The sequence below is a fragment of the Microbacterium karelineae genome (assembly GCF_009745985.1).
Classification (GTDB): Bacteria; Actinomycetota; Actinomycetes; order Actinomycetales; family Microbacteriaceae; genus Microbacterium; species Microbacterium karelineae.
Genome location: NZ_WFIX01000181.1, coordinates 1 through 50,581 on the forward strand (window position 1 = coordinate 1; position 50,581 = coordinate 50,581).

Genomic DNA, 50,581 nt, shown 5'->3' on the forward strand with positions numbered 1-50,581 from the left:
CGCGTAATGTATTCACTTGTCGCCGCCAAGCGGTGAGGTTGAGCCGGAAGGTTCCTTCATCCCAGACAGGCGACACAGCGAAGATGACTGGTTCGGATTCGCTCCTGTGTGAGCAGGCTTCTCGGTTCGAGGGCGTTCAGGTTTCACTCAGGTGCGGTTCGTAAGGTTGTCTCTTGTGCCTCAGGGCTCAAGCGGTTGGGTTCGATCACAGCTACGGCGTGTCGGGTTTGACAGCGAGGACCTGGGGGATAAGATAGAGAAGTTGCCCCGGAGGGCTCAGTCGGGAGGCTGAGGGCCGGGTGCGTCTGATCCTTGAGAACTCAACAGCGTGCACTTGTCAAATGCCAATTTATTGATTGTCCCTGGCCTTTTGGTCAGAGCAATTCCTTTTTGGATCATTTGGTGTCAGATGACATCACATTGGTCAGCATCAAACTCGCTGCTCACTCGTTTTCCCGTGTGGGTATGCATTTTTTCTTTTTGGAGAGTTTGATCCTGGCTCAGGATGAACGCTGGCGGCGTGCTTAACACATGCAAGTCGAACGATGAAGCACCAGCTTGCTGGTGTGGATTAGTGGCGAACGGGTGAGTAACACGTGAGCAACCTGCCCCGGACTTTGGGATAAGCGCTGGAAACGGCGTCTAATACCGAATACGCACCATGAAGGCATCTTCGATGGTGGGAAAGATTTTTCGGTCCGGGAGGGGCTCGCGTCCTATCAGCTTGTTGGTGAGGTAATGGCTCACCAAGGCGTCGACGGGTAGCCGGCCTGAGAGGGTGACCGGCCACACTGGGACTGAGACACGGCCCAGACTCCTACGGGAGGCAGCAGTGGGGAATATTGCACAATGGGCGCAAGCCTGATGCAGCAACGCCGCGTGAGGGACGACGGCCTTCGGGTTGTAAACCTCTTTTAGTAGGGAAGAAGCCTTCGGGTGACGGTACCTGCAGAAAAAGCGCCGGCTAACTACGTGCCAGCAGCCGCGGTAATACGTAGGGCGCAAGCGTTATCCGGAATTATTGGGCGTAAAGAGCTCGTAGGCGGCTTGTCGCGTCTGCTGTGAAAACTGGAGGCTCAACTTCCAGCGTGCAGTGGGTACGGGCAGGCTAGAGTGCGGTAGGGGAGATTGGAATTCCTGGTGTAGCGGTGGAATGCGCAGATATCAGGAGGAACACCGATGGCGAAGGCAGATCTCTGGGCCGTAACTGACGCTGAGGAGCGAAAGAGTGGGGAGCAAACAGGCTTAGATACCCTGGTAGTCCACTCCGTAAACGTTGGGAACTAGTTGTGGGGGCCTTTCCACGGTCTCCGTGACGCAGCTAACGCATTAAGTTCCCCGCCTGGGGAGTACGGCCGCAAGGCTAAAACTCAAAGGAATTGACGGGGACCCGCACAAGCGGCGGAGCATGCGGATTAATTCGATGCAACGCGAAGAACCTTACCAAGGCTTGACATACACCGGAAACGGCCAGAGATGGTCGCCCCCTTGTGGTCGGTGTACAGGTGGTGCATGGTTGTCGTCAGCTCGTGTCGTGAGATGTTGGGTTAAGTCCCGCAACGAGCGCAACCCTCGTTCTATGTTGCCAGCACGTTATGGTGGGAACTCATGGAATACTGCCGGGGTCAACTCGGAGGAAGGTGGGGATGACGTCAAATCATCATGCCCCTTATGTCTTGGGCTTCACGCATGCTACAATGGCCGGTACAATGGGCGGCGATACCGCGAGGTGGAGCGAATCCCAAAAAGCCGGTCCCAGTTCGGATTGAGGTCTGCAACTCGACCTCATGAAGTCGGAGTCGCTAGTAATCGCAGATCAGCAACGCTGCGGTGAATACGTTCCCGGGTCTTGTACACACCGCCCGTCAAGTCATGAAAGTCGGTAACACCTGAAGCCGGTGGCCTAACCCCTTGTGGGAGGGAGCTGTCGAAGGTGGGATCGGTAATTAGGACTAAGTCGTAACAAGGTAGCCGTACCGGAAGGTGCGGCTGGATCACCTCCTTTCTAAGGAGCATCTTGAATCGGTCCGGTTTCGATCGGGTCTGGTTCTAAGGCGCCTGCTCGGAGCGAATGTCTTCGAGGGGTGAGCTCATGGGTGGAACATTTGACAAGGCGTCTCGTGATGATGGTTCTGATCAGTACGCGGCCCTTTTTGGTTGTGGGAACGTCGGGGTTGTCGGAGCGGGGCGCGTGCACGTTGTTGGGTCCTGAAGGCTCAGTCGTTTGGCTGCAGCTTTCGGCCCCCGGGATGAAGCACCTGTTGGTGTGGAGTTCGGGGTGCGACCGTACTTTGAGAACTACACAGTGGACGCGAGCATCTTAAAGAAAGCGAACACAGGCGAGGGTCTTTTTGATCTTTGTCTGTGACTCATGTGATTTCAAGTCTTTAAGAGCAGACGGTGGATGCCTTGGCATCTGGAGCCGAAGAAGGACGTAGCAATCTGCGATAAGCCTTGGGGAGCCGATAAGCGGGCTGTGATCCGAGGATTTCCGAATGGGGAAACCCCGCCAGGCGCATTTATGTGTTCTGGTGACTCCCGCCTGAATGTATAGGGCGGGTAGAGGGAACGTGGGGAAGTGAAACATCTCAGTACCCACAGGAAGAGAAAACAAAAGTGATTCCGTGAGTAGTGGCGAGCGAAAGCGGATGAGGCTAAACCGTGCGTGTGTGAGAGCCGGCAGGCGTTGCACGTGCGGGGTTGTGGGACCTACTAGGAGTCGCTGCCGTGATTCCGATCGTACAGAAGCGTATAGACGAACCCGTTTGAAAGCGGGACCAGAGAGAGTGCCAGTCTCGTAGTCGACATGCGTGTTCTGCGGTTGTGGGGATCCCAAGTAGCACGGGGCCCGTGAAATCCTGTGTGAATCTGTCAGGACCACCTGATAAGCCTAAATACTTCCAGATGACCGATAGCGGACAAGTACCGTGAGGGAAAGGTGAAAAGTACCCCGGGAGGGGAGTGAAATAGTACCTGAAACCGTCTGCTTACAAACCGTCGGAGCCTCCTTGTAGGGGTGACGGCGTGCCTTTTGAAGAATGAGCCTGCGAGTTAGTGATACGTGGCGAGGTTAACCCGGGTGGGGTAGCCGTAGCGAAAGCGAGTCTGAATAGGGCGATCGAGTCGCGTGTTCTAGACCCGAAGCGAAGTGATCTATCCATGGCCAGGCTGAAGCGACGGTAAGACGTCGTGGAGGGCCGAACCCACTTAGGTTGAAAACTGAGGGGATGAGCTGTGGATAGGGGTGAAAGGCCAATCAAACTTCGTGATAGCTGGTTCTCTCCGAAATGCATTTAGGTGCAGCGTTGCGTGTTTCTTGCCGGAGGTAGAGCTACTGGATGGCCGATGGGGCCCAAAAGCTTACTGACGTCAGCCAAACTCCGAATGCCGGTAAGTGAGAGCGCAGCAGTGAGACTGTGGGGGATAAGCTTCATAGTCGAGAGGGAAACAACCCAGACCACCATCTAAGGTCCCTAAGCGCGTGCTAAGTGGGAAAGGATGTGGAGTTGCTTAGACAACCAGGAGGTTGGCTTAGAAGCAGCCACCCTTGAAAGAGTGCGTAATAGCTCACTGGTCAAGTGATTCCGCGCCGACAATGTAACGGGGCTCAAGCACGCCACCGAAGTTGTGGCATTGACACATGCGGCTAGCCTTCGTGGTTCAGTCGTGTTGATGGGTAGGAGAGCGTCGTGTGCCGGGTGAAGCGGCGGAGTGATCCAGCCGTGGACGGCACACGAGTGAGAATGCAGGCATGAGTAGCGAATGACACGTGAGAAACGTGTCCTCCGAATGACCAAGGGTTCCAGGGTCAAGCTAATCTTCCCTGGGTAAGTCGGGACCTAAGGCGAGGCCGACAGGCGTAGTCGATGGACAACGGGTTGATATTCCCGTACCGGCGAAGAACCGTCCAAGCTAATCCAGTGGTGCTAAGCGCCCGAATCCATCCATCGTCACCTTCGGGTGGCACCGGGTGGGCTAGCGCGCGACCCCATGCTGGTGCGGTTAGCGTATTAACAGGTGTGACGCAGGAAGGCAGCCCAGCTGGCAGATGGTGTCCAGTGCAAGCGTGTAGGCCGGGTCATAGGCAAATCCGTGACCCATGAGGCTGAGACGTGATGCGTTTCAAGTGGGTGATCCTATGCTGCCGAGAAAAGCATCGACGCGAGGTTCTAGCTGCCCGTACCCCAAACCGACTCAGGTGGTCAGGTAGAGAATACCAAGGAGATCGAGATAATCGTGGTTAAGGAACTCGGCAAAATGGCCCCGTAACTTCGGGAGAAGGGGCGCCCAGCACTTATAGGCACTTGCTGCTGAAAGGGTGTGTGGGTCGCAGAGACCAGTGGGGAACGACTGTTTACTAAAAACACAGGTCCGTGCGAAGTCGCAAGACGATGTATACGGACTGACGCCTGCCCGGTGCCGGAAGGTTAAGAGGACGAGTTAACCGTTTGGTGAAGCTCAGAATTTAAGCCCCGGTAAACGGCGGTGGTAACTATAACCATCCTAAGGTAGCGAAATTCCTTGTCGGGTAAGTTCCGACCTGCACGAATGGCGTAACGATTCCCCAACTGTCTCAACCACGAACTCGGCGAAATTGCACTACGAGTAAAGATGCTCGTTTCGCGCAGCAGGACGGAAAGACCCCGTGACCTTTACTATAGCTTGGTATTGGTGTTCTGTGTGGCTTGTGTAGGATAGGTGGGAGACTGTGAAGCGATCACGCTAGTGATTGTGGAGTCGTTGTTGAAATACCACTCTGGTCACTTGGGACATCTAACTTCGGACCGTGATCCGGTTCAGGGACAGTGCCTGGTGGGTAGTTTAACTGGGGCGGTTGCCTCCCAAAGAGTAACGGAGGCGCCCAAAGGTTCCCTCAACCTGGTTGGCAATCAGGTGGCGAGTGTAAGTGCACAAGGGAGCTTGACTGTGAGACTGACAGGTCGAGCAGGGACGAAAGTCGGGACTAGTGATCCGGCAGTGGCTTGTGGAAGCGCTGTCGCTCAACGGATAAAAGGTACCTCGGGGATAACAGGCTGATCTTGCCCAAGAGTCCATATCGACGGCATGGTTTGGCACCTCGATGTCGGCTCGTCGCATCCTGGGGCTGGAGTTGGTCCCAAGGGTTGGGCTGTTCGCCCATTAAAGCGGTACGCGAGCTGGGTTTAGAACGTCGTGAGACAGTTCGGTCCCTATCCGCTGCGTGCGTTGGAAGTTTGAGAGGATCTGACCCTAGTACGAGAGGACCGGGTTGGACGAACCTCTGGTGTGCCAGTTGTACCGCCAGGTGCATGGCTGGTTGGCTACGTTCGGGATGGATAACCGCTGAAAGCATCTAAGCGGGAAGCCGGCCTCAAGATGAGACTTCCATGGGTTTCGGCCCGTGAGGCTCCCAGCAGATTACTGGGTTGATAGGCCAGATGTGGAAGCACGGTAACGTGTGCAGCTGACTGGTACTAATAAGCCGATGACTTGATAACACTTCGTTCTTCTTAACGATCTTCGCGTCCACTTTGTGGTTCTCAGGGTATGGTTTGCGCCGTACTTGTGGGGACAAGTAAACAGTGTCCAGCTGTTGAAGCACAGGTTTGCCTGCGCCTCTTTTGAGGGGTGTGTGGTGGTAGGTGTTTCGGTGGTTATTGCGAGAGGGAAACGCCCGGTTACATTCCGAACCCGGAAGCTAAGCCTCTCAGCGCCGATGGTACTGCACCGGGGACGGTGTGGGAGAGTAGGTCGCCGCCGGACTTCACGTAGACGAAAGGGTCGCCCAATGCTGGGCGACCCTTTCGTGCGTTACGGGCAGGTTCTAGGCTCGACGCAGCAGCACGATGAACAGACGCGCGGGGAGCATGCCCCCGCACTATAGGGGAGTGGACATGGCCACCGACGACAGCAACGACAAGCCCGACCGCCGCGGCGGCGACGGTCGTCCTCCCCGCGCCGGCGGCTCCGGTTCTGACCGCGGCCGTGATGGCGGCTCCCGGGACTCCGGTCGTTCTGGCTCCGGTCGTTCCGGCTCCGACCGCGATCGCTCCGGTGATGATCGCCGCCGCGAGGGCGGCAGGGGCGATGGCACCGGCCGTGGTTCCTGGCAGGGCTCGGGGCGAGACGGCCGTCCGTCCGGCGACCGCGGCTCCGGTTCTCGTGACGGGGGCGGTCGCGGCGGATACCGCGGCGGCGACGGCGGATCTCGCGGTCGCGATGGCGGATCGCGCGATGGCAGCTCGCGTGACGGCGGATACCGTGGCGGAAGCTCCGGTTCCCGTGACGGCGGGTATCGCGGTCGCGATGGCGGTTCTCGAGACGGTGGGGACCGCGGCGGGTACCGTGGCGGCGGCTCCGGTTCGCGCGACGGCGGTGATCGCGGCGGGTATCGCGGTCGTGACGGCGGTTCGCGTGACGGCGGCTATCGGGGGCGTGACGCCGGTTCCGGTGGCGGCTACCGGGGACGCGACGGTGCGGGCCGCGGCGACGCAGGCTCGCGTGCGGGCGGTGATCGGGGTGGATACCGAGGTCGTGACGGCGATTCGCGCGATGGTGGCTCGCGTGACGGCGGCTACCGAGGCCGTGACGCCGGTTCCGGCGGCGGCTACCGCGGTGACTCAGGTTCCCGTGATGGCGGCGCCCGCGGTGGATATCGCGGGGGCGACTCCGGATCTCGTGCGGGCGGCTCTCGCGGACGCGACTTCGGTTCGCGCGATGGCGGCGCGCGCGGCGCTCGCGGCGACGACTCGGGATCGCGCGGCGGTGGATACCGCGGCGGCTCGGCCGGATCGCGCGATGGCGGCGGTCGTGATGGCGGCGGCTATCGCGGCGGCGCAGGGTCGTCGCGTGACGGCGGTTTCCGGGGGCGCGATGGCGGCTCTCGCGCAGGCGGGCGCGGAGGCGATGAGCGTCGTTCGGGCGGATTCTCGGGCGGGCGCGAGGACCGTCCGCGCTACGACCGCAGCGCCGGTCGCGATGATCGGCGGGGTGACGACGCGCGCGGCGGACGGCGCGATGATCGGCGCTTCGATCGGCGGGACGACCGCGGCGGGCGCCGCGATGACCGCGGCTTCGATCGCCGCGACGACCGTCGTGGGTCGGACTCGCGCGGTGGGCGCCGTGACGATCGCGGCTTCGACCGTGGTGACGACCGACGATCGGATCGCGACGACGCGCACGGCTTCGACCGCACGCCGGATCCGATCCTTCCCGACGACATCTCGCCGAAGGACCTGCTGCCCTCGGCGCGCAACGAGCTGAAGACCCTCAGCGAGGACAACGCCGAGCGCGTCGCGCGCCACATGGCGATGGCAGCGCGCGCGATCGACGACGACCCGCAGCTCGCGCACGAGCACGCGCAGGCCGCCATGCGTCATGCCGGCCGCGTCGGCGTGGTCCGCGAGACGCTCGCGATCACGGCGTACGCGACGGGTGACTTCGCGCTCGCCCTGCGTGAGCTGCGCACGGTGCGCCGCATCACGGGGCGCAACGACCACATCGCGATGATCGTCGACAGCGAGCGCGGCGTCGGCCGCCCCGAGAAGGCACTCGAGGAGGGCCGCGGCGTCGACCGCGAGTCGCTTGAGGTGCCGCAGCGCGTCGAGCTGTCGATCGCCCTGTCGGGTGCGCGCCTCGACCTCGGTCAGACCGAGCTGGCGCTGCACGAGCTCGACATCCCCGAGGACGACCCCGACCGTGCCTACGAGTGGAGCGCCGGCCTGTTCGCAGCCCGCGCCGCGGTGCTCGAGGACCTCGGCCGCACGGACGAGGCGGCCGACTGGGCGCGCCGCGCGCAGATCGCGGGCGACGTCGTCGCGGACCGCCTCGCCGAGGACGACACCGTCGTCATCGACGAGATCGTGATCCGCCCCCCGCGTTCGGAGCGGGACGACGAGGGATCGTGGAACGCGGCCGGCGCCGCACCTTCCGAGAACGCCGACGAGGCCGCCCCGCTCTCGGCCGACGGCACGGAGGGTGGCGAGGCCCTGAGCGGCGCCGAGGAGCCGGCCATCGCCGGCGCGAACACGGAACCGCGCGACGACGAGGCGGCTGACGCCGGCGAGTCGGCTGACGTTGACAGCGACGAGCCAGGGGACGCGGATGCTGGTGAGGCGGCTGCTGACGCTGACGCGGCGGTGACGCCCGTCACCGAGTCCGGCGATGCGAACGCGGCGGCCGGCGAGCCGACGGCTGGGGCCGCGGACGCTGGCCAGGCCGACGACGGGACGAGTGAGACGAACACCGTCGACGAGGCGCTCACGGCGACCGACGACGCCGGCATCGAGGCGTTCGACGCCGACGCGCCGATCGACGACGCCTCGATCGAGGCCGAGGTCGCGGAGCTCCTCGCCGAGGCCGGCATCGTCGACGACGAGGACCCGTCTGCCGATGAGGCTGGTCCTGCTGACGACGCGTCCGCAGACGCCGGTGCCGAGGCCTCCTCCTCAGAGGAGACCGCCGCATCGGATGACGCCGCCCCCGCAGACACCGTGACACCCGACACTGCGACACCCGTGACCGACGCACCGGAGGACGACCGGCCCGATGGCGCTCTTTTCTAAGAAGCTCTCGCAGAAGACCGACCCGACCCCGCTCGACGGCGTGGACGTGCTCCTCGCCGACCTCGACGGGATCGTCTACGCGGGGCCCGGTGCGGTCCCGCACGCGATCGAGAGCCTGAACAGGGCGGCGGCCGAGGGCCGTCGGCTCGGGTACATCACGAACAATGCCTCGCGCACCGATGCGTCGGTCGCGGCGCACCTCGCGGATCTCGGGCTCGGCACGCGCGCCGAGGACGTCGTGACGAGCCCCCAGGCCGCGGTGCGCCTGCTCGCGGACCGGGTGCCGGAGGGATCCAGGATCCTCGTCGTCGGCGGCGAAGGCCTCGTCGTCGAGCTCGAGAAGGCCGGCTACACCGTGACGCGCAGCGCGCAGGACGCGCCGGCGGCGGTCGTGCAGGGCTTCAACCCGGACGTCGCCTGGACCGACCTCGCCGAGGCCGCGTTCGCGCTCGCGACGCCCGAGGACGAGGGCGGGATCCCGTGGATCGCGACCAACACCGACTGGACGATCCCGCGCGAGCACGGCATCGCCCCCGGCAACGGCACGCTCGTCTCCGCCGTCCACACGGCCGTCGGCCGCCTCGCTGTCGTCGCGGGCAAGCCGGAGGCACCCATCTTCCACGCGGCCGTCGCGCGCTTCGGCGCCGCGAAGCCGCTCATGCTCGGAGACCGCCTCGACACGGACATCCAGGGCGCGCAGGCGGCAGGCATGGACTCGGCGATCGTCCTCACGGGCATCGACCGGCCCAAGCACGTCCTGGCGGCCCCGACGCATGCACGGCCGACCTACATCCTCGGCGACCTGCGCGAGATGTTCGAGCCGTACCCGGCGGTGACGCGCCGCGGCGAGGTCACGACCGTCGGCGACGCCCGCGTCCGCGTCGGCGCGGGACCCGAGGTCGAGATCCTCAGCGAGGGATCCCGCGACATCGACCTCCTGCGCGCCGGCGCCCACGCGATCTGGGCGACGGGGCGGCAGATCTTCGGCTTCGACGTGCCGGAACGGCTCTACCGCGACACGTTCCACCGCCCCTGAGCGCGAGAGCACATGGATTGCGCGACCGTACAAGAGATAGCCTGTGCGCTCGCGCAACTGATGTGCGCTCGCGACGGCCGGTGCGACGTATCGTGGAGTCATGACCGATGACAGCCTCGTGGATCGGCTCAGCCTGATCGAAGAGCAGCCGCTCCCGGAGCGCGCCGAGGCGTATCTGACGCTCCACGACGAGCTCACGCGCGCGCTCGAACGGGCGCCCGAGTCGGGCGAGTGAGCGCGCGGCTCGACGCCGAGCTCGCGCTGCGCGGGCTCGCCAGATCTCGCACGCACGCCGCGCGACTCATCGCGGAGGGCCGCGTGCGGATCGATGGGGAGACGGCCGAGAAGGCGTCCGCGAAGGTCGGAGCAGGCGCGCGGCTCGACGTCGACGCCGACCGCTGGGTGAGCCGCGCCGCCCGCAAGCTCGTGGCCGCGCTCGACGCGTTCGGGATCGACGTCGCGGGGCGCACTGCCCTCGACCTGGGCGCCTCGACAGGCGGGTTCACGCAGGTGCTGCGCGAGCGCGGCGCGGCGCCCGTCCTCGCCGTCGACGTGGGGCACGGCCAGATGGCACCCGCCGTCGCCGCCGATCCGCAGGTGCGCGTCGTCGAGGGCATGAACGCGCGGTTCATGACCCGCGCCTCGCTGGCCGAGGCGACGGGCGTCGCCGATCCGCCGACCATCGTGACGGGGGATCTCTCGTTCATCTCGCTCACCCACATCCTCCCGGCCGTGGTCGATGTCGCGGATCCGTCGGCCGCGTTCGTGCTGCTCGTCAAACCGCAGTTCGAGGTCGGCAGGGAGCGGATCCGCGCCGGTGTCGTCGAGGATCCCGCGCTCCAGGCGGGCGCCGTACGCGGTGTGCTCGACGCCGCGCACGGGCTGGGCCTGGGCACGCTCGGCGCGGTGCCGAGCCCGATCTCGGGCACCCACGGCAACCGCGAATTCATCGTGCATCTCGCGCGCGGAGGGGCGGATCCGGCCACCGTCGACATCGACGCGCTCGTCGCGAGACCCGAGTGAGCGCGGCGCGCGAGCAGGCGCGTCGCGCGCTGCGCGCCGCCGGGCGAGCGGATCCGACACAATGGGAGGACGACGCCGGCAGGTGCACGGCGGATCCACGATCCAGAGGGAGACGATGAACGCGCGCAGCATCCTGATCGTCGCTCACGCCTATCGCGATGACACCGTCGAGGCGGCGGCGCGCATCGTCTCCATCATCCGGCAGCAGGACGCGACTCCCGTCTTCGAGAAGGGCGACCGCGCGGAGCTCGCGGAGCTCGTTCCGCAGCTCGCCGATGTCGCCGCGCTCGGCGAGGACGTGCCGCTCGAACGCATCGACGCCGCCGTCGTCCTCGGCGGCGACGGCACGATCCTGCGCGCCGCCGAGATCGTGCGTGGCGGCACGGCGCCCGTCCTCGGCATCAACATGGGGCATGTCGGGTTCCTCGCCGAGTCCGAGCGCGACGACATGGACGAGGCGGTGCATCGTGTCCTCGACGGCGACTTCACCGTCGAAGAGCGCCTCGCCATCGCCGTGAGGGTGCGGGATCGCTCGGGTGCGGTCGTCTATGAGACATGGGCTCTCAACGAGGCCTCGATCGAGAAGGCGTCCCGCGAGCGGATGATCGAGCTCGTCATCGAGATCGACGGGCGCCCGCTGTCGAGCTTCGGCGCCGACGGCTGCGTGATCGCCACACCCACGGGCTCGACGGCCTACAACTTCTCCGCCGGCGGGCCGGTCATCTGGCCGACTGTGCAGGCGATGGCGGTGGTGCCGATCTCGGCGCACGCGCTGTTCGCGCGTCCGCTCGTCGTCGGCCCCGAACAGAAGATCGCGGTCGAGGTGACGGGCGTCGCCGGATCCCACGCGGTGCTGTGGTGCGACGGGCGGCGCACGCATCCGCTTCCGCCGGGCGCGCGTGTGTCCGTCCGGCATTCCGACGAGCCCGTGCGGCTCGCGCGCCTGCATCCGGCGGCGTTCACCGACCGACTCGTGCGGAAGTTCCAGCTGCCCGTGCACGGCTGGCGAGGGCCGAGCGGATCCGTCATGACCGACGCCGTGACCGTCATCCCGCCCGCACACCGTATGACGCCAGACGAAGGGACCCCCACCGCGTGATCGAGGAGATGCGCCTGCGCGACCTCGGCGTCATCGCCGACGCCGCCCTGCCCATGGGGCCGGGATTCACCGCCATCACGGGCGAGACCGGCGCCGGCAAGACGATGGTCGTCACCGGCCTCGGGCTGCTGATGGGGCAGCGCGCCGACAGCGGCACGGTGCGATCAGGGGCACCGCAGGCCGTCGTCGAGGGGATCTGGAACGTGCCGTCCGAGGGGCCGGTGGCGGATCGCGTGCGCGACGCCGGCGGCGACCTCGAGCCGGCGGGCGCCGAGCGGGGCGAGCTGTACCTCTCGCGCACGATCGCCGCGGAGGGGCGCAGCCGCGCCGCCGTCGGCGGACGCACGGCCCCGGCCGGCGTGCTCGTCGACCTCGCCTCGATGCTCGTCGCCGTGCACGGGCAGACTGATCAGCTGCGCCTGACGTCGCGGACCGCGCAGCGCGACGCGCTCGACCGCTTCGGCGGAGACCGCGTGAGCGATGCGCGCGCGGCGTACCGCACCGCATTCGACGCCTGGACGGCGATCGAACGCGACCTCGGCCAGCTCGTGGCCGACCGCGACGCGCGCGCCGACGAGGCGGAGCGCCTGCGCGCCGCCCTCGCCGAGATCGAGGCCGTCGCGCCCGAGTCGGGGGAGGATGCGCTCCTGGCCGCGCGCGCCGAGCGGCTCGCGAACGCCGAGCAGCTGCGCGAGTCGGCGCTCCTCGCCCGCGAGGCGCTGTCGAGCGAGGAGGGCGCCCCCGATGTGTCGGCGCTCCTCGGCGACGCGGGACGTGCGCTCGACCGCGTCGCGGATCCGGCCCTCCAGCAGCTCGGCACGCAGATCGCCGACCTCGGCTATCGCGCGAGCGACCTCGCGGTGGAGCTCTCCAGCTACCTCGCCGATCTCGACGAGCAGGGCCCGCAGGAGCTCGCGTCCGTGGAGGAGCGCCGCGCCGCCCTCGCCGACCTCGTCCGCGCGCACGGCTCCCTCGACGCGGCGATCGCGCTGCTGGAGACCGGATCGGCGCGCCTCGCCGAGCTCGACGACGACGGGGAGCGCATCGAGCGCCTCGGCGCGCGACGCGATGCGGCCCGCGCCGAGCTCGACTCGGCCGCGGAGCGCCTGAGCGCCGAGCGTCGGGCGGCGGCGGAGCGACTCGGCGCGCTCGTCACCGAGGAGCTGCACGCGCTCGCGATGCCCGACGCGACGCTCGTCGTCGAGGTCCTGCCCGGCTCCGAGACGGCGCACGGCCACGACGAGATCTCATTCCTCCTCGCGCCGCACCCCGGCGCACCGCCCCGCCCCGTCGCGAAGGGCGCGTCGGGTGGCGAGCTCAGCCGCGTCATGCTCGCGATCGAGGTCGTCGTCGCGGCGACGGATCCCGTGCCCACGTTCATCTTCGACGAGGTCGACGCCGGCATCGGCGGCGCCGCCGCGATCGAGGTGGGGCGTCGCCTCGCGAAGCTCGCCGAGTCGTCGCAGGTCATCGCCGTCACGCATCTCGCGCAGGTCGCGGCGTTCGCGTCGAACCACCTGAGCGTCGTGAAGTCGAGCGACGGATCCATCACGGCGTCGTCCGTGACGCGCCTCGACGGCGCGGCGCGCGAGGCCGAGATGGCGCGCCTGCTCTCGGGGCTGGCCGATTCGGACGCGGCGCTCAGCCACGCTCGCGAGCTGCTGTCGCTGCGCGCCGCCGGGTGAGTATGCTCGTCCACAGTCCATTCCCAGCGCGCCGACCAGCCGCACACACCTCGATCCCGAGCCCGGGGGTTAGGATTGAAGCCCGTGATGCAGACTTCTGACGCGGCGACCGACGACACCACCAAGCACATCTTCGTGACGGGCGGTGTCGTCTCCTCTTTGGGCAAGGGCCTCACCGCCGCCAGTCTCGGCAACCTCCTCACGGCGCGCGGCCTGCACGTCGTGATGCAGAAGCTCGACCCGTATCTCAACGTGGATCCGGGGACGATGAACCCGTTCCAGCACGGCGAGGTGTTCGTCACCGATGACGGCGCCGAGACCGACCTCGACATCGGGCACTACGAGCGCTTCCTCGACATCAACCTGTCGCAGGCCGCCAATGTGACGACGGGCCAGGTGTACTCCGAGGTCATCGCGCGCGAGCGGCGCGGCGAGTACCTGGGCGACACGGTGCAGGTGATCCCGCACATCACCGATGAGATCAAGCGCCGCATGCGCCTGCAGGCCGAGGACGACCCGAAGCCGGACGTCATCATCACCGAGGTCGGCGGCACGGTCGGCGACATCGAGTCGCAGCCGTTCCTCGAGTCGGCCCGCCAGATCCGCCACGAGCTCGGCCGCGACAACGTGTTCTTCGTGCACGTCTCGCTCGTGCCGTTCATGGGCGCGTCGGGCGAGCAGAAGACGAAGCCGACGCAGCACTCCGTCGCGGCGCTCCGCCAGGTCGGCATCCAGCCTGACGCGCTCGTCCTGCGCAGCGACCGTCCCGTGACCGAGCAGAACATGAGCAAGATCGCTCTCATGTGCGACGTCGAGTCCGACGCGGTCGTGAACACGGTCGACCTGCCGAGCATCTACGACATCCCGTCGACCCTCAACACGCAGGGCCTCGACAGCGTCATCGTGCGCCGGCTCGGCCTCGCGAAGGCGGGTGAGGTCGACTGGTCGCGCTGGCAGAAGGTGCTCGACGCCGTCCACCACCCGAAGCACGAGGTGACGATCGGGCTCGTCGGCAAGTACATCGACCTGCCAGACGCCTACCTGTCGGTCACGGAGGCGATCAAGGCCGGCGGATTCGCGCAGGACACGAAGGTCTCGATCCGCTGGATCCCCTCCGATCTCTGCGAGACGCCCGAGGGCGCGCGCGAGCAGCTGTCGTCGCTCGACGGGATCTGCGTGCCGGGCGGATTCGGCATCCGCGGCATCGAGGGCAAGCTGGGCGCGCTCCGCTTCGCCCGCGAGCAGGGGATCCCCACGCTCGGCCTCTGCCTGGGCCTGCAGTGCATGGTCATCGAGTACGCGCGCAACGTCGCCGGCATCGAGGGCGCGTCGTCGAGCGAGTTCGACCCTGAGACGACGGCGCCGGTCATCGCGACGATGGCCGAGCAGGTCGAGATCCTCGACGGCGGCGACCTCGGCGGCACGATGCGCCTGGGCCTGTACCCGGCCGCCCTCGCGGACGGCTCGATCGCGGCCGAGATGTACGGCGCGGTCCAGGTCGAGGAGCGCCACCGCCACCGCTACGAGGTGAACAACGCGTACCGCGAGCAGATCGCGATGGCGGGCATGTCGTTCTCCGGCATCAACACGAAGCTCGACCTCGTCGAGTTCGTCGAGCTGCCGCGCGAGGTGCACCCGTACTACATCGCCACGCAGGCGCACCCCGAGCTGCGCTCGCGCCCGACCGAGGCGCACCCGCTGTTCCGGGGCCTCGTCGGCGCGGCCGTCGAGCGCCGCCGCTCCAGCGAGCTGTTCGAGGTCGAGGAGTGAGCGCACCCCTGCGCGACGAGCCGCACGAGGTCGACATCACCCGCAGCGACGTCGTCTACAACGGCTATGTGTGGGACGTCCGCGAGGATCACTTCCGCTACGGCGGCACGGAGCTCGTGCGCCACTACCTCGAGCACACGGGAGCCGTCGCGGTCGTCGCGATGGACGACGACGACCGCGTGCTGCTGATCCAGCAGTACCGGCACCCGATCCGCGCGCGCGACTGGGAGATCCCGGCGGGCCTGCTCGACGTCGCCGGCGAGGATCCGCGCGCGGCGGCCGAGCGCGAGCTCGCCGAGGAGGCCGACCTCACGGCCGAGCAGTGGGAGGACCTCGGCTCGTTCGCGCTGTCGCCCGGCGGATCCGACGAGTACATCCGGATCTTCCTCGCGACGGGTGTGCGCCCGACGGGCGAGACGTTCGCGCGCGACGCGGAGGAGGCGGACATCCGCACCGAGTGGGTGCCGATCGCCGACGCCGTCCGCGCCGTGACCGAGGGCCGCATGCACAATGCGGCCATGACCATCGGGATCCTGCTGGCCGCGCGGCGCCGCGGCGCGTGATCGGCTGACCTGGGGAGGGGCCTGTCCGATGAGCATCGGGACGCGCGTGGGACGCGATCGATCGTGAGACAGACCCTCGATCGCGCCGTCGACAGCTACCTGCGGCACCTCGCGATCGAGCGCGGGCTCAGCGACCACACGGTCGCCGCCTATCGCCGCGACCTCGGCGTCTACACCGGCTGGCTCGATGCGCGCGGCGTGTCGGATCCGGCGGCCGTCACGCCCGACCTCGTCGCGGATTTCGCGGCCGAGCGGGCGCGCGCGGATCCGCCGCCGGCCGCGTCGTCGCTCGCGCGCCTGCAGTCGTCGGTGCGGGGGCTGCACCGGTTCCTCGCCCGCGAGGGCATCGTGGATCACGACCCCACGGCGCGGCTCGCCCCGCCGAAGCAGCCGCAGCGACTGCCGAAGGCGCTCACGATCGAGCAGGTCGAGCGGCTGCTCGCGGCGCCCGCGGCGGACGAGCCGATCGGGATCCGCGACCGCGCGCTGCTCGAGCTGCTGTACGCGACGGGAGCCCGCGTCTCCGAGGCGATCGGGCTCGACGTCGACGACCTCCGGGCGGGGGAGGTGCTGCGCCTGCGCGGCAAGGGCGACAAGGAGCGGATCGTCGCCGTGGGATCCTTCGCCCGCGCCGCCGTCGACGCATACCTCACGCGCGTGCGGCCGACCCTCGCCGCGAAGGGCCGGGCGACGTCGAAGCTGTTCCTCGGCGCGCGCGGCGCGCCCCTGTCGCGGCAGAGCGCGTGGCTCGTCATCCAGCAGGCCGCCGAGCGGGCGCACCTCACCGCGCACGTCTCGCCCCACACGCTGCGGCACTCGTTTGCGACGCACCTGCTGCAGGGCGGCGCCGATGTGCGGGTCGTGCAGGAGCTGCTCGGCCACGCGTCGGTCGCGACGACGCAGATCTACACGCACGTGTCGGCCGACACGCTCCGGGACATGTACCAATCGGCGCATCCGCGCGCCGTGTGAGCGCCCGCCGCGTCATCCGGAAAGATCATCCTTCAGGCGGATGCCGTCGCGGTATCCCGTTTGACAAGCTGGGCGGACAGCACACAGCAGCGCTCCGCGCATGACCCAGGGAAGCATCTTGCGATTCACACGCCCTCTCGTCCTCGCCGCCTCGGCGACCGTCCTCGCCGCCACACTCACGGCCTGCTCGCAGGACGGAGGAGACGGCGGCCTGAGCTGGGAGGACTCCCCGCTCAACGAGTACATGTCGGCCGCCTGGGGAGGAGACATGTCGCCCGAGGAGCAGCAGCGCGAGATGGACGAGCAGACCCGTCTCGTCGAGGAGGCGGTCGCCGCCTGCATGCAGGAGCAGGGCTTCGAATACACGCCGAACGTCAGCGGCGGCGGGGTCGTCATCTCGTCCGATGACGAGGAGTGGAACCCCGACGACCGCGAGTGGGTCGCACAGTACGGCTACGGCGCCGTCAACTGGCCGGGCCGCGACGCGCAGATGGAGGAGCCGATCGACGAGGAGGAGTACGTCGACGCGAACGCCGACTACGTCGAGAGCCTCTCCCCGTCAGAGCAGGAGGCGTACAGCGAGACGCTGAACGGCCCGATGCCGCCCGAGGAGGCCATGGAGGACCCGGACTTCGACTGGGAGAGCTGGGACATGGGCTGCTACGGCGACGCGAGCGACGAGGTCTACGGCGCCGACGCCGAGCTGTACGAGTCGGACGAGTTCGCGCCGCTCATGGACGCCATGGAGCAGCTCTACACCGACATGGAGAACGATCCGGAGTTCGCGGAGATCGACGCCGCGTGGAGCTCGTGCATGGCCGACGCCGGACATGCCGGGTTCACGACCCGCGACGAGGCGCAGACCTCGATCTACGACGAGATCGACGCCTTCTGGAACGACTTCGACTACGAGGGCGCGGGCGAGGACGCCAGCCCCGAGGACGACCCCGCGTACCAGGAGATCGGCGAGCGGGAGATCGAGCTCGCGCTGGCCGACCTCGACTGCCGCGAGGAGTCCGACTACGACGAGACCCGCCTGAAGGTGCAGTTCGACCTCGAAGAGCAGTTCATCGCCGACCACGAGGCGGAGCTCGAGGCGTTCCGCGACGCGGCCGTCGCCCAGGGATCCTGAGGTCGTCGGGAGCGTGGAAGAGCGACACGGAGACGCCGAGCCGGCACAGGAGTTCGAGGCGGCGCTCGCGCCGACCGAGGAACCTCAGGACGCGCCCGAGGAGGTGCAGAAGAAGGGGGCCGCCGCGGGCTGGGGGCGCGTGTTCCGGGGCAACAGGATGCTGTGGGTGACCGCCGGAGTCGCGGTCGTCGCGCTCGCCGCGGGGCTCGTGCTGGGACGCTTCGTCGTCTCGCCGTTCGACGCCGCGGCCGCGGGCGGCACGCCGGATCCGGGGCTCCCGACCGTGCCGGTCGAGTTCGGCGAGCTGCGCAACGACATCACGATGCGCGGCGACATCGCGTACGCCGACGCCGTCGAGGTCACGCTCGACACCTCGTCGTTCGCGGGTGCCGCGATCGTCACGGGGCAGGTGCCCGAGGCGGGCACCGAGATCGACACGCTGTCGGTCGTGCTCGAGGTCGCGGGGCGCCCCGTCATCGCTCTCCCGGGCGAGCTGCCCGTCTACCGCACGCTGAAGGTCGGCGCATCGGGCCCCGACGTCACCCAGCTCAAGGAGGCGCTCGCCGCCGCGGGCATCGACCCCGGCGACGCGTCCAGCGACGTGTTCGACGAGGCGACCGCGAACGCCGTCGGCCGGCTGTACGCCGAGGCCGGCTATTCGGCGCCCGAGCCCGAGGAGGGCGCGGAGGACATGCTGCGCTCGGCGGAGGACGCGCGGCTCCAGGCGGAGCAGTCCGTGACCGATGCGCAGAAGGCGCTCGAGGAGGCCGGCAGGGGGCCGAGCGAGATCGAGGTGCGCGAGGCCGACAACCAGGTCAACAGCCTGTGGCGCCAGATCGTCGAGCTCGAGAGGGAAGGACAGGACGCGAGCGATCTGCGTGACCAGCTCGAGGTCGCGAAGCTGCAGCGCGCGGCGCTGGACGAGCCGAGGGACACGAGCGCCGAACAGACGATGCTCGCAAGCGCGCAGTCGGGCCTCGCCTCCGCCGATGAGGCACTCGCCGACGCGCGCGTGGACGCGCTCCCGTTCCTGCCGGCGAGCGAGGTCCTCTTCCTCGACGACCTTCCCCGCCGCGTCGACGCCGTGAACGTCACGCGCGGATCCTCGCTCGAGGGCGCCGCCATGACCGTGTCGGGCGCGACCGTCAAGGTGTCCGGCACCATCGCCCAGGCCGAAGCCGAGCTCATCGAGGAGGGCGACGAGGCCGCGATCGCGCTGCCGAGCGGCGACGAGCACCGCGCCGTCGTGACGAACATCAAGACGGGCGACGACGGCGACAGGGCGACGGTCACGTTCGAGCCGGATCCCTTCACTCCCGAGCAGATGGAGGAGGTGCAGGGATCGAATGCGCGCCTCACGATCCCCGTCGGGGCGACGGAGGGCGAGGTGCTGTCGGTGCCCTACGCGGCGCTCACCGCCGGACCCGGCGGCGAGTCGCGCGTGGAGGTCGTGCGCGGCGACCCGCGCGACGGCGAATCGGCCGACACGGAGCTCATCGTCGTCGAGACGGGGCTCGCCGCCGACGGATACGTTGAGGTGACGCCCACGGAGGGCGAGCTGGAGGCCGGCGACCTCGTGGTGGTGGGGTCGTGACGGATCCCATCATCGAGCTGCGCGACGTCACCCGATCGTTCCCGGGCGTACCCGAGGTGCAGGCGCTCAAAGGCGTCTCGCTCACGCTCGGGGAGGGCGAGTACGTGTCGATCGTCGGCCCGAGCGGGTCCGGCAAGTCGACCATGCTCAACATCCTCGGCCTGCTCGACCGCCCGACGGTGGGGGAGTACCGCCTCGGCGGCACCCTCACGGGCGCCCTGTCGGAGGACGAGCGCGCCGCGGCGCGCGCGCAGTTCATCGGCTTCGTGTTCCAGGCGTTCCACCTGATGTCGCGCCGGACGGTGCTCGACAATGTGATGCTGCCGATGCTCTACAGCGGCGTGCCGCGGAGCGAACGCGAGGACCGCGCGCGGGCCGCGCTCGATCGCGTCGGCCTCGGTCACCGCGTCGGCTTCCTCCCCGGGACGCTCTCGGGCGGCGAGCGGCAGCGCGTCGCCGTCGCGCGGGCGGTCGTGAGCGGGCCGAAGCTGCTGCTGGCGGACGAGCCGACGGGCAGCCTCGACCAGCGCACGTCCGGCGAGGTGATGGAGCTGTTCGAGGAGCTCAACGACGAGGGCCTGACGCTCGTCGTGATCACACACGACGTCGGCGTCGCCGAGCGTGCGGGGCGCAGCATCCGCATCGCGGACGGGCGGCTCGTGGAGCCCGAGAGGATCGCCGCGTGAGCCTGCGCGGCGCCCTGGGGAGCATGTTCCGCGGGCGCCGGCGGCGCCGCAGCACCTTCGAGGCGGAACCGGCCGAGGCGCCGACCTCCGCCGACGATGCCGGGGAGTCCACCGGGCTGCTGCGCCCCGTCGCGCGCGGCGACCGCTTCACGGCGAGCGACCTCGTGCTCGAGGCGACGACCGACATCGGGTCGCGCCCGGGGCGCCTCGTCGTGACGATCGTCGGCACCGTGCTCGGCATCGGATCCCTCGTCGCGACGTGGGGCTTCGCCCAGACGGCCGCGGGCCAGATCGCCAGCCAGTTCGACGCCGTCGCGGCGACGCAGGTGACGATCGTGCCCGAGGAGCGATCCGCGGGCGGCCAGTCGGCCGCCATCGGCACGATCCCGTGGGACGCGCCGAGCCGCCTCGGGAACCTCTCCGGCGTCGAGCACGCCGCGCTGCTGTCGGATGTCTCGATCGGCGAAGCCGAGATCACGGCGGTGCCGATCAACGACCCGTCGTCGGCGCAGGTCGCACCGCCTCCCGTGAAGGCGGCGTCCGCCGAGCTCCTCGACGTCGTCGAGGGCACCCTGCGCGAGGGGCGGATGTTCGACGCGGGCCACGACGAGCGCGGCGATCGGGTGACGGTCCTCGGCGGGCGCGTCGCGGATCAGCTGAACATCGTACGCGTCGACCAGCAGCCGTCGATCTTCATCGACGGGATCGCGTACGCCGTGATCGGGATCCTCGACGAGACCGTCACCCGCGGCGAGCTGCGCGATGCCGTGATCATCCCCGATGGCGCGGCGCGCTCCGACTTCGGGCTCGGCGCGCCGGCGGAGGCGATCGCGCGGATCGCGGTCGGCGCCGGCCCGCAGGTCGCCGAGCAGGCGGCCCTCGTGCTCGCCCCCGACCAGGCCGACACCCTGAAGGTGCGCGCGCCGTCCGCCGGATCCGATCTGGGATCCGCCGTGCAGGCCGACGTCAACGTGGTGTTCCTCATCGTCGGGGGCGTCGCGCTCCTGGCGGGCGGCGTCGGCATCGCGAACGTCACGCTGCTGTCGGTCATGGAGCGCACCGGCGAGATCGGCCTGCGGCGCGCCCTCGGGGCGACCCGGCGCCAGATCGGCGCGCAGTTCACGGTCGAGTCGATCGTGATCGGCCTGCTCGGCGGCCTCATCGGCGCCGCGCTCGGCGTGATCGCGGTCATCGTCGTCGCCGCCGTGCAGCAGTGGACGGCCGTCGTGGATCCGCTCGTCGCCTGCGCGGGCGTCGTGCTCGGCGCGCTCGTCGGCTGGCTGTCGGGCTGGTACCCGGCTCGCCGCGCGGCCCGCGTCGAGCCCGTCACGGCGCTGCGAGGGTCGTAGCGGGGTCGCCGCGCCGACATGCCCGGATGTCGGCGCGGCGGCGATCCTCACGGACACCAGGTAACGATGCGGATACACTCGTCGGAGCAGGTCGGCGGCTGTCCGCTGACGAACAGGTACGGACGGCGACGACGGCGCACCCGACCGGCGTTTCCGTCAGGAGGATCATCGGTGGCGAACACCCAGAACAAGCCGAAGAAGCGCGACGACGTCGTTCTCGGCCCCACGGGGCGCCCGTACAACGGCTTCCCGACGCCCGGCAGGCTCGACAGCCACGGCCCGGCGCGCATCATCGCGCTGTGCAACCAGAAGGGCGGCGTCGGCAAGACGACGACGAGCATCAACCTCGCGGCCTCACTCGCCGAGTACGGTCGCAAGGTGCTGGCGGTCGACTTCGACCCGCAGGGCGCGCTGTCGGCAGGCCTCGGGATCGCCACGCACGACGTGACGACGATCTACGACCTCATGCTCGACACGAAGCGCGACGCGCACGACGCGATCCTGCAGACGCACGTCGACGGCCTCGACCTGATCCCCGCCAACATCGACCTCTCGGCCGCCGAGGTGCACCTCGTCAACGAGGTCGCGCGCGAGATGATCCTCGCCCGCGTGCTGCGGAAGGTGCAGAACGAGTACGACGTCATCCTCATCGACTGCCAGCCCTCGCTCGGGCTGCTCACGGTGAACGCGCTGACCGCGGCGCACGGCGTGCTCATTCCGCTCGAGTGCGAGTTCTTCGCGCTGCGCGGCGTGGCCCTGCTCATCGAGACGATCGAGAAGGTGCAGGACCGCCTGAACCCCTCGCTCGAGCTCGATGGCCTGCTCGCGACGATGTACGACTCGCGCACGCTGCACTCGCGCGAGGTGCTCGAGCGCATCGTCGAGACGTTCGGCGACAAGGTGTTCGAGACCGTCATCGGCCGCACCGTGAAGTTCCCCGACGCGTCCGTCTCGGGCGTGCCGATCATCGAGTACGCGCCGCAGCACGACGCCGCCCAGGCGTACCTGCGTCTCGCCCGCGAACTGGTGCACCGCGGCGCCGTCGCCTGACGACATGTCGACCGACGAACGGGCGTCGGGGGAGATCGACGAGGGCGGCTTCCGCGTCTCGCTGTCGAACTTCGACGGCCCGTTCGACCTGCTGCTGAACCTCATCACGAAGCGCGAGCTCGACATCACCGAGGTGTCGCTGTCGGCCGTGACCGACGAGTTCATCGCGTACCTCGCCGATCTCGGCCCTGATGAGAACCTCGATGAGGCGAGCGAGTTCCTCGTCGTCGCCGCGACCCTCCTCGACATGAAGGTCGCGGGGCTGCTTCCCCAGGGCGAGCTCGTCGACGCCGAGGCCGTCGCGCTGCTCGAGGCGCGTGACCTCCTGTTCGCGCGGCTGCTGCAGTATCGGGCGTTCAAGGAGGTGTCGGTCTGGTTCGCGGACCGCATCACGCGAGAGGACGCGCGCCACACCCGAGACGTGCCGCTCGACGAGAGGTATCGCGCCCGCACGCCCGAGCTGCAGTGGACGGTGTCGCTCGACGACTTCGCCGCGATCGCGACGCTCGCCTTCGCGCCGCGCGAGATCCCCACCGTCGGCCTCGACCACCTGCATGCCCCGCAGGTATCGATCCGTGAGCAGGCGGCGATCGTCGTCTCCGCCCTCCGGACGAGCGGATCCGTCACCTTCCGCGAGCTCGCGGCCGGCGCGGACGGACCGGGCGTGATCGTGGCGCGCTTCATCTCGATCCTCGAGCTCTATCGGCATGCGGCCGTGTCGTTCGAGCAGCTCGAGCCGCTCGGGGAGCTCACCGTGCGCTGGGTGGCGGACACCTGGAGCGACGAGAACCTCGCGACACTGGGAGCCGACTATGACACCTGACGACCGCCGGATCGCCATGCGCCTCGAGGCCATGCTCATCGTCGCCGACGAGCCGATGAGCGTCGTGAACCTCGCGACCGCCGTGGGGACACCCGTGCCCGCCGTGCGCGTGGCGCTGCAGGCCCTGCGCGCCGACTACGACGGCGAGGCGGACGGCCCCCGCCGCGGCTTCGAGCTGCGTGAGGTCGGCGGGGGATGGCGCGTCTATGTCCGCGAGGAGCTCGACGGCGTCGTGACCGAGTTCGTCGGCAGCCAGGCACCCGCTCGCCTGTCGCAGGCGGCGCTCGAGACGCTCGCCGTCATCGCCTACAAGCAGCCCGTCACGCGCTCGCAGGTGGCGCAGATCCGCGCCGTCAACGTCGACTCGGTCGTGCGCACGCTCCTCGGGCGCGGCCTCATCACCGAGATGCACAGCGACCCCGAGACGGGCGCGATGCACTACGGCACGACGAGCCTGCTGCTGCAGAAGCTCGGCATCGACTCTGTCGACGAGCTGCCCCCCATCTCGCCGCTGCTGGACGACGGCGCCGACGGCTTCGAGGGGATCGACGGCGTCGACGCCCTCTGACGGCGTGTGCTAGCCTCCTGGGCAGTGAGGGAGGCCTCCACACCGTGAGGCGCCTCACCTGCGCTCGACGACAGGTCGAGTGCGCCGCGTCCCGGCCGATCCGGCCGACACGGGGAGTCGCGAAGACGCGACGCGATCGGTCCCCACCGCGACGCCTCACCGCCCGCAGCGCACACGAGGAACGACCATGCCGTCGACCGGCCTTGCCGCCACGCCCATCCAGCTCACCGACACCGAGATCTTCGACGCCCACGCAGGGGGCAAGCTCTCGGTTCAGCTCACCACCCCCATCGAGACGAAGCGCGATCTGTCGATCGCCTACACACCCGGCGTCGCGCAGGTCTGCCGCGCCATCGCCGAGGACCCGCACGTCGCGGCCGCGCACACCTGGACGAGCCGGCTCGTCGCCGTCGTCAGCGACGGCACGGCCGTGCTCGGCCTCGGCGACATCGGCGCGCGCGCCTCGCTGCCCGTGATGGAGGGGAAGTCCGCGCTGTTCAAGCGCTTCGGCGGGCTCGATTCGATTCCGCTCGTGCTCGAGACGACCGACGTCGACGAGATCGTGCAGACCCTCGTCGCCCTGCGCTCGAGCTTCGGCGCCGTCAATCTCGAGGACATCTCGGCGCCGCGGTGCTTCGAGGTCGAGCGCCGCGTGATCGAGGCGCTCGACATGCCCGTCATGCACGATGACCAGCACGGGACGGCCGTCGTCGTTCTCGCGGCCCTCACCAACGCCGCGCGCGTCGTCGCCCGCGAGATCGCGTCGATGCGGATCGTCATCTCGGGGGCGGGAGCCGCTGGGATCGCGGTCGCGGACATCCTGCTGCAGGCCGGCGTCGGCGACGTCGTCCTCCTCGACTCGCAGGGGATCCTCGTCCATGGGCGCGCCGGTCTCACCGCCATCAAGACGGAGTACGCCGCCCGCACGAATCCCCGCGGCCTGTCGGGTGACCTCGCCGTCGCCCTCGACGGCGCCGACGTGTTCATCGGCGTCTCATCGGGCACGGTTCCGGAAGACCTCATCGCGTCGATGAGCGACGACGCGATCGTCTTTGCGCTGTCGAACCCGGATCCCGAGGTGCACCCGGACGTCGCCGCGCGGCACGCGCGCGTCGTCGCGACGGGGCGCAGCGACTTCCCGAACCAGATCAACAACGTGCTCGCCTTCCCCGGCATCTTCCGCGGCGCACTCGACGCCGGCGCACGCCGGATCACGCCTGAGATGAAGCTCGCCGCCGCGCGAGCGATCGCCGAGGCCGTCGAGTCCGTCGCCGACGACATGATCGTGCCGAGCCCGCTGGACGAGCGCGTCGCGACCGCCGTCGCGCGCGCAGTCGCCGACGCCGTGTGAGGGGGCCCGCCCGCCGCGCGCGAGGCGACTCCCAGCCCGGATCCGCCATGATAGAGGGATGCCTGAGAACTCCGATCCCGCCGCCGAGGGCGTGCGCCTGCAGAAGGTGCTGGCGAACGCCGGCGTCGCGTCGCGGCGCGCGTCCGAGAACCTCATCGTCGCGGGGCGCGTGCGGGTGAACGGGACCGTCGTGACGGAGCTCGGCAGCCGGATCGATCCCGACGTCGACCTCGTCGACGTCGACGGACAGGCGGTGCAGCTCGACACGACGAAGCGCTACGTCCTGCTCAACAAGCCGACGGGCGTCGTCAGCACGATGAAGGACGACCAGGGGCGCCGCGACCTCCGCGAGTTCACGCGCGACTGGGACGAGCGCCTCTACAACGTGGGCCGGCTCGACACCGACACGTCGGGCCTGCTCGTGCTGACGAACGACGGCGAACTCGCGAACGTGCTCGCGCACCCGAAGTACGGCGTCACCAAGGTGTACATCGCGAAGGTGCGCGGGCGCGTCGCGGCGTCGGTCGTCGCGCAGCTCACGCGCGGCATCGAGCTCGACGACGGCCCGATCGCGGCCGACAAGGCCCGTGTGCTCGACTCGTCGGGCGAATCGAGCCTCGTCGAGCTCACGCTGCACTCGGGGCGCAATCGCATCGTCCGCCGCATGATGTCGGCCGTCGGGCATCCCGTCATCGAGCTCGTCCGCCGCCAGTTCGGCCCGCTCCACCTCGGCACGCTGCCCGTGGGGCGCGCCCGCGACCTGGATAAGGTGGAGCGCGGCGCGCTGCTGACCCTCTCGCGCCAGGCCGCCGAGGACGCGCCCGCGGGCGACGAGAAGGAGACGACGTGACGGGGCAGGCGCGCGCATCGGACTCGGCGGCTGCTGCGACCGACGCGTCGACCGCTCCCGGCACGGACGGGATCGTTCCCGGACGTCGCGCGCGCGTGACGGGATCCGTCCGCATCGTCGGGGCCGGCCTGCTCGGCTCGAGCATCGGTCACGCGCTCCGGCAGAACGGCGTCGACGTCGCGCTCTCCGACATCTCGCCGGCGCAGCTGCGTCTCGCGGTCGACTACGGCGCCGGCCGCGCCGCGGCGGACGGCGACGATCCCGATCTCGTGGTCGTCTGCACGCCGCCCGACGTCGTCGCCGACACGATCGAGGCCGAGCTGCGGCGCTTCCCGCGCGCCGTCGTCACCGATGTCGCGTCGGTGAAGCTCGAGCCGCTGCGCGCCCTGCGGGAGCGCGGCGTCGAGCTGGCGAACTACATCGGCTCCCACCCCATGGCGGGACGCGAGCGCGGGGGAGCGATCTCGGCGCGCGCCGACATCTTCGCCGGGCGCCCTTGGGTGATCTGCCGCGACGGCGAGACGCCGACGTCGGCGCTCGCGCTCGTGGAGGACCTGGCGCTGGATCTCGGCGCAGTGCCCGTCGAGATGACGCCCGACGAGCACGACCGCTCCGTCGCGCTCGTCTCGCACGTGCCGCAGGTGGTCGCGTCGCTCCTCGCGGCGCGCTTCGCGGAGGCTCCCGAGGAGTCGCTCGCCCTCGCGGGGCAGGGCGTGCGCGACACGACGCGCATCGCGGCGTCGGCGCCCGAGCTGTGGGTGCAGATCCTGGCGGCCAACGCGGATCCCGTCGTCGCCCAGCTCGACCTGCTCGCGGCCGACCTGCTGCGGGTCGCCGATGCGCTGCGCGCGCCCGACGAGCCGGGGGCGCGCCGCGCCACGGCCGACGCGATCCGCGCGGGCAATGTCGGGGTCGAGCGCCTGCCCGGCAAGCACGGCCAGCGGCGCACGTTCGAGTCGTTCATCGTCATGGTCGACGACACCGCGGGGCAGCTCGGCCGCCTCTTCGGCGACCTCGGCGACCTCGGCGTCAATGTGGAGGACTTCCGGCTGGAGCACTCTCCGGGTGCGCAGCTCGGACTCGCCGAGATCTCCGTGGATCCGGCGACATTGCAGGCGGCCGTCGACGGGATCACGTCGCGCGGCTGGCGGATTGCGGGGACGAGTGACTGAGACCTTCTTCGTCGGCATCGACGGGCCCGCGGGGTCCGGGAAGTCGAGCGTCTCGAAGCAGGCCGCGAGGCGGCTGGGCTTCGGCTACCTCGACACCGGGGCCGTGTACCGCGCGCTCGCGTGGCACGTGCGGCACCGCGGCGAGTCCACCGATGACCCGGAAGCCGTCGAAGCGGGCTTCGACACCTTCGACCCGCGGATCGGCCTCGACCCCGACGACCGCACCGTTCGGGTCGGCGGCGAGGACATCACCGACGCGATCCGCACGCCCGAGACGACCGCGGCCGTCGCGGGCGTCGCGAAGACCCTTCCCGTCCGGGAGCGGATCAACGCCCTGTTCCGGCGCATCGTGGCCGAGGCTCCGCAGCCGGGCGTCATCGTGGAGGGGCGCGACATCACGACCGTCGTCGCGCCCGACGCGCCCGTGCGGATCCTGCTGACCGCCCACCCCGATGTGCGGGCGGCACGGCGCAGCGCCGAGATGGGCGCGGACGACGTCGCGAAGGTCGCGGAGGCCATGCGCCGCCGCGACGCGAGCGACAGCACGGTCGTCGACTTCCTGAACGCCGCCGACGGCGTGATGGCGATCGACACGACCCACCTGGATTTCGACCAGTCCGTCGACGCCGTTCTCGCGGCGATCGACGAACGACGAGAGGATGGCCGCGATGGCCGCTGACTACGACGACTTCGAGCCGGACGACGACCTCGCCGGCCGTCTCGACGAGCTCGACGACGACCTGATCGAGGCGCGCGCGGAGACTCTGCGCCGCAGCCTCGCCGACTACGACCTCGACGAGGAGGATGCGGAGCTCCTCGCGGGGATCCGCGTCGACGACGACGGCAACGAGTTCCTGCCCGCGCTTCCTGTCGTGGCGATCGTGGGCCGGCCGAACGTGGGCAAGTCGGCGCTCGTGAACCGGATCCTCGGGCGCCGCGAGGCGGTCGTCGAGGACACTCCCGGCGTCACGCGCGACCGCGTCACCTACAAGGCCGAGTGGCTCGACCGCCGCTTCTCGCTCGTCGACACGGGCGGCTGGGAGCCCGACGCGAAGGGCATCGACAGGTCGGTCGCGGCGCAGAGCGAGGTCGCGATCGACCTCGCCGACGTGATCCTCTTCGTCGTCGACGCGAAGGTCGGCGCGACGTCGACCGACGAGCACGTCGTGCGCCTGCTGCGCAAGTCGGACAAGCCCGTCTTCCTCGTCGCGAACAAGATCGACGACGCCTCGCACGAGGTCGAGGCCGCCGCACTGTGGAACCTGGGCCTCGGCGAGCCGCACCCCGTGTCGGCCATCCACGGCCGCGGCGTCGCCGACTTCCTCGACGCCGTCATGGCGAAGACCCCGAAGATCTCCGCCGTCGCGAAGCACGAGATCGGCGGACCGCGCCGCGTCGCGATCCTCGGGCGCCCGAATGTGGGCAAATCGTCGCTGCTGAACAAGGCCGCAGGCGAGGAGCGCGTCGTCGTCAACGACCTCGCCGGCACGACGCGCGATCCCGTCGACGAGATCGTCGAGCTCGGCGGCAGGCTGTGGACGCTCGTCGACACGGCCGGCATCCGGCGCCGCGTGCACATGCAGCAGGGAGCAGACTTCTACGCGAGCCTGCGCACCTCGACGGCGCTCGAGAAGGCCGAGGTCGCCGTGGTCGTGCTCGACGTGACCGAGCCGATCAGCGAGCAGGACGTGCGGATCATCGACCTCGTGCTCGAGTCGGGCCGCGCCCTCGTGCTCGCATTCAACAAGTGGGACATGCTCGACACCCCCGAGATGGAGCACAAGGAGCGCCGCCGCTTCCTCGAGCGCGAGATCGAGCAGGACCTCGCGCACGTCGCGTGGGCGCCCCGCGTGAACATCTCGGCGAAGACGGGCCGCCGCCTCGACAAGCTCGTGCCGGCGCTCGAGACGGCTCTCGAGAACTGGGACCGCCGCATCCCGACGGGCAAGTTCAACGCGTTCCTCACGGAGCTCGTGGCCGAGCACCCGCACCCGCTGCGCGGCGGCAAGCAGCCGCGGATCCTCTTCGGCACGCAGGCGTCGACGCGCCCGCCGACCTTCGTGCTGTTCACGACCGGGTTCCTCGACCCCGGGTACCGGCGCTTCATCCAGCGCCGGCTGCGTGAGCTGTACCCGTTCGAGGGCACCCCCATCGTCGTGAACATGCGCGTGCGGGAGAAGCGGAAGCGGTAGGGGCAGCGGCTGAGGCCGCTCCGAGATGAGGCGGATGCGCCGAGGTGAGGCGGATTCAGCCCCCATTCGGGACTCTCGGTGATCCTGCCTCGTCTCGGGGAACCTCCTTGTGCGCTGAGCCGGGATCGCGCGGCGCGGTAGCGTGGCGGAGTGATCAGAGAGCGCCCGCCGCTGTACGTCGAGGCATCGATCCGCGCGCCGATCGAGCGTGTATGGGAGCTGACGCAGGATCCCGAGCTGCACGCCCGGTGGGACGCGCGCTTCAGCGCGATCGTGCCGACCGGCGAGCGCGCCGACGGGGCGCAGGAGTTCCGCTACGAGCTCGTGCTGCCGCTCCACACGATCCGCGGGACCGGCATCTCACTGGGGGAGAAGGAATCGGCGAGCGGTGCCCGCACGTCGGCGCTCCTGTTCGACACATCGGATCGCCTCTCGCCGGTCGGCGCCGGCCGCGGGTACTGGCGGTACGTGCCGCACGCGGGCGGCGTGCGGTTCATCACGGGGTATGACTATGCGCCGGGCTTCGGTCCGGCGGGCCGACTGCTCGACCGGCTCGTCGTCCGGCGGGCCATGTGGTGGCTGACGGCCTGGAGCTTCGATCGGCTGCGGATCTGGGCCGAAGACGGCATCCCGCCCGAGCGGGCGAGGTGGCGGGCGCGCGCCGGACGCTGCCTGTCGCGCCCGCCGCGGCGCACGCGGGACGTCATGGCGGATGCGCCGGAGTCGTTGGAGAGGATCGCGGCGTATGAGTGAGGCGGAACGCGGCGTCTTCGAGCGCGCCCTGGGGGAGGACTTCGCGCGCCTGCACCCGATGATGCGTCGCCGCTTCGGCGTCGGCGTCGCCGCGGGCTACGCGTGTATCGGGACGGGAACGATGCATGAGATCCGGCGCGGACCGTGGTGGGCCCGTCCGTTCCTCGCGATCGGATCCTCGCGCAACATCATGTTCCCCGAGGCGGGACGGGAAGTGCCCTTCCGCATCGACAACCACGCCTACGTCGACGACTTCGGGCGCGAGACGGTGACGTTCGTGCGCACGATGGCCGTGCGCCGGGGCCGTCGGCGCCGCTTCGACGCGACGATGATCTACAGCGAGCGGCGGGGTCGGGTCGTCGACTACCTCGGCACGCACCAGCACCTCGCAGTGGACCTCGAGCTGTCGGTGACGGACGGGGGCGGGCTGCGCCTCGCGTCGGGCGAGCAGCGTTTCTACGAGGGGCCCCTCGCGTTCCGCTTCCCGCTGCTGCTCAGCGGGCGCGCGCACCTCACCGAGCACTACGACGACGAGCGCGGATGCTTCGTCATCGACCTCGAGGTGCGCAACCGCCTGGTCGGCCTGCTGTTCGGGTATCGCGGCGAGTTCACGTGCGAGTTCCCGCCCGCGGGCGACCTGCCCATCGCGCTCAAGCCGTACCGCGAGGAGCGGCGGGAGTGACGTCGATCTTCCTCACGGCGCTCGGCGACGAGGCCGCCGTGCTCCGCCCCGAGGTCGCGCGCTACGCCGCCGGAACGGGCGGCGGGGATGTGATCGGCGAGGGGATCTTCGAGGTCGCCGGGTCGCGGCTCGGCCGGCTCGGCATGCTCCTGCGCCCGATCGTCGGGCCGCGGCTGCTCCTGACCGCGCGCGGGCGAGACGTGCCGTTCCGCGTCGTGAACCGGCCGCGGGCGGGCGAGATCCACGCGGAGCGCACACTCGACTTCGCGTCGGGGCCGCAGACGTTCGCCGACGTGCTGCGCCCCGGCGCCCCGGGCACCCTCGTGAACCTGCTGGGCGACGCGCGCCGCATCGAGTTGCGCCTGCGCTGCTCCGCGACGGGCGAGGGCCACCTGCGCCTGGTGTCGGATCGCTGCTGGCTGCGGCTCGGCCGGCTGCGGCTGCGCCTGCCGGGACCGATCGGGGTGCGCGTCGACGTCGAGGACGGCTTCGACGACGCGACCGGTCGGCAGACCGTGCGGGCGCGGGCATGGAACCCGATCCTCGGCACGGTGATCGAGTACCGCGGGTCATTCCTTTGGCGGGTGGAGCCGTTCCGAGAGAAGGCCGAATCGCCGAGGTGAGGCAGATTCTCCGCTCATTGCGGATCCTCAGTGATTGCGCCTTGTCTCGGCGCTCGCGTCCCCGAGCAGGTCGAGGATCCAGCCCGAGGAGCGGACGCTCGCGCCGACCTCCTCGAGGCGGCCCTGCAGCGCGCGGTCGCTCGTGACGGCGATCGGCGCGACCCCCGATCGCACCATGGCGTCGGCGCGCGCGACGAGCTCGTCGTCGCCGGATCCGGCCGCGCGGACGATGTGGACGGATCCGTCGGCGACCGCCCGCGCCTGCCCCTCGACGACCATTGTGACGGCGGGGAACCATCGGTCCATGGGGCGCCCGATCGCGCCTGCCGTGAGGCCTTCCACAGCCAGCCCCGCGAGGCGGTCGCGCAGGCGCGTGGCGGCGCCGACGCGATCCTTCCACCAGCCGTCGGGCACGGATCCGACGACATTCGCCGCGTCGATCAGGAGCGCGGGGCGGTCGGGGAGCGAGGCGCGGATCCCCGGCCACGCGGCCCCGAACCCGGGGTGCAGCTCGAACGAATCGACCTCGCCGACGGGGACCCACGCGAGCTCGAGCGACTCGGGATCGCTGATGACGGGCTCGAACGGATCCGCGACGTCGGCGACGAGGGTCGTGTAGTGCCAGACGCCGGCGTCGAAGACGTGGGTGAAGCGCGGGGCGACGGATCCGTCCGGCACGCCGGCCTCCTCCTGCGCCTCGCGGAGGGCCCCGGCGATCGCCGTCTCGTCGTCATGGAGGGCGCCGCCCGGGAGCCCCCACGTGCCGCCGAAGTGGCTCCAGCCGACGCGGTGCTGCAGCAGCACCCCGCGGGTCGCGTCGAGCGCGAGGAGCCCGGCGGCGCCGAATCGGCCCCAGTACTTCGCGCCGTTCGGCGCCTCGACCCACGCGTCCCCCGGGTTGCGCGGTCCGCGCTGCGGGGGAGGAGTGCTCGTCACGCCTCCCAACCTATTGCACCCGCGGGGCGGTCCGACGCTTGTACAATTACCCATATGGGTATATGTTCGCAGGCATGGCACGAGCTGCGACGACATCCGACGTCTACAACGCGATCGCCGAGCCTCGGCGGCGCGAGATCCTCACGCTCCTGCGTGCGGGTGAACGCCCGGTCGCGGAGCTCTCGGAGGCGTTGGGGATGCCGCAGCCCGGCGCCTCCAAGCATCTGCGGGTCCTGAGGGAGGTCGGGCTCGTGCACGACCGCAGAGAGGGCAAGCAGCGCGTCTATCGCCTCGACGCCCACGGGCTGCGCGCGATCCACGAGTGGGTCGGCGGTTTCGAGCAGTTCTGGGACGAGAGCTTCGACCGGCTGGAGACATACGCGCGGCGACTCGCGCGGGAGAACGAGGAGGAGACGCGATGACGTCGAGGGAACGAGCAGGAGAGACGCGGAGCGCCGCATCCGAGCGGGAGATCGTGGTGTCGCGGAGGATCGACGCCCCGCGCGAGGCGGTGTTCCAGGCGTTCACGGAGGTGCGGCACCTGTCGCAGTGGTGGGGACCGGACGGGTTCTCCACGACGACGCGGTCGTTCGAGTTCCGCGTCGACGGGGTGTGGGAGTTCTCGATGCGCGGCCCGGACGGGACGGTCTACCCGGAGTGGATCATGTGGACCGAGCTGACGCCGCCGGAGCGGATCGTCCTGACGCACGGCGAGCACCGCGACGACCCCGACGCCTTCGAGTCGATCCTGACCTTCGAACCCGACGGGGACGCGACGCGCCTCGAGATGCGCACGGTCTTCCGGACGACGGCGCAGCGGGACGAGGCCGCCGAGAAGTTCGGCGCGATCGAGGGCGGCAGGCAGACCCTCGGCAGCCTCGCCGCGTATGTGGACGGCTTCGTGCGACAGGAGGCGGGGGCCTGATGGCCGGCACGGTGTTCTTCCATGTGTCGATGTCGCTCGACGGGTACATCGCGCCGGAGTCGCCCGATGAGCTGATGGGGCGGAAGTGGATGGCGCTGCAGGCGTGGCTGTTCCCGCTGCGGTTCATGAGGGAGAACCTGGGGCTCGGCGGGGGCGGCGAGGAGGGGCCGGACGACGACCTCGCCCGGGCGACGTTCGAGCGGACGGGCGCCAGCGTGATGGGCAAGCGGATGTTCGACGCGGGCGAGCACGCGTGGCCGGAGGATGCGCCGTTCCACACGCCCGTCTACGTCGTCACCCACGAGGAGCGCGAGCCGTGGGAGCGGCTCGGCGGGACCACGTTCCATTTCGTGCGGGACGGCGTCGAGGCCGCGGTCGACCTGGCTCGTGACGCGGCCGGAGACAGGGACGTCCGCGTCTCGGGCGGCGGCGAGACGATCGTGCAGTGCGTGAACGCCGGTCTGGTCGACGAGTTCACGGTGTCGCTCTCGCCGGTGCTGTTCGGATCCGGTGTCCGCCTGTTCGAGGGCGTGGACGCGGAGCGCGTGACGCTCGAGCAGACCTCCGTCGAGCGCTCGCCGCGGGCGACTCACCTGAGCTACCGCGTGCGGCGGGCGTGAGCTCGGGCGGGATCGCGCGGCGCGTCGCTCAGCGCTCCTGCGGATCCCGCCCCTGCAGTCGGTCGATCGCGCGGCGCTCGCGCTTCGTGGGGCGGCCGGATCCGCGATCGCGGGTGACGATCGGGGCGAAGAACTCGCGGGGCGGCGGTGGGGGCGTGCGGTCCTCGAACGCCTCCGCCGCGAGGGGCGCGCCGACGCGCTTGAGCAGCAGCTTCCGCACTCCGAGGATCCGATCGAAGCCCTGGATGCGCGCCCGGACCTCGTCGCCGATCTTGACAGAGTACGACGCCTTGACGGGATCCCCGTTGACCCGCACGTGCCCGCCGCGGATCGCGGTGGTCGCGGCCGATCGGGTCTTGTAGACGCGCACGGCCCACAGCCACACGTCGACGCGCACGGATGCCGGTTCGGTCATCCGTCCATTCTTCCTCAGAGCGCGAGCTGCACGACCTGCTTCGTCGATCCGAGGGGCGCGACGGCCTCGAAACCGGCGCGGGTGAAGGTCGAGAGGCTGCCGACGAAGAGGTCGTTCGAGGAGACCTTGCGCGTGGCGGGATCGCGGGGATAGGCCTCGATCACGCGGGCGCCGTTCTCGCGGGCGTAGGCGATGGCGGCCTCGAGGAGCGTCGACATGATCCCTTCGCCGCGGTGTGCGCGGGGGATCGAGAAGCAGGTGAGGGCCCACACGGATCCGTCGTCGAGGGGATGCGCGCTGGCCTCGGGGAGGCCGCGCGTGTGGGCGAGGCGCTTCTGGACGGGGCGGGGGCCGATGCGCACCCATCCGGCGGGCTCGTCGTCGACGTGCAGGATGAGGCCGGGCGCGGGGATCGTGCCGATCTCGTGGCGGAAGGCCTCGCGGAGCTCGTCGGGCGGCGTGCGTGAGAAGTCGGCGTTTCGCATCATGGGCCACATGCACTGGCAGGAGGGGCCGTCGCCGCCTCCCTCGAAGACCTGCTGCACGTCGTCCCAGTGGTCCGGGGTGATCGGGGTCGTGGTGATCGTCGGCATGCGCCCAGCGTAGGAAGCGCGGCCCTCGCGCACCAGGGCAATCGCTGGCACGATGGGGGCATGGCCGACTGGAACCAGCAGATCATCGACGAGTTCCGTGCGAACGACGGCACGGTCGAGACCATGGGGTTCGGCAGGAGCCTCGTCCTGCTGCACCACATCGGTGCGCGGTCCGGGCAGGATCGCGTCGCGCCCGTCGCGTCGCTGAAGGAGGGCGACGACGTGTGGCTCATCGCGGCATCGAAGGGCGGCGCCCCGGAGCATCCGGCGTGGTTCCACAACCTCGTCGCGCACCCGGAGGCGACGATCGAGGATCCCGATGAGGGCGCGGTGGGCGTGCGGGCGGAGGTGCTCGAGGGAGAGGGACGCGACCGCGCGTGGCGCCGATTCGAAGGGTGGAGCGAGGGCTTCGCGAGCTACCAGCGGAAGACGGATCGCGTCATCCCGGTGGTGGCGTTGCGCCGCGTGGGCTGACGCGCCCGGCGGCGCGCGCGATTCGCACCGCCGTCAGGGGTCGGGTAGACTTCTTGAGTTGCCCGCGTGGCGACGCCAACTGAACAACGGGCTGTGGCGCAGCTTGGTAGCGCACTTGACTGGGGGTCAAGGGGTCGCAGGTTCAAATCCTGTCAGCCCGACCGAAGAGAAAATACCTGATCAAAAGGTATTTTTAAGAGGTCGTGAGATCGGTGTCCGTGCCGGTCTTGTACCCAAAACTGTACCCGTTGAACCCCTTGACTCGACATGGTCAAGGGGTTCAGGCGTCTCTAGTTGCTCATCGCGGCCTCCCGAAGGTGCTCGTTCACTCGTGCTGCAGCGTTCTGCAACGCTGTGTTGTCAGTGTGAAGGTACGCACGCGTCGTCTCGACCGATGCATGTCCGAGGATGTCGCTCACAACGTGGATCGGGATGCCGATGTTTGCGAACCAGGTTGCACCCGCATGGCGGAGGCCGTGACGGCGCAGCCCTGGCAACCCCAGTGACGCAACCAGCTCGTCCCAGCCGGTTGCGTCACGCAATGCTGCCGTGGTGATGACACCGCCACGCGGCCCGCGCAATAGTGGCAGGTTGCGCGACCGTCGCGTTGTGAGCCTGCGCAGCACGGGCTCGAGCGGTTCGATGATCGGTACGCGGCGGGCGCGACGACGTTTCGGGGGTTTGATGCTCAGGCCCCCGGCGCCGGGGAAACACTGCCGTTCGATCGAGACCATCTTGTTCTCCCAATCGACATCGCCGACGATGAGCCCGCCCACTTCCGAACTGCGCGCGGCGAGAAACGCGCTGAGCATGACGTGGTCGCCATAGCTTGGGTGGATCTCAGCGCAGGCCGTAGCGACCCGCGTGACATCATCGAGCGCAGGAATCGGCTTTGATTGCAGAAGCTCAGTGTTCGGGCGATAGCGCCTGTCGGCGCGGTCGCGCACAGGATTGCGAGCGATGAGTTCATCGCGCACCGCTTCGTCGAGTACCCGCATCAGTGCGGCGATCGTGTTCTTCAGCGTGGAGCGGGAGTGCGTCGCCTCCCAGCTGTCGATCGCTCGGTCGACAAGGCCCGTCGTGATGTCACGAAGGCGGGTGTGGCCGAGCGTGGGGAGAACCCTGAGCCGGAGTCCGGCACGGTATCCGGCTGCCGTCGATGTCGGATCGACGCCGCGAAGGAACCGGTCGCCGATCGAACACGCATAGTCGCTCAGGGTGATGAACGGATCAATGTCTCGGTTCGAGCTTGTGCGCATGAGCTCGAAGAACTCCTGGGCGGCGACGTCATCATCTACCGTGACAGAGCGACTTCTGCGCTGTCGCGAGGACGGATCGGTCCAACGGACCCGAGCGCGGATCCGGGAACCGCGGCGGAGGGTGTCGAGGTGGAGGGGCACTCGGTGCGGTGGCAAAGCAGGATGATGAACAGTCATCCGATTGAGGATCTCCCCACATCCCTGCGAACTCAATGCTCCCGCGGAGACGCGATCGGATAGGCGTATCGCACGCTCACCCGATCGCCCTGATGACTGGGGGTCACCCGCGAGCACTACATCCGCCGCATCGAGACCGTGAACCCCGCCACCGCCGGCTTCCTCGAGCAGGCGTTCGGGAGAGCGGGCTGATCGGCCAGCAGTCGGTGCGGCTGCCTACAGTAGCGAGAAGCTATCTGCCATCGCGAATGAACTGATCTACCGCCTGCGTGACTTCTCAACCTCCGAGCGACGCATATCAGCCGGCACTGACACCCGCGAGAGGAGGACGTCAGAGGCGAGCAGATCTCGCCACTTCTCGAGGTGGGCGGCGCGGCCACCTCCGTTGTCGGAGGCCGTCGGTACGCTCTAAGCATGAGCCTGATTGACCGCGCCGAAGCGCGACGCAAGTCCGCGCTCGCGGCAGTTGGCCCATCGGATCAGGCTGGCTCGAGCGCCGGCCTCGTCGACGTCTCCTGCTTCCCTGATCGGGCTGTTATGCGGATGTTCCTGGCCGACCTGGCCTGGGAACCCGAGGCATGGCGCGCCTCTAATCCGGCTCACATGATCCATCTCAATGGGGACAAGTTCCTCTGCCTGCGCGCCGGTGAGGCGTCGTGAGAGCCGATACCTATCCGCTCTTCCTCGATGAGCCGACCGACGTCGACCTGTTGTCATTCGACGCTGTCGCCAGCACGGTCGTGGATGCCTTGCTCGACCCTCGTCTCGATCCCATCGCGCTCGGGCTCTCGGGCTCCTGGGGGAGCGGTAAGACTTCAGTGCTGCGCATCATCGCAAGACAGCTGAAACCGAAACAGGGCGAGCTGGTGTCCCGTCTCGTCATCGAGACTGACCCATGGCGATACGACCCTCAGCTCGGAATCAAAGAGTCGCTGATCGGCGAGATCCTCTCCGCCATCGAGGAGGCTCTTCCCGAAGAGGGTGTCGGAGCGCAGTCGAAGGCTCTCGTCAAGCGCCTCTTGAAGCGGATCGACTGGACCAAAGCAATGAAGCTCGCTGCCCAGTCTGCGGTAACAGTGACCCTGCCCTCACTCGATAGCGTGCTGAGCCTCGTCAAGCCGAAGGAAGGCGGAGACGAGAACAGCCCAGAGCCGATCACGGACATGGTGCAGTTCCGTGCTGAGTTCCGCGCTCTCCTTGAGTCGGAGGGTATGGAGACGATCAAGAACGTCGTCGTACTTGTCGACGACCTGGACCGCTGCCTTCCCGAGACCGTCGTCGAGACGCTTGAGACCATCAGGCTCTTCCTGTCGGTGCCGAAGATGTCTTTTGTCATCGCCGCTGACGAAGAGCGCGTTGCAGATGCGATCGCCACTCGCTATCCAGCTGCACTTGAGACAAAGCCCGGCGAAGAGACACCGGCGCAGCTCTATCTACACAAGATCGTTCAGACCTCGGTGCCCGTGCCCGCTCTTTCGGACTTCGACACCGAGGCCTATCTCGTCCTCCTTCAGATCCGCGCGCTGGTCGAACCAGCGGAATACGCGCAGATCGTGAGCGATGTCTCCGTCGCGCGGCGTGATGCAATCGCGCTGGAAACGGTCGCCTCGCTTCAGAAGGACGAGTTCCTCGAGCAGCGCAACAACGCGGCTCGGATCCGCCCGATCGTCCATGAGAAGACAAAGGGCAACCCCCGACGCATCAAGCGGTTCCTGAACGATCTGTCGGTTCGCTTGAGCATTGCGGCTCGGCGTGGGATCACACTGGATGCGGCCACGATTGCGAAGCTCATGGTGCTCGAGCAGTACTTCCCTGATGAGTTCAAGGAAGTCACCGGCTGGCTGCGCGAGCAGACGCTCCGCCAGAATCTTGGCGCACTGGAAGCGCAAGCCGGGACACCTCAGGCTGACGACGAAGCAGAACAACAGTTGGAACAGGCCGGCGCCACCGAGACGGAAGGCACCGACGACACTGAAGCGAACCTGGAGACCCCTGCGGAAGCTGGAGCGACCAGCGGTGCTCCGAAACCTCGGTTTGGCGACGGGCTGATCCGCTGGGCGCGTCTTTCTCCGCCGCTCGCTAAGAAGGACATCGCGCCGTATCTCGTCTTCGCGGCAAGCTTTAAGAGCGTCTTCCTGGCTTCCGAAGGACTGCCGGAATCGATCCGGGACATCGCCACGCAGATCCTGTCGCGTTCGGTCGGTGAAGCCCGGCGCGTGACCGAAGATATGCTTCGCAACTTGCAGAGCAGCGAAGCAGACAAGCTAATCCACCATATTGGTGGCGTGATCGCTGATGAGCCGCAGAAGCAGTCGGCCGGCATCGTCGCGATACTTCGGATTGTTCGTGTTCAGCCATCGTCTGTTGCGACGGCCGTCTCGGCGCTGAAGCGGTTGCGGCCTGCGGATCTCAAGGTAGGCGGTTTCGTCCAGCTTCGCGCAGACGACCCTGAGCCGATTGTCGAGCAGATGACGCAGATGGCGAACGCCAGCGGACGTAAGCAACTCATCGAAGCTGTTGCTGCTGCCAAGGAGGGCATCTAGTCATGGGGACAAGCTCGTCGTATAAGGGGTCGACGGGCAAGGTCGGTCGTGCCCTCCGCGATGGCGTCGACCAGTGGACGGACGGTCAGTCGGACGGCCAGAAAACTCGCATTCCTGAGGGTGTCGTCGCTCAGGCGCTGAAGATCCCCGTGTTCTCGCGCCGCTCATCAGGTGGCGGTGGCGGTGGGGCCGGCGGTGGCGGCGGGGGCACCGGCCGCAAGCAGAGCGCCCCGCGTCGTGACGCGCGCGCGTACGCCGCGACCGCGAGCCGTGCTGCCAATCTCGCCCGCGCATTCCGCGAAGGTGATCGCGAGGCCCTCGCGAAGGCCGGTCTCGACTTTGATTCGCTATCCACCCTGCCTACCCGAGCCGAGATGGTTCGAGCCATTCTCGACGTCGTCTGCGAGGCGCAGACTTCCAGCGACATCCCCGCCGAAGAGCAGCGAGACATCGCACATCACCTTCTCGAGTGGATGCTCGACACGGATGTGAACCCATCGACTCCGGACGCCGCAGCCACCGCTGAACACGCTATCGGCGTGATGATCGCCGAGATCTTCATCTCCGAATCAGACGAGTTCACCTCGACCAGCTCGGTGTCGCGCGAGGACTTCATCGATGAGGTCTACGACGCGAGCTATCAGTTGGCCGCACGCGCCAATCTCTCTGAGGTGGGTGCAAGTCCGGATGCTATCGACTCGGCTATCGAGCGTGGGCTTCGTAGTCTCCGCCGCATCTTCAAAGACGGAGCCGAGTAATGGTGTTCTCCTATGAACTGACTGTCACGCCCGTCCCATCCACGCCGACCTCCAACGCGGATCGAACCTTCTATTGGCATGACGCCCATTCCCACCAGTACTTCCGAGCCAACTACGGGCCGCTGCTCGGAGGTCTCGGCGCAGTCATGGACCGCAACATCGATCTGGTCCGCATTGCCATAGCCGTGCTCGCAGCAGACCGCTCGTCGCTGCGCTCGGGGCGACTGTCTAACTGGAATCAGCGGGACATCTCCGTTGCGGTAGACGTGCTGGCGGCAAGCCCGTGGCAGGCCGTTCAGCCTGAGCTTGAGAAGCTCCTCGGCTTCCTCACCGGAGATATCTGGCGGTTCACGTTTCAGGAGAACGCCGGAGCCCCGGAACAGATCGCAACCGTCGGTCTGGGCGCAACGCGCGTCGTGCTCCTGAGCGGCGGCGCGGATTCAGCGACCGGTGCCTTGCTATCCGCTGTCGACCTCGCCTCGCGCGGTGAGCAACAGATCCTCGTCTCGCACTGGGCGTCTCCGAACCTGTCTCCGATCCAGACACGAGTCGCGGATGCGATTGAGAAGATCGCGCTCGGAACGACGGCCGATCATGTGAAGGTGTTGCTGGCGCGTGGCCGGCACTCTCCGACTGGCAAGGCCTATGGCAAGGAGAACTCAACGCGGTCGCGTTCGTTCCTCTTCATTGCTTTGGGGCTCGCAGTGGCATCTGTCCATAAGGTGCCGCTCTGGCTGCCCGAAAACGGTTACGCATCGATCAATCCGCCCCTCTCTCGAAGTCGTCGGGGGAGCCTTTCGACGAAGACGACGCATCCCAAGTTCCTCGGTGACCTGATCTCTCTGCTCTCATCAGTCGGGGCGCACCACGACCTGGTCAATCCGCACGCCGATGAGACTAAGGGAGAGATGTTCCAGCGTGTGCGGCAGCTGCTTGGAAACGAGCGGGCCAGCGCGTTCCTCAGTGACACGTCGTCGTGCTCGCATACGGGCGCGAAGTCATACGGAATCTCAGCCAAGATCGCATGCGGCGTGTGCTTCGGGTGTGTGCTGCGACGGGCCTCGTTTGAGGCGGCTGTGTTGGACGACAGCACGCCCTACCTTGTCCCGAAGGGCGACAAGCAACTGGCTTGGGTGAAAGAAAAGTCCGTGGTGCCAGCCATGCGCGATTTCCTCAGCGAGTCATTTAGAGAGTCAGATCTTGCGAAACTCCAACTGCCATCGAGCATCGCTCTAGACGACGCCCTCGAGTTGTGCCGACGAGGACGCGAGGAGCTGCGGGGACTCAATCTATGAGGGTTCCCCCACCGCTCGATACTCATGCGCACGTCGACGCGGCTATCGACGGCTCTGAGCTGCGAAAGCTCGGGGCCTTCATCTTTGCGATGACTCGGTCGCTCGACGAGTTCGAAGTAGTGCGACCCCGCTCTGACCTTCGGACGCTCTGGGGCGTCGGAGTTCATCCGGGACTCGTCCGAGCGCAGAAAGCATTCACTCCCGAGCGTTTCCGACAGCAAATCCAGGACACGCCACTCGTGGGTGAAGTCGGCCTGGAGGGCTCAAGCCGTGTGCCGATCGAGCAGCAGACGGCAACGTTCCGGCACGTTCTGGAGGAGCTCCAGCGGCACCCGCGGATAGTGAGTGTGCACAGTTCCGGCGCGCACCTTCGCGTGCTGCGAGAGCTGCATCGCACTCCGGTTGATGGTGTCATCCTGCACTGGTGGACCGGCGGAGCCGAGATGACCGAAGAGGCTGTGCGGCTCGGGTGCTACTTCTCTCTGCCGCCAGCGATGATGACGTCCGAGGAGACGCTTCGCGCAGTCCCACCGCATCGACTCCTCACAGAAACTGATCACCCGTATGGCGATCGGCATAAGCGAGGGGCCAAACCCGGTCGTGTTAGCGAGGTCGAACAGCGTCTTGCTGACCTCCGCGGCATCGAATCACGCACGCAGCGGATCGAAGTGTGGGCCAACTTCGCCAAGCTTGTGGACACGGCCGGGGTCGGACCAGCCCTGCCCCCTGAGTGGCAAACGACGCTTCGTGGAGGTAACCGGTAGTGAGCGGCAGTCAGGCAGGCGTCAAGATTCTGCACCGCGCTCGCGCCTTCGGCCCGATCGAAGAGCGCCCACGGCCACTTATTGGTGCCCGATTTCTGGACTCATCACAGGAAGAAAGCAGATGACCCTCAACGACGATTTGGCGAGTTGGCTTGCTGCACGGCCGGACTGGCAGAAGGAGGCCGTCGCGCGCTTCTGCCGCAACGAGACGTTGTCCGCGGACGGTGTGTACGCCATCGCGGATCATTTGATCGCGGGAACGTACCCGAGCGCTGCAAACGTAGAAGCTGCTGACATTCCGGGCTCGACAGCCGCAGGAGACCCCGTCAGCCTCATTAAGGTATCGGGCGTCGAGGGTATCAACGCGCTTGCCGCGGGCCAGACCCTCTCGTTCGGCGCCGCGGGACTGACGGTCGTCTTTGGTAACAACGCCAGCGGAAAGTCTGGTTACGCGCGGCTCATCCGTGAAGCCGTTACCGCCCGTGTTAAGGACGCGCAGCTACTTGGTGACGTTTTCTCGGATGCGGATGCTGCGCAGTCGGCGAAGCTCGACTACCGGGTTGGTACCAACGACGCGACGTGGAATCTAGGAGAGCCACCGAGCACCGAACTCTCCCGAATCCGCTTCTATGACGAGGACTGCGGTGATGCGTATGTCTCGACTGCCTCGGAGGCCAACTACCGGCCATCAGCGCTCACGATTCTTGACCAGTTGTCCGACGCTTGCGAAGCGGTCGCGGCTGAACTCAGTCGCCGACTTGGTACGAACCAGACCGAACGACCGCAGCTTCCGGTGCTCCATCCAGGCACTCCGGCATCGGCGTTCCTCTCAGGCATCTCGGCCGCCACGACCAGGGAGGCGATCGAGGAAGCCATCACACTGGCCGAGGATCATGACGCGCAGCTAGCGAAGCAGCTCACGTCGGAGGCGCGACTCAAGGGAAGCGACCCGACGAAAGAGAAGGATCGTCTCGCAGCGCTCGGTCGCGACTGGTTAGCTGTTGCAATTCACGCCAAGACGGTAGAGGACGCACTGGGTGAAAACGAGCAGCGCGAACTGAGAGACCTACAGCAGAGGGTCGTCGACCTACAGGAAGCGGCGCGCATTGCATCCGCTCGCACTTTCGACTCGGAGCCTCTGCCGAGCGTCGGCTCTGAGACTTGGCGAGCGCTGTGGGAAGCCGCGCGCAAGTTCTCGCTCATTGACGCATACCACGATCACGACTTCCCGGTGACAAGCAACGAAGCAGTTTGCGTCCTCTGCCAGCAGCCTCTGAACGAGCAGGCCGCCGACCGACTCGCTCGGTTCGAGGCGTTCGTCAGAGACACAACTTCAAGAGACGCGGACACCGTCACCAAAGCACGGGCGATGTTCCGGAGCCACTTCGTTGACCTTCAGACCCTGCCTATCGCAGTTACCGCAGCAATCAATCGACTACAAGACGCCGGCGAAGACGTGCAGTCGGTGCTCGACTGGTTTGATGCCGGGACGCGCGCAGCAGCTGCGGCCGTCGCCTGGATCGATGGAGAGAACGGCGTCGATCTACTTCCGCTCGCGCACTCGTTCGGAAGCCAGGCGGCCACACGCCAGCAAGCATTGACGACAGAGGCGGGAGCTATCGACGCATCGACCTTCGCCCAGACGCTCAGCGCGACGAGCAAGAAGGTCGTTGAACTGCAGGACGCCAAGACGCTCCACGAGGCAAAGGCGACCATCGAGACCGAGATAGCACGCCTTGCCGAGCGCAAGGCGATCGAAGACGTCCGCCGCCTCACCGCTACAAACGCGATCACGACGAAACGCGGAGAGCTGACCGAGACATACGTCACAGCGGAGGTTCGTGATCATTTCACACGAGAGACTGAACGCCTCGACCTGCGCAGAGTCACTCTCAATCGGACCGGACGAGGGCGCAACTCCGCGCTCGAGCATCAGCCGAGCCTGCTCGGGTCACGACGTAGCGCAGGCGTCGCTCAGGTGCTGAGCGAAGGAGAGCAGACGGCGCTCGGTTTGGCGGGATTCCTAACCGAAGTGGAACTCGACAAGTCGCTTTCGAGCGTCGTCTTTGACGATCCTGTCTCATCGCTTGACGCGGAGCGACGGTCGAAGGTTGCACTCCGCCTGATCGAACTGGCGATCGAACGACAGGTGATCGTTTTCACGCACGAGATCACCTTCGTTCATGCGCTGATTAAAGCGGCGACGGGCAAGTCGGTCGCCACCACGACACGATCAATTCAGCGAATGGGTGGCACTCAGCCCGGCCTCATCATTGATCAGCTTCCCTGGGCGGCGAAGGACGTTCCGAAGCGGATAAACAAGCTCGAGGCAGATCTGGCGCGCTTGAGAAGAGAGCGCGAGACTCTGACGGACGACGACTACACCGATCGGACTGCGCAGATCGCGGGCCGACTTTCTGAGGCCCTTGAGCGTGCGATGAACCTGCTCATCGTCAACGAGCTCGTCGATCGCGGGACGAACGAAGTGCAGACAAGGATGTTGAAGATCCTCCCGAAATTTACGCAGGCTGATCACGATGAGTTCCAGGCAGCGTACGCGAAGACGTCAAGCTGGGCGGCACGGCACGACAACGCGCCAGAGGAGAACTACGTCGCGCCGACGGTCGATGAGCTTTGTGACGAGGCCGCCTGGTTGAAGGTATGGCATGCTCGCATCAAGCAGTACGCGAGATGATCCTGTCTCGCGCGTGAACTGGCAGGCCACGGCATCGGTTGGTTTCGTGGGGCCGGGTTGCAGGGTTACCGGACGCAGCGGCGGCCCCACACCTGGAGCCGGATCGCCTGCCGACGGTGCGTCCGCCATCATCGCAGTCGCCGCCGGCGACCGGCCGGGAACCGCACGATTTCTTAACGCTCAGTTCGGCATCTTTCCTGGTGACTCGGCCGCGGCGCAGAGCACCATCCAATAGACGGAGCCCGATGAAGTAGACGCCGTACCTGACGTCCACGAGGTGACTTTCGAGGGCTCGTGAACCCGTGACCACCACGGGCTGCTATCAAGCGCCGGGACCTGGCCGGGACCTGATGCATGCAACTCATGCAATCCATGACGTGAAATGGTGCCGTCTTAGGGGCATCTAGGCCCGGAAAATCAACGAATCGCGCCGAATCGTCTACCTGGGGGTCAAGAGGTCGCAGGTTCAAATCCTGTCAGCCCGACACAGGATCGAACGGGGCAGAGGACATTCCTGTGCCCCGTTCGTGTGTCGGAGGTCGCTCGCGCAGTGCCGGCGCGGCATGCACGACGCCCATCTCAGCGCGTACGAGGCGTTCAAGGTGAGAGATGGCGGACGGCGGGCTCGTCGGCCAGGTGAAGCGACGGGGCGTCGGGATGTCGCTTCTCCGTGCATCCTTCCCACGGCATCGGATCAGGTCAGGCGATGGGCGCGGACGATCACGTCCCGCAGCTCCATGCCCTCACCGCGGGTGTGGACGGTGCGGGTGTTCTCGTAGGCCGCGTCGATGCGCCAGGCCTGACCGGTGAACAGGCTCGTGATGCCGGCCAGCGCGGCCGTGGCCTCCTCGGGAGGGCCGCTGGTCGGAGCATGATGGCGGTGCTGAGCCTGCTGGTCGTGCAGATGGCCGATGATCAAGAGCGTTCCGCCCGGGGCGACCCACGACGCGATCCGCTGGTAGAACGCGAGCTGGCCGATGTCGGCGTGGGCGTAGCTGCTCACGACCAGATCCCACTCGCGGTCCGGTTCCCAGCGCGCCAGGTCGGCCTCGATCCACTCGATTCGATCATCGAGGCCCGCGGACGCGGCGCGACCGGCGGCGGTCGCGAGCGCCGCGGAGGAGATGTCGGCCCCGGTGACGTGCCAGCCCTGTTCAGCCAGCCAGAGGGCCTCGGTGCCTGTTCCGCACCCCGCGTCGAGCGCAGTCCCCGCAGGCAGATGCGCCGTCTCGGAGGGGATGTAGGGGTGGATCGGCAGGCTCCGGCGCTCGCTCAGCTCAGCGGCGCCCCAGTGGCTCTCCCAGTAGGTCTTGTCGAACTGATGCACCGGCTGGCCTCCGCCGTTCTCCGCCACGGCGTCTGTCTGGTCGTCATGCGCTGTGCCCACTGTGCTGTCCTCCTGCTCGTTCACGATGTCCGGAACCAGGATCGCTCAGCATCATGCGTCTGGCAATCTCTCTTGCCAAATGGCAAAGTGGCGCACATGGACGAAGCCGCAGACCAAACCCTCGACACCGTCGGCCCACGCCTCAAGCACCTGCGACTGCGCCGCGACGTCACCCTCACCACGCTCGCCGAGGAGACCGGGATCTCCACGAGCACCTTGTCCCGCCTGGAGGGCGGGCTGCGCCGCCCCACGCTCGAGCAGCTTCTTCCGCTCGCGCGGTACTACGGCGTCACGCTCGACTCACTGGTCGATGCGCCCCGTACGGCGAATCCGCGCATCGATCTCCGCCCTGTGTCCTGCAGGGACGGTTCGATCATCATCCCTCTCACTCGGCGCCCCGGCGGTGTTCAGGCGTACAAGTTCGTCCTCCCGACGGGCAGTGACGACGCGACGCCCGATCTGCACTCCCACGAGGGCTTCGACTGGGCGTATGTGCTGAACGGGACCCTGCGCCTGGTGCTCGGCGACCAGGACCTGCTCCTGCAGGCCGGTGAAGCGGCCGAATTCGATACGCGAACCCCGCACTGGTTCGGAGCCACCAGCGCCGGCCCCGTCGAGTACCTCAGTCTCGTCGGACGCCACGGCCAGCGCGCGCACGTTCGCGCCTCCATCGGTGACCTTTAGCCTTCCGCCGCTTTCGGGTCGCCCGGGCCGGAGCTCGTCCAGAGGTGTTCCGTCCCGCGCTCGTCCAGCCTCCACATCTGAGGCTCGTCGACGAGGCGGATCCGCGAGGTGAACCAGTACGTCTCGTCAGGCCCCCACCCGGCGATGACGGTCGCGTCGTCCGGGCCGACGGGGATCGCGGTGCCCGCAGCGGCGAGATACGCGCCGACCTGCAGGTGCACGCCGTCGTAGTGCTCGGCGACGGCCGCCCAATCCGGGACCACCCAACGCCCCGCCCGTCCCGTGACCTGGTACCAGTCATGGCGCTTCTGGAAGGTCTGATCGAGCGGGAACCGTGCGCACAGCTCCGCCCACGCGTCCGCGGAGTCGATCTCGAACACGCGCAGGCCTCCGGGCACCCCGACATGCACGCTCTCCGCCGCCTCCCATCCCAGCGAGTCCTCGACGAGCCAGAGGCCGGCGGGACCGCCGTCCGCGATCTCGCGCGTGGAGGAGGGGATGTCCCACGTCGGTCGGGACCACCATTCCCCGCTGAAGGGCGCGGCCGGATCCGCAGGCCGTTCCCGCGCCGCGCGCTGTTCCTTCTCGATGTCGTCGGTCCGCGCCGCGCGCAGGATCGCCAGCGGCTCGGCGGGGACGTGCGTGGGCGGCTGGCCTTCCCACTGGACGGCCGACTGCGTTCGCTCGTCCACAGGGCTCCGCCACCACGCCGTCTCCGCGGACGCCGCGACGTGCTCGGCGACGCGTCGGAGGGCGGCACGCATCGGCGCCGTCGCGGCGAGCAGGTCCTCGCCGTCAGGGCCCTGCCAGTAGCGGGCCATGTCCACCGACCTTCGGAGACACAGCAGCAGCGCTCGCGATGTCACCGGCACCAGCGGCACCTTCGCCAGCAGCGTTGCGGCGTCCTCGGGGGACACGCGAGGGGGCTCGGCGCGTGCTCCTGAGCGGAACAGCGTCCCCCTGTCCGGATCGAGGCGGTGCGCGGCATGGAAGACCGCGACACCGAGGGATCCGTCGCGGTCGGCGTGCCACTGAAGTCGTTCTGACGCAAGCGCGAACTCGAGCAGCAGACGTCGCCCACGAGGGCCGTCGAGCAGGGCGTCCGCGAGCGGCAGGGCGCGTCGATCCTCACTCATCGATGTCGCTTCCGGGGAGGGGTGAACGGCTGTGCGTTCTCGTCTCACGAGGCGCGGTGCTCCACGGCGCGGAGGAACGAGATCCCCGCTGCAGCCGCTCCCAGAGGTCTCCGACGATGACCATCGTCCCACCGCCCGTCGCGAACGGCTCGACGCTCGTGCTCGACACCCAGCGACGCCCGTCGCGCGTCACGACGACCGTGTCCAGGCGGCCGCCGCCGCCGTCGAGCTCGACCACCTCCTCGGCGACGCGCCCCGCGGCGGCGGCCTCGAGGAGCTCCCCGACCAGGCGCGCATGGTCGAGATCCGCGGGAAACCACCAGGATCCGTCGCCGATGTGCACGCCGATGCCGTCGTCGTCCTGGTCGCTCCGCGTCCACTGCACCGCCGCCGATCCATGTCGCGATGGCGCGATCGTCACGGCGGAGCGCTCGCGGTCGCGCACGATGACCGAGACACCGCCGAGATCCGCTTCGGCGCGATCGGCGGTCGCCTCCAACTCGGCGCCGACCACGTCGCCCATACGATCCCGATCGCGTGCGGCCGCCCGCGCCGCCTCGTCGTGATCCGATCGCATCGACGGGCTCGCGACGAACGGCGGCAGCTCCGCGTCATCGGCGACATCGACCTCGACGAGATACTCGGCGTGCTCGGTCGTCTCGGCTCTCGCGATGCCGGTCAGCGCGGTGGATTCGGGGCGCTCCCGGTCGAGCGTGAAGGCGCGGGGATCGCCCGGCACAGGCACGCGTGGGTAGGTGATCCCCGTGATGCGGCGCACCGTCCCGGTGACCGGCCAGTGCGGGACGTCATCGGGCGTCTGGTCGTGATGCTCCTCGAGAAATCGCGGGAGTCCGCGGGGAGCCGTCGTCGTCGGATCGGCGGCCTGCAGGATCCACGTCACCTCTCCGCCGACATGGAACGCCTCGCCGCAGCAGGCCTGCTCCCACTCGGTCACCACCACCTCGATCCGCATGATTCGAGCGTAGGGGGAGGGGCGGGGCGAAGGCGGCGGTGGCGTGCCACCCGTTGCGGGCGTACCGCAGCGGGACCGTGTCGCGTGTTGGTCGCGATTCGAGAGCGGATCCGCGTCGGCCGGGACGTCAGCTGGCGCTCGCGTATGCGACATCCGATCTCATGATCCTGATGGGGCCGAGGAGCGCCGGGGGTGGGAGGTCGCAGCGCACGCGATGGTCGTCGCGGTGGAGATCCCGCTGCGGCGGAGCGTGCGGGTGCCCGACACGCGACCGCGGTGCTGATCCCGTGGGGTGGGCCCCGCGCGGGCGTTCTCCGCCCGGTGTCGTGTGCGTCACATCCGAGTGATCGGCGGCGAGGGCCTCCCGGCGTCGTGCATCTCATTCTTCACCGTGGCGAGGACCTCGACAGCGGAAGCGGACTTCAGCCTGCGAGGCCAGTGCGCGTGCGCGGATCGCATGAGATCGGGCATGCTTCCCACCCGTGCCGGAGGAATCGGTCGCGGACACGGAGATGAGCGTGCAGGTCGTGGTCGGACAAGCTTCGACGGTCTGCCGGAAGTCGGACCCCGCCCGAAGATGTGTGAGTCGGGTCGCCGTTCTCGTCCATCGATGCGTACATGCCGTGCGAATGCCGCCCCGGAGAGGGGCTCGCACGATCAGGTTCCGGGGGCCTCGCGGGAAGGCCGCTCCTCACGCAGCTCGGGGTCTCTTCGTTTGTCAGTGGTGCCTCGTAGCGTGGGGTCATGGATCAGGAACGCGTCGCGGAGAAGCTGCCCGGGCTCACGCCGGGTGAGTTGGCGCGGGTGCGGGGCCTGATCGATGAGGTCGCGGAGTGCGATCGGGATATCGCGCGGGCCGAGGGCGTCAAGGCGCGGGTGTTGGCGGAGCTGGCGCGGATCGCGCACGCGGAGGGCGCCCGGCAGGAGGCGCCGGATGGGCCGGAGTATGCGCGGCGGGCGATGGCGGCCGAGGTCGCGGTCGCGACGCGGGTGCATCCGTCGTCGGCGAAGCACCGGATGGAGGACGCCGAGCGCCTGGTGGCGGATTTCCCGGTGACGCTGGAGGCTCTGTCGGAGGGGCGGATCTCGAAACGGCACGCGGATGTCATCGCGGGCGCGGGGGTGAATCTCGATGCGGGTGGGAAGGCGTCGTTGGATGCGCATGCAGTGGCGTTCGCGAGGGTGCGCACGGCGGGGGAGGTGGGGAAGATCGCGAAGCTGCAGGCGGCGCAGCTCGCACCGGTGTCGCTGCGGGAGAGGCATGCGCGGGCGCGGAAGGAGCGCCGGGTGGTGCTGACGGAGTGTGACGACGGGATGAGTGAGCTGTGGATGTTCGTGCCGAGTCTGGAGGGGCGGGCGATCTATGACCGGGTCACGCAGATGGCGCGGGCGGTGAAGACCGACCGGCGGCGGGCGCGGGCCGAAGCGGCG

Annotated in this window: 44 protein-coding genes, 1 tRNA gene and 3 rRNA genes; 41 read left to right on the top strand and 7 right to left on the bottom strand. The window is 68.2% G+C overall.

What is annotated here, in order from left to right:
• Window positions 1-477: 477 nt before the first annotated feature.
• The 28 genes from GB932_RS08845 (at window position 478) to GB932_RS08970 (ending at window position 31,516) form a co-directional block, all read left to right on the top strand.
• A 16S ribosomal RNA gene (locus GB932_RS08845) occupies window positions 478-2,005 on the top strand.
• Window positions 2,006-2,377: 372 nt separating this feature from the next.
• Window positions 2,378-5,477 (top strand): 23S ribosomal RNA (locus tag GB932_RS08850).
• Window positions 5,478-5,625: 148 nt separating this feature from the next.
• Window positions 5,626-5,742, top strand: a 5S ribosomal RNA gene (rrf, locus tag GB932_RS08855).
• Together the 16S, 23S and 5S rRNA genes form the textbook arrangement of a ribosomal RNA operon.
• A 324-nt stretch (window positions 5,743-6,066) precedes the next feature.
• Window positions 6,067-7,242 (top strand): hypothetical protein, encoded by a 1,176-nt coding sequence (locus tag GB932_RS19220; protein WP_197517406.1) that lies wholly within the window; start codon window positions 6,067-6,069, stop codon window positions 7,240-7,242.
• Between the two features lie 41 nt (window positions 7,243-7,283).
• Entirely contained in the window at window positions 7,284-8,543 is a 1,260-nt protein-coding gene (locus tag GB932_RS19430; protein ID WP_231916089.1) for a tetratricopeptide repeat protein, read from the top strand.
• Complete coding sequence (locus GB932_RS08865; protein ID WP_156760340.1) at window positions 8,527-9,579, top strand: HAD-IIA family hydrolase; 1,053 nt, start codon at window positions 8,527-8,529, stop codon at window positions 9,577-9,579. The genes GB932_RS19430 and GB932_RS08865 overlap by 17 nt, the downstream gene beginning before the upstream one ends.
• 100 nt (window positions 9,580-9,679) lie before the next feature.
• Window positions 9,680-9,814: a hypothetical protein gene (locus GB932_RS19615; RefSeq protein WP_306769946.1), complete on the top strand. Its 135-nt coding sequence runs from the start codon at window positions 9,680-9,682 to the stop codon at window positions 9,812-9,814.
• A complete protein-coding gene (locus GB932_RS08870) occupies window positions 9,811-10,602 on the top strand; it encodes a TlyA family RNA methyltransferase (protein WP_156760341.1) in 792 nt (263 codons plus the stop codon). The genes GB932_RS19615 and GB932_RS08870 overlap by 4 nt, the downstream gene beginning before the upstream one ends.
• Window positions 10,603-10,717: 115 nt before the next feature.
• On the top strand, window positions 10,718-11,701 hold the full coding sequence (locus GB932_RS08875) for an NAD kinase (protein WP_156760374.1): 984 nt from the start codon (window positions 10,718-10,720) through the stop codon (window positions 11,699-11,701).
• A complete protein-coding gene (gene recN, locus GB932_RS08880; protein ID WP_156760342.1) occupies window positions 11,698-13,386 on the top strand; it encodes a DNA repair protein RecN in 1,689 nt (562 codons plus the stop codon). The genes GB932_RS08875 and recN overlap by 4 nt, the downstream gene beginning before the upstream one ends.
• A gap of 87 nt (window positions 13,387-13,473) precedes the next feature.
• A complete protein-coding gene (pyrG, locus tag GB932_RS08885) occupies window positions 13,474-15,156 on the top strand; it encodes a CTP synthase (protein WP_156760375.1) in 1,683 nt (560 codons plus the stop codon).
• The gene (locus GB932_RS08890; protein ID WP_156760343.1) at window positions 15,153-15,719 is read left to right on the top strand and encodes an NUDIX domain-containing protein; all 567 of its coding nucleotides are present in this window, start codon (window positions 15,153-15,155) and stop codon (window positions 15,717-15,719) included. Before pyrG ends, GB932_RS08890 begins: the two co-directional genes overlap by 4 nt.
• Before the next feature lie 60 nt (window positions 15,720-15,779).
• Window positions 15,780-16,691, top strand: coding sequence for a site-specific tyrosine recombinase XerD (gene xerD / locus GB932_RS08895; protein ID WP_438616710.1), 912 nt, complete (start codon window positions 15,780-15,782; stop codon window positions 16,689-16,691).
• Between the two features lie 118 nt (window positions 16,692-16,809).
• The gene (locus tag GB932_RS08900) at window positions 16,810-17,823 is read left to right on the top strand and encodes a hypothetical protein (protein ID WP_156760345.1); all 1,014 of its coding nucleotides are present in this window, start codon (window positions 16,810-16,812) and stop codon (window positions 17,821-17,823) included.
• A gap of 13 nt (window positions 17,824-17,836) precedes the next feature.
• Window positions 17,837-19,417, top strand: a complete 1,581-nt coding sequence (locus GB932_RS08905) for an efflux RND transporter periplasmic adaptor subunit (RefSeq protein ID WP_231916090.1) — start codon at window positions 17,837-17,839, stop codon at window positions 19,415-19,417.
• Window positions 19,414-20,103, top strand: a complete 690-nt coding sequence (locus GB932_RS08910; protein ID WP_156760346.1) for an ABC transporter ATP-binding protein — start codon at window positions 19,414-19,416, stop codon at window positions 20,101-20,103. Before GB932_RS08905 ends, GB932_RS08910 begins: the two co-directional genes overlap by 4 nt.
• Window positions 20,100-21,452 carry an ABC transporter permease gene (locus GB932_RS08915; RefSeq protein ID WP_231916091.1) on the top strand — a complete coding sequence of 451 codons (1,353 nt, stop codon included), beginning with the start codon at window positions 20,100-20,102 and terminating at the stop codon, window positions 21,450-21,452. The genes GB932_RS08910 and GB932_RS08915 overlap by 4 nt, the downstream gene beginning before the upstream one ends.
• A gap of 171 nt (window positions 21,453-21,623) precedes the next feature.
• Entirely contained in the window at window positions 21,624-22,502 is an 879-nt protein-coding gene (locus tag GB932_RS08920; protein WP_231916092.1) for a ParA family protein, read from the top strand.
• Between the two features lie 4 nt (window positions 22,503-22,506).
• Window positions 22,507-23,325 carry a segregation and condensation protein A gene (locus tag GB932_RS08925; RefSeq protein ID WP_156760348.1) on the top strand — a complete coding sequence of 273 codons (819 nt, stop codon included), beginning with the start codon at window positions 22,507-22,509 and terminating at the stop codon, window positions 23,323-23,325.
• The gene (gene scpB / locus GB932_RS08930; protein WP_156760349.1) at window positions 23,315-23,893 is read left to right on the top strand and encodes an SMC-Scp complex subunit ScpB; all 579 of its coding nucleotides are present in this window, start codon (window positions 23,315-23,317) and stop codon (window positions 23,891-23,893) included. The genes GB932_RS08925 and scpB overlap by 11 nt, the downstream gene beginning before the upstream one ends.
• A gap of 187 nt (window positions 23,894-24,080) precedes the next feature.
• On the top strand, window positions 24,081-25,244 hold the full coding sequence (locus tag GB932_RS08935) for an NAD(P)-dependent malic enzyme (RefSeq protein WP_156760350.1): 1,164 nt from the start codon (window positions 24,081-24,083) through the stop codon (window positions 25,242-25,244).
• A 58-nt stretch (window positions 25,245-25,302) separates the two neighbouring features.
• Window positions 25,303-26,094 (top strand): pseudouridine synthase, encoded by a 792-nt coding sequence (locus GB932_RS08940; RefSeq protein ID WP_156760351.1) that lies wholly within the window; start codon window positions 25,303-25,305, stop codon window positions 26,092-26,094.
• Between the two features lie 71 nt (window positions 26,095-26,165).
• A complete protein-coding gene (locus GB932_RS08945) occupies window positions 26,166-27,266 on the top strand; it encodes a prephenate dehydrogenase (RefSeq protein ID WP_156760378.1) in 1,101 nt (366 codons plus the stop codon).
• A complete protein-coding gene (gene cmk / locus GB932_RS08950) occupies window positions 27,259-27,945 on the top strand; it encodes a (d)CMP kinase (RefSeq protein WP_156760352.1) in 687 nt (228 codons plus the stop codon). Before GB932_RS08945 ends, cmk begins: the two co-directional genes overlap by 8 nt.
• Window positions 27,935-29,458 carry a ribosome biogenesis GTPase Der gene (der, locus tag GB932_RS08955; RefSeq protein WP_156760353.1) on the top strand — a complete coding sequence of 508 codons (1,524 nt, stop codon included), beginning with the start codon at window positions 27,935-27,937 and terminating at the stop codon, window positions 29,456-29,458. Before cmk ends, der begins: the two co-directional genes overlap by 11 nt.
• Window positions 29,459-29,608: 150 nt before the next feature.
• Window positions 29,609-30,211 carry an SRPBCC family protein gene (locus tag GB932_RS08960; protein WP_197517407.1) on the top strand — a complete coding sequence of 201 codons (603 nt, stop codon included), beginning with the start codon at window positions 29,609-29,611 and terminating at the stop codon, window positions 30,209-30,211.
• On the top strand, window positions 30,204-30,893 hold the full coding sequence (locus GB932_RS08965) for a DUF4166 domain-containing protein (RefSeq protein WP_156760354.1): 690 nt from the start codon (window positions 30,204-30,206) through the stop codon (window positions 30,891-30,893). The genes GB932_RS08960 and GB932_RS08965 overlap by 8 nt, the downstream gene beginning before the upstream one ends.
• A complete protein-coding gene (locus tag GB932_RS08970) occupies window positions 30,890-31,516 on the top strand; it encodes a DUF4166 domain-containing protein (protein ID WP_197517408.1) in 627 nt (208 codons plus the stop codon). Before GB932_RS08965 ends, GB932_RS08970 begins: the two co-directional genes overlap by 4 nt.
• A gap of 27 nt (window positions 31,517-31,543) precedes the next feature.
• Here the strand turns inward: GB932_RS08970 and GB932_RS08975 are convergent, their stop codons facing one another.
• A complete protein-coding gene (locus tag GB932_RS08975; protein WP_231916093.1) occupies window positions 31,544-32,452 on the bottom strand; it encodes an NUDIX domain-containing protein in 909 nt (302 codons plus the stop codon).
• A gap of 74 nt (window positions 32,453-32,526) precedes the next feature.
• Between GB932_RS08975 and GB932_RS08980 the strand changes: the two genes are divergently transcribed.
• The 3 genes from GB932_RS08980 to GB932_RS08990 are packed head-to-tail and all read left to right on the top strand — an operon-like array spanning window position 32,527 to window position 33,997.
• On the top strand, window positions 32,527-32,874 hold the full coding sequence (locus GB932_RS08980; RefSeq protein WP_156760357.1) for an ArsR/SmtB family transcription factor: 348 nt from the start codon (window positions 32,527-32,529) through the stop codon (window positions 32,872-32,874).
• Window positions 32,871-33,377 carry an SRPBCC family protein gene (locus tag GB932_RS08985; protein WP_156760358.1) on the top strand — a complete coding sequence of 169 codons (507 nt, stop codon included), beginning with the start codon at window positions 32,871-32,873 and terminating at the stop codon, window positions 33,375-33,377. Before GB932_RS08980 ends, GB932_RS08985 begins: the two co-directional genes overlap by 4 nt.
• On the top strand, window positions 33,377-33,997 hold the full coding sequence (locus tag GB932_RS08990) for a dihydrofolate reductase family protein (RefSeq protein WP_156760359.1): 621 nt from the start codon (window positions 33,377-33,379) through the stop codon (window positions 33,995-33,997). The genes GB932_RS08985 and GB932_RS08990 overlap by 1 nt, the downstream gene beginning before the upstream one ends.
• A gap of 28 nt (window positions 33,998-34,025) precedes the next feature.
• On the opposite strand, the gene GB932_RS08995 is transcribed toward GB932_RS08990, so the two are convergent.
• Together GB932_RS08995 and GB932_RS09000 are read right to left on the bottom strand one after the other, a co-directional pair.
• Entirely contained in the window at window positions 34,026-34,412 is a 387-nt protein-coding gene (locus GB932_RS08995; protein ID WP_156760360.1) for an RNA-binding S4 domain-containing protein, read from the bottom strand.
• A 14-nt stretch (window positions 34,413-34,426) separates the two neighbouring features.
• Entirely contained in the window at window positions 34,427-35,005 is a 579-nt protein-coding gene (locus GB932_RS09000) for a GNAT family N-acetyltransferase (RefSeq protein ID WP_156760361.1), read from the bottom strand.
• Between the two features lie 60 nt (window positions 35,006-35,065).
• Here GB932_RS09000 and GB932_RS09005 point away from each other — a divergent pair, with 60 nt between their 5' ends.
• Both GB932_RS09005 and GB932_RS09010 read left to right on the top strand, forming a co-directional pair.
• Window positions 35,066-35,479: a nitroreductase/quinone reductase family protein gene (locus tag GB932_RS09005; RefSeq protein WP_156760362.1), complete on the top strand. Its 414-nt coding sequence runs from the start codon at window positions 35,066-35,068 to the stop codon at window positions 35,477-35,479.
• Window positions 35,480-35,566: 87 nt separating this feature from the next.
• Window positions 35,567-35,640 (top strand) — tRNA-Pro (locus tag GB932_RS09010).
• Window positions 35,641-35,769: 129 nt separating this feature from the next.
• Here the strand turns inward: GB932_RS09010 and GB932_RS09015 are convergent.
• On the bottom strand, window positions 35,770-36,738 hold the full coding sequence (locus tag GB932_RS09015; protein ID WP_231916094.1) for a tyrosine-type recombinase/integrase: 969 nt from the start codon (window positions 36,736-36,738) through the stop codon (window positions 35,770-35,772).
• Window positions 36,739-37,329: 591 nt separating this feature from the next.
• Here GB932_RS09015 and GB932_RS09020 point away from each other — a divergent pair.
• From GB932_RS09020 to GB932_RS09045, 6 genes are all read left to right on the top strand, one after another.
• Entirely contained in the window at window positions 37,330-37,575 is a 246-nt protein-coding gene (locus GB932_RS09020) for a BsuBI/PstI family type II restriction endonuclease (RefSeq protein WP_156760364.1), read from the top strand.
• On the top strand, window positions 37,572-39,458 hold the full coding sequence (locus GB932_RS09025; RefSeq protein ID WP_156760365.1) for a KAP family P-loop NTPase fold protein: 1,887 nt from the start codon (window positions 37,572-37,574) through the stop codon (window positions 39,456-39,458). Before GB932_RS09020 ends, GB932_RS09025 begins: the two co-directional genes overlap by 4 nt.
• Window positions 39,459-39,460: 2 nt before the next feature.
• Complete coding sequence (locus GB932_RS09030) at window positions 39,461-40,216, top strand: hypothetical protein (protein WP_156760366.1); 756 nt, start codon at window positions 39,461-39,463, stop codon at window positions 40,214-40,216.
• A complete protein-coding gene (locus tag GB932_RS09035) occupies window positions 40,216-41,511 on the top strand; it encodes a hypothetical protein (RefSeq protein WP_156760367.1) in 1,296 nt (431 codons plus the stop codon). Before GB932_RS09030 ends, GB932_RS09035 begins: the two co-directional genes overlap by 1 nt.
• Window positions 41,508-42,275 carry a TatD family hydrolase gene (locus tag GB932_RS20690; protein WP_156760368.1) on the top strand — a complete coding sequence of 256 codons (768 nt, stop codon included), beginning with the start codon at window positions 41,508-41,510 and terminating at the stop codon, window positions 42,273-42,275. Before GB932_RS09035 ends, GB932_RS20690 begins: the two co-directional genes overlap by 4 nt.
• Window positions 42,276-42,396: 121 nt before the next feature.
• A complete protein-coding gene (locus GB932_RS09045; RefSeq protein WP_156760369.1) occupies window positions 42,397-44,970 on the top strand; it encodes an AAA family ATPase in 2,574 nt (857 codons plus the stop codon).
• Window positions 44,971-45,664: 694 nt separating this feature from the next.
• On the opposite strand, the gene GB932_RS09050 is transcribed toward GB932_RS09045, so the two are convergent.
• Window positions 45,665-46,357, bottom strand: coding sequence for an SAM-dependent methyltransferase (locus GB932_RS09050; RefSeq protein WP_231916095.1), 693 nt, complete (start codon window positions 46,355-46,357; stop codon window positions 45,665-45,667).
• 96 nt (window positions 46,358-46,453) lie between these two features.
• Here GB932_RS09050 and GB932_RS09055 point away from each other — a divergent pair, with 96 nt between their 5' ends.
• Entirely contained in the window at window positions 46,454-47,041 is a 588-nt protein-coding gene (locus tag GB932_RS09055) for a helix-turn-helix domain-containing protein (RefSeq protein ID WP_156760370.1), read from the top strand.
• On the opposite strand, the gene GB932_RS09060 is transcribed toward GB932_RS09055, so the two are convergent.
• Together GB932_RS09060 and GB932_RS09065 are read right to left on the bottom strand one after the other, a co-directional pair.
• Window positions 47,038-48,177 (bottom strand): hypothetical protein, encoded by a 1,140-nt coding sequence (locus GB932_RS09060; RefSeq protein WP_156760371.1) that lies wholly within the window; start codon window positions 48,175-48,177, stop codon window positions 47,038-47,040. The two genes, GB932_RS09055 and GB932_RS09060, sit on opposite strands and share 4 nt — an antisense overlap.
• Window positions 48,170-49,150, bottom strand: a complete 981-nt coding sequence (locus GB932_RS09065) for a DUF6578 domain-containing protein (RefSeq protein ID WP_156760372.1) — start codon at window positions 49,148-49,150, stop codon at window positions 48,170-48,172. The genes GB932_RS09060 and GB932_RS09065 overlap by 8 nt, the downstream gene beginning before the upstream one ends.
• 744 nt (window positions 49,151-49,894) lie before the next feature.
• Here GB932_RS09065 and GB932_RS09070 point away from each other — a divergent pair.
• Window positions 49,895-50,581, top strand: a 687-nt coding sequence (locus tag GB932_RS09070) for a DUF222 domain-containing protein (RefSeq protein WP_156760373.1), incomplete at its 3' end; no start/stop codon positions are given.

What these genes read in the sequence shown, in the direction of transcription:
- GB932_RS08865 (WP_156760340.1), top strand. Translation starts at nt 8,527, where the DNA reads ATGGCGCTCTTTTCTAAGAAGCTCTCGCAGAAGACCGACCCGACCCCG.
- GB932_RS08985 (WP_156760358.1), top strand. Translation starts at nt 32,871, where the DNA reads ATGACGTCGAGGGAACGAGCAGGAGAGACGCGGAGCGCCGCATCCGAG.
- GB932_RS19220 (WP_197517406.1), top strand. Translation starts at nt 6,067, where the DNA reads ATGGCACCGGCCGTGGTTCCTGGCAGGGCTCGGGGCGAGACGGCCGTC.
- GB932_RS08925 (WP_156760348.1), top strand. Translation starts at nt 22,507, where the DNA reads ATGTCGACCGACGAACGGGCGTCGGGGGAGATCGACGAGGGCGGCTTC.
- GB932_RS08980 (WP_156760357.1), top strand. Translation starts at nt 32,527, where the DNA reads ATGGCACGAGCTGCGACGACATCCGACGTCTACAACGCGATCGCCGAG.
- GB932_RS08990 (WP_156760359.1), top strand. Translation starts at nt 33,377, where the DNA reads ATGGCCGGCACGGTGTTCTTCCATGTGTCGATGTCGCTCGACGGGTAC.
- pyrG (WP_156760375.1), top strand. Translation starts at nt 13,474, where the DNA reads ATGCAGACTTCTGACGCGGCGACCGACGACACCACCAAGCACATCTTC.
- GB932_RS09020 (WP_156760364.1), top strand. Translation starts at nt 37,330, where the DNA reads ATGAGCCTGATTGACCGCGCCGAAGCGCGACGCAAGTCCGCGCTCGCG.
- GB932_RS19430 (WP_231916089.1), top strand. Translation starts at nt 7,284, where the DNA reads ATGGCGATGGCAGCGCGCGCGATCGACGACGACCCGCAGCTCGCGCAC.
- GB932_RS09015 (WP_231916094.1), bottom strand. Translation starts at nt 36,738, where the DNA reads ATGCGCACAAGCTCGAACCGAGACATTGATCCGTTCATCACCCTGAGC.
- GB932_RS09005 (WP_156760362.1), top strand. Translation starts at nt 35,066, where the DNA reads ATGGCCGACTGGAACCAGCAGATCATCGACGAGTTCCGTGCGAACGAC.
- der (WP_156760353.1), top strand. Translation starts at nt 27,935, where the DNA reads ATGGCCGCTGACTACGACGACTTCGAGCCGGACGACGACCTCGCCGGC.
- GB932_RS09030 (WP_156760366.1), top strand. Translation starts at nt 39,461, where the DNA reads ATGGGGACAAGCTCGTCGTATAAGGGGTCGACGGGCAAGGTCGGTCGT.
- GB932_RS09060 (WP_156760371.1), bottom strand. Translation starts at nt 48,177, where the DNA reads ATGAGTGAGGATCGACGCGCCCTGCCGCTCGCGGACGCCCTGCTCGAC.
- GB932_RS09055 (WP_156760370.1), top strand. Translation starts at nt 46,454, where the DNA reads ATGGACGAAGCCGCAGACCAAACCCTCGACACCGTCGGCCCACGCCTC.
- GB932_RS08965 (WP_156760354.1), top strand. Translation starts at nt 30,204, where the DNA reads ATGAGTGAGGCGGAACGCGGCGTCTTCGAGCGCGCCCTGGGGGAGGAC.
- GB932_RS08940 (WP_156760351.1), top strand. Translation starts at nt 25,303, where the DNA reads ATGCCTGAGAACTCCGATCCCGCCGCCGAGGGCGTGCGCCTGCAGAAG.
- GB932_RS09035 (WP_156760367.1), top strand. Translation starts at nt 40,216, where the DNA reads ATGGTGTTCTCCTATGAACTGACTGTCACGCCCGTCCCATCCACGCCG.
- GB932_RS08875 (WP_156760374.1), top strand. Translation starts at nt 10,718, where the DNA reads ATGAACGCGCGCAGCATCCTGATCGTCGCTCACGCCTATCGCGATGAC.
- GB932_RS19615 (WP_306769946.1), top strand. Translation starts at nt 9,680, where the DNA reads ATGACCGATGACAGCCTCGTGGATCGGCTCAGCCTGATCGAAGAGCAG.
- GB932_RS09000 (WP_156760361.1), bottom strand. Translation starts at nt 35,005, where the DNA reads ATGCCGACGATCACCACGACCCCGATCACCCCGGACCACTGGGACGAC.
- GB932_RS09045 (WP_156760369.1), top strand. Translation starts at nt 42,397, where the DNA reads ATGACCCTCAACGACGATTTGGCGAGTTGGCTTGCTGCACGGCCGGAC.
- GB932_RS09065 (WP_156760372.1), bottom strand. Translation starts at nt 49,150, where the DNA reads ATGCGGATCGAGGTGGTGGTGACCGAGTGGGAGCAGGCCTGCTGCGGC.
- scpB (WP_156760349.1), top strand. Translation starts at nt 23,315, where the DNA reads ATGACACCTGACGACCGCCGGATCGCCATGCGCCTCGAGGCCATGCTC.
- GB932_RS08995 (WP_156760360.1), bottom strand. Translation starts at nt 34,412, where the DNA reads ATGACCGAACCGGCATCCGTGCGCGTCGACGTGTGGCTGTGGGCCGTG.
- GB932_RS08935 (WP_156760350.1), top strand. Translation starts at nt 24,081, where the DNA reads ATGCCGTCGACCGGCCTTGCCGCCACGCCCATCCAGCTCACCGACACC.
- GB932_RS20690 (WP_156760368.1), top strand. Translation starts at nt 41,508, where the DNA reads ATGAGGGTTCCCCCACCGCTCGATACTCATGCGCACGTCGACGCGGCT.